This is a genomic window from Fibrobacter sp. UWB4, from assembly GCF_002210345.1.
Classification (GTDB): Bacteria; Fibrobacterota; Fibrobacteria; order Fibrobacterales; family Fibrobacteraceae; genus Fibrobacter.
Window position 1 is genome coordinate 173,014 of record NZ_MWQI01000004.1, and the last position, 57,671, is coordinate 230,684.

Here is a 57,671-nt window from a genome sequence, read left to right on the forward strand (position 1 = left end):
AAGGACCTGGGCAAGCCGCTCGAAGCTGTGATGGGTGCTGGCAAGATGATCAAGGGCTGGGAAACGGGCCTTGAAGGGATGCGCGAAGGCGGTGTCCGCTGGTTGCGCGTGTCGCCTGCGATGGGCTATGGCGCTACGGCGTTCTCGATGATCCCGCCGAACTCTACGCTTTTGTTCCGCGTCGAGATGGTCTCCACCGATGTGGATCAGGAACTTGCAAAGCATATGGACTTTTTCCCGGATACGACGCTTCTCAAGTATGAAAACGGTCCGGAAGGACTTCGCTATGCTGTCGTGAAACAGGGCGAGGGCGAACCGGCCCGTGCTGGTCACCGCGCGATTGTGCATTACACGGGCTGGATGGTGAACGGCTACAAGTTCGACAGCTCCCGCGATCGCGGACAGCCGTTTGCATTTGAACTTGGCGCAGGCAACGTGATCCGTGGCTGGGAACTCGGTGTGCAGGGCATGCTTCCGGGCGAAAAGAGAATCCTCGTGGTTCCGCCTGGCCTTGGTTACGGCAGCCGCGGCGCAGGCCCGATTCCGGGCGGCGCAACGCTCATCTTCGCTGTGGAATATCTCGGGGAAGAGTAGCGGCGGGCGCCTTCGGCGAAGGCCGCAGTAGACAGTAGGAAGTAGACAGGATTACCGCTGTCGAAAAATGTTTGGAAAAGTCCGCCACGGCGGACTTTTTTTATACCCATTGACAAAATATCCATACCAAATGTTTACATTGTGGGTCCTCGGTGTTGTGTTTTAAATATTTTAGATATTGATGGTTACTTTTTCTGACATAGCGGATTACCGCGACTTCTTGAAGGAATTCTACGACAGGCGCAAGGTCGAGATGCCCTTCTACAGCTACCGCATGATGGGTGATAAGCTCGGGCTAGACTCCAGCTATCTCTATCGCGTATTGCAAAAGAAGCAGCACTTGCCTGCTCATGCATTACCTGCGGCAAAGGAAATCCTTGCGCTGAGTGGTCGCGAGGCCGAATACTTCGACCTCCTGTATTCTGCTGCTGTCAGCAAGGATAAGACTAAGCGCGAAGAACTCATGGCGAAAGCACTGTCGCTGCGCGACGTGGAACGCCATTCTTTGCAGGCTGCTGAACTTAAACTCCTCGAAAACTGGTGGATTCCTGCGGTACGCGCCTACCTGGAATTGAACGGTGGCGTTGTAAACGTCAAGCAGATCGCTAAAGACATCTGCCCGCCGATCACTGAGGAACAGGCTCTCGAAGCCATTGAAACTTTGAAGAGCGTCGGTCTCGTGAAGAAGCTTGCATCGGGCAAGCTCGCACTTACCGAAGCCCATTTGACAGTAGGGGGCCCTGAAAAGGCGAAGGCCGTGCGCAATTTCCAGCGCCAGGTGCTGAGTCTTGCGAGCGATGCGCTTGAAAACGTCCCCGTCAATGAACGCAATATTTCTACACTGACTCTATCTGTAGACCAGTCCTGCTTCGAGGATTTGGGCGACATGTTGAGGGAATTCCGCCGTTTAGTCCAAAAAAGAGTAGACGGAGCCAAGAATCCTGATCGTGTTATGCAGCTTTCTATGGCATTTTACCCGGTAGCCCGTAAAGGAGGGGCTTCGGAAAATACTATAATAAAAGGGGAAGGTGCAGGAGATAAAAAATGATTAAACGGGCGTGGACATATGGGTTGGCGACGTTGGCACTTTGCTATGTCGCCTGCGATAGCGGTCGTACCGCTGGATCGTCGATGGAAACGGAAAACTCCATCGCGTTGCTTGCTCAATTGGCCGATGGCACGCCTGCTGCACGTATGGACGTTATTGTTCGCCCTGAATCTTATTTGTCGGGTGCAACCGAACTGGGTTCGGACTCCCTTTACCAGTTGCATTTCGAAACAGACGAGTGGGGCCGAGTGGTTCTGTCTGATGTCCCGACGGGCTCTTATGTCATCGAAGCCCGCAATGATTCCTTGAATTTGAAGGGCTTTGTAAAGATTGCCTATGTGGAATCAGATTCCACGACTCCTTTGACAGTCGAAGTTTCTGAACCGACCAAGGTCTCCGGTCGTGTCGGTCTTCCGCAGTTGGTCCGCCGTTCTGCAACCGTTTCTGTGCAGGGCTTGGACTACCAGGTCCCGATGGATTCTACGGGTTACTTTGAATTTGAATCGCTCCCGAACGGCAATGTTGAGATTGTTGCATTTGTAAATGAATCTGGCGCAGACTCGGTTACGGAATATGGCCGCATTGAGGCTGACGTCGGTACTCAGTCTGGTGAAGGCGGTCTTTACCTCGGTGACTCTGCATACGTCAAGAACTATTTTGTATTTGACGACTTTGAAAATGGCGCCGGCGCGTGGGAAGCTACTGCATCGCTCAACGCGGAGGTCTCCTTTAACATTGAATCGGCTGGTCTTGGTCGCGAAGGCATGGCGGCACACTTTATCTGCAAACGCGATTCTGCGGCTCAGTGGGACTGGGCCCTTATCGGTCGTGAACTGGGTGGCTATGTCAACATGAGCGATTTGGATTCTATCCGCTTCTGGGTCCGCGTCTCGACTCCGTCGAGAATTTCGTTCTCGTTCGACAGGTTCGTGAATGACGATTCCGTGACGAGTTCCGATAATATCAAGTCTTGGCGCCATTTCGAGGCGGATACGGTCTGGACGCAGTTTACCGTGATTCCGGCGGAACTGGATACGGCCGACAGCAATGGCGGTAACTACGGCTGGGAAGCGGTGAAGGACAGTGTCACAAAGATTGGCATCTTCGGCGCTATGGATACGGAAGTCTGGGTGGACGATATCGAAGTCTTTGGCTACGGTATCTTTGACCCGTACGCCCCGGTTGTGAAGAAGAGCGTTGTCCGGAAAGAAGAGTAGATTTATCCACTATTGACATTTTATCAATGGACCTGCATTGCTTTGCAGGTCTTTTTTTGTTGTTTGAAGGTAGATTAATAATGGATGGATTGGCGGTGTATGGCTGGTCCGAAGGAGTGTGTATGAACATGAAATGTTTGGCTGCACTGGGCTTACTTGCGGGCTTTGGTGTAAGTGCGCTTGCTGATAACCCTATTTCTAGCTATCATTATCTGGCGGACCCTTCTTGCGCCTCTGACGGTGATACCTTCTACATCTTGACCGATGTGGATGACTACAACAACCAGACAAACTGGAACTACGACATTGTCGGCCTTTACGCCTTCACGTCCGAAGACATGAAGAACTGGACTGATCACGGCATGATTTTCCGCTCCAGGCGTGAATTCGGGAACTATCCGAACAACACCTGGGCTTCGGGCATTGCCGTGAAAAACGGCAAGGTTTATATCGTCTACCCTGATGGCGCAAGCGGCGTGGGCATGATTACGGCCCCCGCGATTGACGGCCCGTATACCGACCCCGTCAAGGAAACGCATGGAGTCAATAGAATTGCGGGTGGCGGTAGCCTTATCAATGGCTGCGACGGCATTGCGCACTGTTTTGATCCGGGCATCTTGATCGATGACGATGGTACGGGTTACGTGATTTTCGGTGGTGGCGAAAGCTCTAGCCGCCCGTATGGCAACAACTTCGACATTATCAAGTTTACCGAAAGCAATGGCAAGATTACTTTCGACAAGAATTCCTTGAAGAAGGTTTCTTTGCCGAACTCTTTCGAAGCCCCTTACTTGCACAAGAAGGGTAGCACTTATTACTTGAGCTTCAACAACCGTAGCCAGATTATTGACTATGGTATGTCGAATAACATCTGGGGGCCTTATACCTTCGTAGGTACGGTTATTCCGGGAATTGGCTCCGTGCCTGATGCGCACGGCGAAGGCGGTAACAACCACCAGGGATTTGCTCCGTTCAAGGACAAGTGGTATGCCGTGTATCACGACCGTCGCTTGGTGACTTCCGATAACCACCCGGCCGCAACGACTCAGGCGGGCGTGCGTTCCGAAAATCCGAATTACGAGAACCACAGAAGCGTGTCCATCGATGAACTCACCTGGAATGGCGACAAGATGAACAAGCTGACCTTCACTCGTGAAGGCCCGAAGCAGATCAAGAACTTTGACCCGTACAGGACCTACAAGGCGACGACTAGCTCCAAGCAGATGAACATCCGTAGCCGTACCGACTGGACCAAGGGACAGCCGGTGAAGCATGTGCTCTTGCCGCTCACGAGCCGTAGCGAATCCTGGATCCGCGTCTCGGGCGTGGATTTCGGTAACGGCGCGCAGAATCTCCGTATCAAGGCTGCAAGCGTGGCCGATGGCAATACGATTGAAATCCATAAGGGAAGCGCAAGCGGAACGCTCGCCGGTACATGCAAGATTGCAAAGACCAGCAACAACATGACCTTTACCGATAACGATTGCGAAATGACGGGCCTTACGGGCGTTGTCGATCAGCTGTTCTTTGTGTTCAAGGGTTCCAAGGATTCGACCATGGGCATTCTTGAATGGGAATTTCAGGGCACGAAGCGCGAACCTGAACCGCAGACGCCGTTTGGCGGCAAGGCTTGGGCAATCCCTGGCAAGATCGAAATGGAAAACTTCGATGAACCGGGTTATGGCGCAGGTAACGATTCTTACGCTGATAACGATTCTGATGACCACGGTGCCGAAAGCAATGGTGGCAAGAGTTACCGCGAAGGCACTGGCGTAGATATCTACAAGAAGGCTACGGGCTATGTTGTGGGTTACAACCAAACGGATGAATGGCTGGAATACACTGTGGATGTGGCTGCCGAAGGCGACTACACGATGTTTGCGGCGGTGGCTTCTGCCAATGCGACCTCTGGTTTTAAACTCTCCATCGATGGTGACGATATCACGGAATCGATTGCCGTTCCGAAGAACGATGGCGAAGAGAATTATGACGACTACAGCAAGGTGAAGGCGAACGTGAAGCTCCCGGCTGGTAAGCATATTCTCCGCTTTACCGTGACTGGCGACTGGATGGACATTGACTACATCCAGTTTGCAGCGGGCAAGGATGCTAAGGATCCGGATGAAGGTAGCGAAGTGGCTATCCGTCAGAAGATCCGCATGAATGCGATTGCCGCTGCAACTTACGACGTGTTCGACTTGACGGGCAAGAAGATGGCTAGTTTCACGGCCCGCAATATGAACGAAGCGAAGAGCCTTCTGCGTGATGGCACCTATGCTAAGAGTGTGCAGGGCGTGTGCCTCATCCGTAACCGTAGCACGGGCATGATGGCAAAGGTCCGCACGACGCGCTAGATTTTCCTCACTCACACCTCCATCTAAAAGGGCTTCTCGAAAGAGGAGCCTTTTTTATACAAGAAGGAGATTCCCGCTCGGAGGCGGGAATGACAAAACAAACGTGTCTTGCCCGACTGTCTATAATGTCATGCCCCACTTGATGGGGCATCTCCTTTTTCCCTCATTGACGTTTTGTCCATAAATCTTTTGGCGTGTTCAGGGCTGTTTTGTTTTTTTGGAGGTACTTTTAGATTGGATGGATTGACGGTGTATGGTCGATCCTAAGGAGTGTTCATGAAACTGCTTAAGAAAGCAACGATGTTTGGATTGATGGCGGGCTTTGGAGTAAGCGCTCTCGCTGACAACCCGATTTCTACTTACCACTACTTGGCTGACCCGGGTGCAGCCGCTGACGATGATTACTTCTACATCATCACGGACTCTGATGACCCGGCTCCGTACAATTCCGATGGCTACAAGATTTACGCCCTTTATGCATTCCGCAGTAGGGATATGCAGAACTGGACAGACTACGGCATTATTTACGATGCCCGCAAAGTAAATGGCATTAACGACATTTGGGCTTCTGGCATTGCTGTCCACAACGGCACGTTCTATATTGTGTTCCCGGATGGCGGTGGCGGCGGCATTGGCTACATCAAGGCGCCTGCGATTGAAGGTCCTTGGACAAACGCTGTGGGCCAGGGCAAGGATAAGCTTGTCGGTGGTCGCGGCATCATCGGTTGCGATGGCGTTTCCTGGTGCTTTGACCCGGGTATCTTTATTGATGACGACGGCACGACTTACGTGACGTGGGGCGGTGGTGAAAGCAATAGCCGTCCGAATACGGACAACTTTGATATTGTCAGGCTGAACGATGCGAAGGATGCTCCGGTGGGCAACGGTTCTCACGTGAAGGTGAATAACTTGCCGACCCGCAAAATGCTTGAAGCTTCTTACATCCACAAGCACAAGGGAACTTACTACTTCTCTTACAGTACTGGCTGGCAGCAGGGCGCTCCGACGATTGACTACGGTATTTCGAGCAACGTCATGGGGCCGTATACCTGGAAGGGCACGATTCTCGGTGACCCGAGCATGAACGGACGTAGCATCAATGGTAACAACAACCACCATGGTATTGCCGAATTCAAGGGCCATTCTTACGTTGTCTATCATGACCGTCGAATTGCCAAGGGCCACAACGGCTTGGAAATTATCCCGGCTGATGACGGCAAGGCAAAACCGAACGAAGGTTACCACCGCAGCGTTTCTGTAGACGAAATGTTCTACAATTCTGATGGAACTATTAAGACCGTTACGGTGACGGATGAAGGCCCGGCACAGATTGAAAACTTTGATCCGTACGATTGGTATCCGGCACTCACGAGTTCCAAGCAGAAGGGCATCCGTAGCCGTTCGAACTTTGTGCAGGGCAAGGCTGCCGATCATGTGTTGCTCCCGCTTTCTTCCAAGGAAGCTTGGCTCCGTGTTTCGGGAGTTGACTTTGGCGCTGGTGCAACGGGCTTTACGGTTGAAGCCGCAAGCGCTGCCGATGGCAACAAGATTGAAATCCGCTCGGGTTCTGCAACGGGTACGCTCGCTGGTACTTGCACCCTCAAGAATACCGGCAACAAGAGCGTTTTTGCCGAAAACAAGTGCGATGTCGAAGGGCTTTCGGGCGTCGTAAAGCAGCTGTTCCTTGTGTTCAAGGGTTCTCAGGACTCTACCATGGCCGTCAAGGCTTGGGGCTTCGAAGGCAGCGGCACGACTCCGCCGGAACCGCAGAAGCCGTTTAGTGGCAAGGCTTGGGAAATTCCGGGCAAGATCGAAATGGAAGACTTCGACATTCCGGGTTCTGGCCGCGGTAGCGAAATCAAGTCTTACAGCGAAAATGATTCCGAAGACCATGGCATTGAAAATGGTGGCAAGAGCTACCGCGAAGGCACGGGCGTGGACATTTACAAGAAGGCTACGGGCTACGTTGTTGGCTACAACCAGTCCGGCGAATGGCTCGAATATACCGTGAATGTCAAGGAAGCTGGCGACTACACGATGTTTGCTTCTGTGGCGACGGACAATTCGACGGCAAGCTTTACGCTCTCCATTGACGACAAGTCCATTGCTGAAGTTCCGGTTGCAGGTGACAGCTGGGATGACTTTGTCAAGGTCAAGGCCAACGTGACGCTCCCTGCCGGTGAACATGTGCTCCGCTTCACCATTACGGGCGACTGGTTCGATATCGACTACATGACCTTTGCAGCGGGCAAGAATGCCAAGGACCCGGATGATGAACCGATTGCTCTCCGTAAGGGACTTCAGCTGGGTGCATCTTCTGTCGCCACATTTGACGTGTTCGATTTGACTGGCAAGAAGATCACGAGCTTCACGGCTCGCCACATTCACGAAGCGAAGAAACTCTGGCGCGATAATGCCATGTCCAAGAGCGTACAGGGCGTTTGCATCATCCGTAACCGTCACAACGGTGCAGTCGCACGAGTAAGAACGATCCGATAGGTTTTCTAAAACACTCCTATCTAAGAGAAGCTTCCTGAAAGGGAAGCCTTTCTTTTCTAATTTTATTTATATGTTGTTTAAAATATGATAAATTAAGGTTGAGTGAAATATGAAAAAGTTTTTATTCTGTGCATGTATTTTTGCAGTAATTTCTCTAGCCGCATGCGGTGATAGTACTAATCCTTCGGATAGCTCGATTCCTGATCCTGTAGTGGATAAAAACAGTCTTACGGATTCTCGTGATGGTCGAACTTATAGGACTGTTGTAATTGGCTCTCAGACTTGGATGGCTGAAAACTTGAATTTTGAAACTGCGAATAGTTACTGTTACGATGATAAGCCTAGCAATTGCACGAAGTATGGTCGCCTTTATGCATGGGGTGCAGCGATGGATAGTGCGGGGTTATGGAGTGCAAATGGCAATGATTGTGGCAACGATAAGGAATGTTCGCCAACGTATCCTTTGCGCGGAGTTTGCCCAGACGGTTGGCACTTACCTACAAAAGCTGAGTTCGAAACGTTGATATCTTCAATTGGCGACGAATGGGTGGTTGGGGGAAAACTCAGATCAAAAACTGGATGGAATCATAGTAACCGATATCAAAATACGGATGATTATTCGTTTACGGCTCTTCCTGGTGGTAGTAGATTGCCTGGTGGGGGTTACAGTAATGAAGGCGAAAACGCTTTCTTTTGGAGTTCTACAGAGATCTCTGGTGACATGGCGTACTACATGACTTTATACTATAACATCGATTATGTGAAGCCTGGCTATCTATTCAAGTCCAGCGGATATTCAGTTCGCTGTATTAAGGACTAGTGCTTGCCAACTTTAATTTGGGAGGCTTGGCTCAGTGAACGATCAACTTCGGACATCTTACTGTCTACTTCCAACTAATCTATTGACTTTTTGTCCATGAGACCTGCGGTTTTCCGTGGGTCTTTTTGCTTGTTTGTGGATAGTTTTATAAAAAACGGGATGGCGGTGTGTTTGGTCGATCCCAAGGAGTGAACAATGAGATTACTGAAACGTTTAACGATGGCAGGCTTGCTCGCCGGTTTTGGTGTGGGCGCGCTTGCCGATAACCCGATTTCGGCTTATCATTACTTGGCCGACCCGGGTGCTGCTTCTGACGGCACTTATTTTTACGTCATCACGGACTCGGACGACCCGGCTGTGGCTAACGCCAACGGCTACGATATCAAGGCTCTTTACGGTTTTCGCACCAAGGATATGAAAAACTGGACCGACTTCGGTATCATTTACGATGCCCGCAAGGTCGATGGCATTGGTGATATTTGGGCCTCCGGTATTGCGGTAAATCCCAACGACCACAGACTTTACATTGTGTTCCCGGATGGCGGTGGTGGCGGTATCGGCCTCATTGGCGCTGACAGCATTGCGGGGCCGTGGACAAACCCAGTCTCTGGCAACAAGAAGCTCATCAACAACTGGGGTGGCGGCCTTGCGGACTGTGATGGCATTGGCTGGTGCTTTGACCCGGCAATCTTCTTCGATGACGATGGTACGGGTTACTTTACGTTTGGCGGTGGCGAAAGCAATAGCCGCCCGGCAGCGAATAACAACAATAACATTTTCAATATATACAAGTTTAACAAGGATATGAAGGGCTTCGATGTGAGTTCCAAGACCCAGCTGAAAATCGGCGGTCCGAAGGCGATGGAAGCTTCTTACATCCACAAGTATAAGGGTAATTACTATCTCTCTTACAGTACGGCTGACTTGCGCATTGCTTACGGCATGTCCAAGAACCCGATGGGTCCTTACGAATACAAGGGTATCTTCATGGGGAACCCAAACATTAATGGCCAGAACATCAACGCCAATAACAACAACCATCATGGCATTGCCGAATTCAAGGGCCACTGGTACGTGGCTTACCATGACCGCCGCATTGCAAACGGCTATGATGGTTTGGAAAAGATTCCTGCTGACGACGGTCGCCCGAATCCGGTGCCGGCATTCCACCGCAGCGTTTCGGTCGATGAATTTACTTACAATTCCGACGGCACGATGAAGGAACTGACCTTCACGAAGGAAGGCCCGAAGCAGATTGAAAACTTCGATCCGTATGACTGGTACCCGGCTCTCACGAGTTCCAAGCAGAAGGGCATCCGCAGCCGTTCGAACTGGGCCCCGGGCAAGGTTGCTGAACACCTTTTGCTCCCGCTTTCCACGAAGGAATCATGGATCCGCGTTTCGGGTGTGGACTTTGGCACGGCGGCGACGGGCTTGACGGTTCAGGCCGCAAGCACGGATGATGGCAACAAGATTGAAATCCGCACGGGTTCTGCAACGGGAACGCTTGCGGGCACTTGCTCGCTCAAGAATACCGGCAGCAAGAATACTTTCGCCGATAACTCTTGCGAAGTCGAAGGTCTCAAGGGCATTGTCGAACAGCTGTTCTTTGTGTTCAAGGGTTCCAAGGATTCTACGATGGCGATCAAGGCTTGGGGCTTTGAAGGCAGTGGCACGACTCCTCCCGAACCGCAGAAGCCGTATGGCGAAAAGGCTGTGACGCTCCCGGCTAAGATTGAAGCGGAACACTTTGACATTCCGGGCGTTGGCCGCGGTGGCGATGTCGATTCTTACAGCGACGCCGATTCCGAAAACCAGGGCGATGCAGAATTCCGCACAGACCTGGGCGTGGACATTGTGCTTGGCGGTACGGGCAAGGCGGTTGGCTACACGGCTTCTGGCGAATGGCTCGAATACTCCGTTGTGGTCCCGGAAGATGGCGACTATGCTATTGTGGCCTCGGCTTCTACCGGGATGGAAAATGGCGCGAGCTTCTGCTTCTTGGTTGATGGCAAGGCCGTTGGCGATACTGTCAAGGTCCCGCAGACCGGCGAAGACTGGAGCGTCTATAAAGAATTTGAAGGTGGCAAGGCGAAGCTCACCAAGGGCGAACACATTATCCGTCTCGTGATCACGGGCAACAACGTGAACGTGGACTGGTTCTCGTTTGGCGATGTGGAAAAGGTTGGCATCAAGCCCTCTGTGAAGTTCCAGGCGAATGCTTCTCGCGTCTACCGCGTGTATGGCGTGAGCGGTAAGCTGCTTGGCATTGTGGACCTCGCCGGAAAGAAGGCTGGCGAAGCTCTTCAGAGTGCAGGATTCACCAAGGGCGTTTACATGCTCAAGAGCGTTGACGGTCACAAGACCTTCATGACATCTGTCGCAAGATAATTCCTTATGAGGGAGACGCCCGCGAAGGCGGGCATGACAAAAAGAGAAGCACACGTGCTTCTCTTTTTTCGTTACATCTCGTTACCAAAATGTCAATGATAAAAATTGGGGAAAGTGTGTTTTTGGGTGGAAGTAAACCTAAATTCTTAGGTGGAAAGTTTTGCAGTTTTGCAAAGGGTATTATGGGATGTTGCATGAGCGCTTAAAACGGTTCGCTTTAGCATTTTCCCAAAATTCCCCAAAAGATCCTCCTAAACCACACACCCTAATGGCGCTGAATGGTGCCATTTCACCTCGGGATGAATGTCCCGAGGTGTTTGCATTTGCACTATGTGCAAATGCCAGTTGCTAGGCTCGGATATAGGCTTGCGAGCAATCCTGCATCACTCGCCTTACGCAACTGTGTGCATCCGCGACGCTCGGCCTACGCATTTGTTGTATTTACGGTTGCGGCTCTCGACCTACGCATTACCAAAGTGTCAATGGAAAATTTTCTGCGTTTCGGGCGGTTTTTGACCCTGGGATATAAATTTAGAATGTACCCTCATGCAAAGGGCATGGGATAACTATGGGAGATTTTTATGAAGTGTATGGGTGATGTCCTGAAAATTGCCTCGTTTGGTTTGGTTTTGGCAATTCCCTCGCTTGCCTCGACGGTCAATGTTGACGTGACTGAAGAACATCAGGTCATTCGCGGTTTCGGCGGCATGGTGCATAACCAGTGGCAGGGCGGTGGAGGCCTTTCCGAAGCCGATGCGAAGATCGCTTTTGGTACGGGCGATGGCACAATCGGCCTCAACACGCTCCGTATTCCGGTGTATGCAAGTTCTAACGACTTCAATAAGGAAGTTCAGGCTGCAAAGTATGCCAAAAAGTACGCCGGCGATGACTTTATCCTTTATGCGACTCCGTGGACATCGCCGTACGCAGGGGCGAACCAGCACATGGCTTCTTCGAATTACCAGAAGTATGTGGACCACCTGAATAGCTTTAACGATTACATGAAGAATCAGGGCGTTCCCCTGTATGCTATCTCCATCAGTAACGAACCGGACTGGTGCGGTGAATGGGCCTGCTGGAGTGCCGACGAAATCTACAACTTCACCAAGGGCTATGCCGACAAGATGCGCAAGAATGGCGCGAAGGTGATTTCTACAGAATCCTTCCGTTATGACAAGAACCTCTACAATAAGGTCTTGAACGATGCCAATGCCCTCAAGAACTGGGACATTCTCGGCGCGCATTTTTACGCGAGTGACCGAAGGACTGGGGACAACTTCTTCCAGTACAGCCTTGCTGACCAGAAAAAAGTCGAACGCTGGATGACGGAACACTACACCGAAAGCCAGGGAAGCGGTAACTACTGGCGCACGATTACGAATACGGGTGACCAGGCGAACCAGAACAAGCGCGATACTGTGAACGCCATGGATGTGGCTTACGAAATTCACCGCGCCATGGTCGTGGGCAACTTCAATCAGTACACCTGGTGGTACATCCGTCGCTGCTATGGCTTGATTATGGAAAAGGACTTTGGCAACAAGCTCCAGATTCCGCAGAACGAAATCGGCAAGGTCTCGAAGCGCGGCTATGTGCTGAGCCAGTTCGCACGCTTTGTCCGCCCGGGTGCGGTCCGCGTGGGTGCAACGGCAAATCCCGAAAAGGAAGTCTTTGCAAGTGCTTACAAGAGTGCCGATGGCGACTCCGTGATTGTGGTGCTCGTGAACCGCGACTATAAGAATAGCAAGACTGTAACCGTGAAGGTGCAAGGCGCCGATGTTCAGACCTTCCACATGTACACCACCAGCGAAGCAAAGAACGCCAAGGATGAAGGCGAAGTCGAGGTCAAGAATGGCTCCGTGACGATTACGATGGATGCTGGTAATGCAAGCAACAAGGACTGCATTGTGACGCTCGTGGGCGTTGGCACTCCGGCGGACCCTGTTCCTCGTGAACCGTTTGGTGGCAAGGTCGCTGAAATTCCGGGCAAGATTGAAGCCGAAAACTTCGACATCCCGGGTACGGGCAAGGGCAACAAGTCTTATAGCGAAAACGATTCCGAAGACCGTGGCGAAACCAACTACCGCGAAGGTACGGGCGTTGACATTTACAAGAAGGCTACGGGCTATGTGGTCGGCTATAACGAAGAAGGCGAATGGCTCGAATACTCTGTGAATGTGAAGGAAGCCGGTGATTACACAATGTTTGCTTCTGTCGCTACGAGTAATTCGACGTCTGGTTTCTCGCTCTCCTTGGATGGAAAAACTCTTGTAGAAAATGTCGCACTTTCGGGAACGAGCTTCGATGACTTTGTGAAGGTCAAGGCCAACGTAACGCTCCCGGCTGGCGAACATATTCTCCGCATGACGGTGACGGGTTCCTGGTTCGATATCGACTACTTCAACTTTGCAAAGGGCAAGGATGCCGCCGATCCGGACGATAAGACGATTGGTTTGCGCAGTGCTAATTTCCGCTTGCCGACCGAAGCCGAAAATTACAGTGTCTTCGACGTGAACGGCGTGCTCGTGGGCAAGTTCCTCGCTACGACCAAGGCCGATGTCCAGCGCATGACCAAGAGCGTGGTGCGTCAGAATGGCATTTACTTTGTGAAGTCGCTGGGTGGCAAATCCTACCGCATTTCTGTGGCTAAATAATTTCATATTCCTAAAAACGGGAGCCGAGCAATTGGCTCCTGTTTTTTTAAGAGTTTGTTAAAAGGGAGATAGATATGAGTGTGGAAATGAGCTTCAAAAAGCTGATGGGCATTGCAGGTGTTGCTGCTGGCCTCTCTATGTTTGCGGTAACGGGTGCAAATGCGGCTCCGGACCCGAACTTCCATATTTACATTGCCTATGGGCAGTCGAACATGGAAGGCAACGCGAGGAACTTTACGGATGTCGATAAGAAGGAACATCCTCGCGTGAAAATGTTTGCAACAACGTCTTGCCCGAGTCTTGGCCGCCCTACGGTCGGTGAAATGTACCCGGCAGTGCCGCCAATGTTCAAGTGCGGTGAAGGCCTTTCTGTCGCTGACTGGTTTGGCCGCCACATGGCAGATTCCTTGCCGAACGTGACGATTGGCATTATTCCGGTGGCTCAGGGCGGTACGAGTATCCGCTTGTTTGACCCGGACGATTACAAGAATTACCTCAATTCTGCGGAAAGCTGGCTGAAGAACGGAGCCAAGGCTTACGGTGACGATGGCAATGCCATGGGCCGCATTATTGAAGTCGCCAAGAAGGCTCAGGAAAAGGGCGTCATCAAGGGAATCATCTTCCACCAGGGTGAAACCGATGGCGGCATGAGCAACTGGGAGCAGATTGTCAAGAAGACTTACGAATACATGCTCAAGCAGCTTGGCCTGAATGCCGAAGAAACTCCGTTTGTCGCTGGCGAAATGGTCGATGGTGGTTCTTGCGCGGGCTTTAGCAGTCGTGTGCGTGGGCTTTCCAAGTACATTGCGAATTTTGGCGTGGCAAGCTCCAAGGGCTACGGCAGTAAAGGTGACGGCCTCCACTTTACCGTAGAAGGCTACCGCGGCATGGGTGAGCGTTATGCCCAGCAAATGCTCAAGCTCATCAACGTGGCGCCTGTTGACCCTGTCCCGCAGGAACCGTTCAAGGGTGCTCCGATTGCTATTCCGGGCAAGGTCGAAGTCGAAGATTTTGACAAGCCGGGTATCGGCAAGAACGAAGACGGTACGAGTAACGCCTCTTACAGTGACGAAGATTCCGAAAACCATGGCGATAGCGATTACCGCAAGGATACGGGTGTAGACCTGTACAAGACAGCCGATGGCGTCGCTCTTGGTTACACGCAGACTGGCGAATGGCTCGAATACACGGTCGAAGTCAAGGCCGATGGCGAATACAACGTCGAAGCTAGCGTGGCCGCAGGCAATTCCACTTCTGCGTTCAAGCTCTACATGGATGACAAGGCGATTGGCGATGAAGTCTCCGTGCCGCAGACTGCCGATAATTCTTGGGATACCTATAAGACGATTACAGTCAAGGAAGGTGTCAAGCTCACGGCCGGTAAGCACGTGCTCAAGCTCGAAATCACCGCCAACTACGTGAATATCGACTGGATCCAGTTTACCGATGCTAAGGAAACGATCGGTCTTTCGAAGATCCGCCTCGACGTGACCGAAGCCGAAAGCAACTTTAGCGTGTACAGCATGCAGGGCCAAAAGCTCGGGACGTTTACCGCGAAGAGAATGGCCGATGCTATGAACCTCGTCAAGACGGATGCCAAGCTCCGCAAGCAGGCTAAGGGCGTGTTCTTTGTCCGCAAGGAAGGCACAAAGCTCATGAGCAAGAAGGTTGTCGTTTTCGAATAATTCTAGACTCCATGAAGGGTCCTGGCGGATGCTAGGACTCTTTTTTTTACAAAATGCGGTTTTTGAGCGAATTTCGCAAATCATTGACAAAACGTCCATATTATATGGAGCCCTGCTGTGCTACAAAACGACTTTTTTAGGGTAGATTCTTTATAGAAATTTTGGATTAAGGGATATAAAAATGAGCGTGGAAAGAGAATTGAAAAAAATCCTGGCCTATGCAGGTGTTGCTGCTGGGCTTTCTATGTTTGCGGTGGGGGCGAATGCGGCTCCGAACCCGAACTTCCATATCTACATTGCTTACGGGCAGTCCAACATGGCGGGTAACGGCGATATCGTACCGTCCGAGGACCAGGCAAATCCGCCCAAGAACTTTATCATGCTTGCTTCGCACAATGCAAATGCAAGCCAACGTAGCGGCAAGACGAATCAGTCTATCAAGACGGGCGAATGGTACCCGGCAATCCCGCCGATGTTCCATGCGTTCGAAAACCTCTCCCCGGCAGACTACTTTGGCCGCGCGATGGTGGATTCCTTGCCGGGCGTGACTGTGGGTATCATCCCGGTGGCGATCGGTGCTGTGAGCATCCGCGCCTTCGACAAGGATCAGTACGAAGCTTATTTCAGGGGCGATGGCAAGGACATCATGAACTGGGGCTGGCCCAAGGATTACGACAACAACCCTCCGGGACGCATCCTGGAACTTGCCAAGAAGGCCAAGGAAGTCGGTGTCATCAAGGGCTTCATTTTCCATCAGGGCGAAAGTGACGGCACGGACGCCAACTGGCGCAAGACGGTTTACAAGACTTACAAGGACGTGATTGACGCTCTTGGTCTGGACGAAAACGAAGTCCCGTTTGTGGCTGGCGAACTCCTCCAGGAAGGCAATAACTGCTGCGGAAGCAAGAATGGCGGCATCGCCGAACTCAAGAATAACTTCAAGAAGTTCGGTCTCGCTTCTTCCAAGGGCCTCAAGGGAAACGGCAAGGACCCTTATCACTTTGGCCGTGAAGGCGTGATTGAGCTTGGCCGCCGTTATGTCCATGAAATGCTCAAGCTTATCGACAAGACTATCGACCCGGATGCTCCGGCTGTTGACTTGGTGGATCCAAGCAAGTCTACAGTGTCCGACGAACCGCCTGAGGAATACGGCCCGTACACCGAAGCCATTGCCATTCCGGGCAAGGTGCAGGCTGAAAACTACAACAAGGGCGGCGCCGACAAGGCTTATATGGACCTGAGCAAGGGCAACGAGGGCGGCAAGCTTCGTAAAAACGATGTTGACATTTACCAGCCTAACATGGGTATTGTCGTCGGTCACTGCCAAGCGACAGAATGGCTTAAGTACACCGTGAATGTCGCTGCTGATGGCGATTACGAAATTTCTGCCAACGTCGCTGGCGATAACGGTACAGGCAGCTTAGTCCTTTACATGGATGACAAGCGGATCGGTACGGAAATTGCAAACGAAGGCAAGGGCTTTGACAACTTCACAACGGTAAGTGGTGGCAAGGCTACGCTCACCAAGGGCGAACATGAACTCAAGCTCGAAATTACCAATGACTGGATTGATATCGACTATGTTGAATTCAAGGAAATAAGCGCCCAGCCGCCTATCGGACTTAAGAATATCCGCCTTAGCATGACTGAAGCCGAAAGCAACTATAGCGTGTTCGATATGCAGGGCATTAAGCTGAGTTCGTTTACCGCAAAGGGCATGAACGAAGCAATGAATCTAGTGAGGGAAAACGCAAAGCTCCGCAAGCAGGCAAGGGGCGTGTTCTTTGTCCGCAAGAACGGAGATAAATCTCTAACGAAAAAGGTGGTGATACATGAATAAAAACGAGTTGGCCGTCGTAAAGCAGATTGCTTTTTTCTTTGTCGTTGCTGTAGCGCTTGGTCTCATGTATGGGTAATTTGTAGATTGAATACACGAGAAAATTTAGTGTGACTCCTATTAAGGGTTCCGGCGAATGCCGGGACTCTTTTTGTATAGTATCAGTATGCTTGGCGCGCATGTCTGCATTCGTCATCGAGAATGCGCGGCACTCTCGTCATTCTCGAACGGAGTGAGTGACAACCTCAAAAGGCAAGAGTCGCGATCAAATTTGTTTGGGCATGACCGAGCCGAAGAGGTTGGGGCTTTGCCCCATCCATAGAATAAAAAATCGCTCCGATGGACTCGGAGCGATTTTGGTGTATATAGGATGAATTATGAAATCAAATTCATTACGGCAACGTGAAGGACTTCAGGAACGGCCAACCGATCTTGCCATCGCCCTGTTCGTGACCGCCACCCTGCTTGGTGCAGAGCACGACCTTTGTGCCGTCCTTGCAGTTGGAGTATTCGTTGCAACCGTTGGAGTTCTTGGACGGAGAGCCTGTGCAGCCGTTCTTTTGTGCCCAGAACTGGAAGTTGCCTTCGGCACCCAAGAAGTTCAAGCCGTCGTTGAATCCGCTATCGCCACCCTGGTAACGGCAGACGTTGTCGTTTGTACCGCGGAACATGATGATGGAGATCGGACGGTCAGGATTGCACTGTGCGCTGTTGGTCTTGTTCAAGTCCATACCTGCAGGAGCAACTGCGGCGTACACATCAGACATGAAGCATGCCACATGGTTACTCATACCGCCACCCATCGAGAAACCGGTTGCGTAAACGCGCTTCTTGTCGATGCAAACCTTTTCTTCAACGGCCTTGATCATTTCGCGAGAGAACTTCACGTCGTCATCGTCGGAGCAGCAAGGACCAACGTTCCAACCCGGACCCATCTTTCTGGAGTCAGCAGACTTCGTGCCATCGGGGTACAGAGAGATAACGCCTTCGGGGTCTGTCTGAGCCTTGTAGGTCGTGCCATTGAGCTGACCCTGACCGCTACCCATAACCGGATGGTAGTCCACAACGAGAGGTACCGGCTTGTCGCCCTTGTAGGCGCTCGGCACGTGCATGATGAACGTACGATTCTTACCATCGACGTTCACGGACATCTTGTGGTCGCCAGACTGGTAAGTCTTGCCGGCGCAGTTGATGATTACATCGTCAGCCTTGCTGCTAGAAGAGGCAACGGTGCTAGATGATTCCGGCTTTGCAGAAGAGCTGGAGGCGGCAATCTGGCTGCTGGATGTCGGATTGCTAGAAGCCTTTTCCATCGTAATTTGGACGTTTTCTTCTGTGAAGCTCTTCATCGTGTAGGAGAAGTTGTTGTAGCCTTCCTTGGCGAACATGATGGTCGGCAGCGGATCGCCTTCCTTGAGGAGTGTTACAGTCTTGCCGAGCTGGTAGGTGCCGCGGTTGCCGTCTGCGTTGATGCGGAGGAACTTTGCACCCTTGGCCGTTGTCTTGTTCAGATCAAGGCTGACCGAACCGTTGACATTGTGCTGCGTCTTGGAGAAGGCGACCTTGCCAAGAGCGTCCATGACAGAAACGGTAAGGGTCTGGGCTTTGATGCCCGAAATGGTAATGACGTTGTAGTTGAACTGGACGGAAGCCTTGACGGACTGCACGACTTGCAAGCCCACTTCGTCGTAGACGAGGCTGAATTTGCCGTCTGCGGCAGAGGTCGTTTCAACATTTGCGTAGTTGAAGGAACTGATTTTTACGCCTTCAAGCGGCTGTCCTGCTTTTGTGGACACGGTGCCGTTGATGCTCCAAGCGAAAGACAGAGAGCTGAGTGCTGCTACTGTTCCTGCGAATGCCATGGATTTGAACATGGTCATAGCGACTCCTTTTTATAGTTAAACATTCCAAACTCTATTCATCCACCCGGTCCAACCAAATCCCCCATGATATTCGCTAGACCTATCCAAAATATAGATGGGGGAGGCTTTATTTTGTCAAAATTGTTTTTTGAAAAAAAACAAAGCGTTGTGAAAATTGCGAAAAGGAATTTTTACAAAAGGGCGCGCTATTGATAAAAAATCCATAAAAAGGGTGCGCAATAGCGGGTAAAAACCATGTAAATGGGGTAGATTAAGATTGTTAGACTTGTCCAGTTAAGTTGGAAAAGGAGTGATTATGGGATTGTTTAGTAAAATGGCGAAAGCAGCCGCCGTTGTCGCGGGTTTTGCCGTTGTGAATAGCTTTGCAGTATCGGTCAATAACCCGATTATGTATGTCGATAGCCCGGACCCCTCGATTGTTCGCGTTGACGACGCTTACTACATGGTGACGACGACCATGCACTTTGCCCCGGGCGTGCCCGTTTTCAAGAGCACCGATTTGGCCCAGTGGCGCACGGTGGGCTATGCCTACCAGACTCTCACCAATAATGACAACATGAACTTGAACGGCGGCAAGGACGCCTACGGTAAGGGCTCCTGGGCATCAAGCATCCGCTACCATAAGGGATTTTTCTACGTGCTGACCCCGTCTTACACGACGGGCAAAACTCATTTGTACAAAACTGCCGACGTTGAAAACGGCCCATGGTCCGAAGTGCAGCTCCCGTTCTACCATGACCCTTCTTTGTTCTTTGATGACGATGGCACCGTGTGGGTGTTCTACGGCAGTGGTGACCAGATTAGCTACGTGCAGTTGAACGATGATGCTAGCGGCGTGAAGGCAGGTGGCCGTAGCGGTAAGCTTGGCGGCGTGAGCGTGAACCAGGCGACCGGCAAGAGCGGCTATATCGTGCAGCAGGAAGGCTCGCACATGGAAAAGGTAAACGGCGAATACTATCTGTTCACGATTTCTTGGCCGAACGGTTCCTGCCGTACCGAAGTGGTTTACCGTTCTAAGAACCTCTTGAGTGGATATACAGGAAGAGTTTTCCTCTCTGATAACGGTGTTGCGCAGGGTGGCATTTTCGATACTCCCGATGGCAAGTGGTATGCGCTTTTGTTCCGCGATTCTGGCCCGGTTGGCCGTATGTCGCACCTGGTGCCGATGGAATGGAAAGACGGTTGGCCGGTTCCGACGAGCGGATCCAAGGCTCCCTCGACGATTGACTTGCCGGAATCTCCGCTCCCGGGCTACGGCATGGTCACGAGTGACGATTTTGAATCTGGCGAACTTGCTCTCGAATGGCAGTTCAACCATAACCCCGATAACAAAAACTGGAGCTTGTCTGCAAATCCGGGATTTTTCCGCATTACCACGGGCCGCACGGATAGCCGTGTCGTGAATGCAAAGAACACTTTGACACAGCGTTCCTTTGGCCCTAAGAGTTCTGGCCGTACGCTTGTTGACGGCAAGGGCATGAAGGATGGAGACATGGCGGGCCTCGTTGCTTTGCAGGATGACAAGGGCTTTGTGGCTCTGGCTAAGGAAAGCGGCAGCTACAAGGTGGTGATGTACACCGGAAACAAGGACGGCGAAAGCCAGAAGGAAAGCAAGTCGATTTCGGGTTCCAAGGTTTACCTGCGAATTGATTTTGACCTGCCGATTGACCGCGGTACCGCATACTTCTATTACAGCACTGATGGCGACACTTGGACAAAGATTGGCAACGATGTCAAGCTCAATTACGACCTCCACATGTTCGTGGGAGTGCGCTGGGGCCTCTTTAACTTTGCAACCAAGCAGGCCGGCGGCTATGCAGACTTTGACTGGTTCAAGGTCGGTGTAGACGCAAACGATGAGATTTACCTCGATGGCGCCGGTTCTGAACCTGTACCGCAGACTCCTTTCTGTGCCGCAGGCGAAAACTGCCCTGCCAATGCAATCCCGGGCAAGATTGAAGCAGAAAACTTTGACGTGCCGGGCAAGGGCAAGGATGGTTCCTCTTACTATGACGGCGATTCCGAAAATCACGGCGATAGTGACTATCGCAAGGGTACTGGCGTAGACCTTTACAAAAAGGCAACCGGCGTCATTGTGGGCTACAACAGCGAAGGCGACTGGCTCGAATACACCGTGGACGTGAAGGAAGAAGGCGATTACACCATGTTCGCAGCTGTTGCTGCTGCGGGTTCCACCTCTAGCTTCAAGCTCTCCTTGGATGGCAAGGACATTACCGAAGAACTCTCTGTTCCGGCGGCAAGTTCTGGCGAAGATAATTACGATGAATACAATAAGGTGAAAGCCAATGTGAAGCTCCCTGCGGGCGAACATGTGCTCCGCTTTACGGTTGTAGGTTCCTGGCTTGATATCGACTACTTTACGTTCGTGAAGGGCGCGAATGCTAAGGATCCAGAAGAGACGATTGGCATCACAAAGGGCGTTCGCTATAATGTGCAGGGAGTGCAGACTTATGGTGTCTATGGCTTGAACGGTAAGTTCGTCGGCCGCGTGGATGCTTCCAGCAACTTCGATGTACGTAGCAAGGTGAACAACCTCGTGAAGGAAAGCGGCGTGTACGTCGTCAAGTCCCTCACCACCGGCACCACCCTCCGCCTCTCCGTAACAAAGTAATCCTCACAGTTTATTCATAGTTCCTCCAACACCCCCAAGGCTAGAAAGCGGATGCCAGAAGCGCAGCTTATGTGCATCCATTTTCTAGCCGTTTTTTGTGTTCTGTAAACACCCCCGAGACCAGGAAGCGGATGTCGGAAGCGAAGCTTACGGACATCCATTTCCTGGTCGTTTTGGTTGTTCTGCAAACACCCCTATTACACATTTCCAGAACAACCAAGAGGCCGCCCCTCCCTTGACAAATCGCAATGAAAAATAACGCCTTGCGCTGACACTCTCCCCCTCTCGAATATATCTTATAGTCAGATAATTGGGCCTTGTGTCCCAAGGAGTAAGAGGTATGTTTGGTAAAATTTTTAAGAAGGCGCATTGCGTCCTTTCTCTTGCCGTATTGGCGAGTCTCACTACATTTTCATTTGCAGACAACATTAATGTGAACGGCACGAACCGTACCATGAATGTGTATGCCCCGAAGAACATCGAAAAGGGCCGTCCGCTCATTATCCAAATGCACGGCATGAATCAGGATGCTCCGTATCAGCAGAATGCCGCCAAGTGGGAGCCGATTGCCGATACCGCACGTTTTGTGGTCGTGTTCCCGAACGGTCAGAACAAGGCTTGGGACATCTCTGGCGACAAGGACCTGAATTTTATCAAGGCCATCATTAACGAAATGTACAACAAGTACGGCATTGACAAGAATCGCGTTTACGTTTCGGGATTCTCGATGGGCGGCATGATGAGCTACCATGTGGCAAACAAGATGGGCGACCAGATTGCGGCCATTGCTCCGGTTTCTGGTGGCGGTGGCGTGAACTCGCCCAAGCGCGCGATGCCGATTATGCATACCCACGGCACGAGTGATGACGTGGTGAATTACAACAGCACCGTGAATACCCTCAAGGGCTGGGTCTCTGCGCAGAAGTGCTCTTCGAGTTCCAAGGTCACAAAGCCGTATCCGACAAACAAGTCGGGCTCTGCCGCCTCTCTCGAAGTCTGGAGCGGCTGCAAGGATAACGTCGAAGTCCGTTTGCTCACGATTGCTGGCAAGGGCCATTGGTATTCCATGGATGAGGCTGTCAGTGTCAATACGAGCGTCGAAATCTGGAACTTCGTGAAGAATTATTCCTTGGACGGTTCCACGCTTGCGCCGCCGATTGAGGTCCCGACTGACCGCGACAGCATTTTCAACGGTGGCTTTGATTCGACTGATGTCGCTTGGACTTTGCAGACTCACGGTAGCGCTGCTGCAACAGGCGATGTGAAAAATGGCAAGTATCAGCTTGACATTTCTGCCATCGGCACGGAAAATTACCAGGTGCAGGTGATTCAGCATGACTTGCATCTCGAAAAAGGCCAATGGTACGAAGTGAGCTTTGATGCTAGTGCCGGCGCCTCCCGTACGCTCGAAGTGAATGTGGAACAGCACACGGATCCGTGGGCAAGCTACCTCACCGAAAAGAAAAATTTTGAAATCGGCACGGAATCCAAGAAGTATTCCTTCCAGTTCCAGATGACCGCCGCCACCGACAAGGATTCCCGCTTGAGCTTCAATGCGGGCGCCTCGACAGGCACGCTCATGCTTGATAATGTCACGCTCAAGAAAATTGCGGAACCCGATCCGGGAACAATTGCGCTGGCTCCGTCTCTCCGTCTCAAAACGACCGCTGGAGTGTACAATGTTTATAGCCTTGCGGGCAAGCGCCTCGGTTTTGTTGAAATCATTGAAAACGATGTGCCGAACATGCAAAAAACGATGAAAAACGCAGGCTTTGGCAAGGGCGTCTACATCTTGCGCAGCAAAACACGCTCGTTCATGATGCCGGTGGATCGGTAAAAGGCTAAAAAGTTTCGTTCTCTCTCCAAGAGCAGTCCCCTTCGGGGGGCGCTCTTTTTTTACATCTCTCAATAACTAACCACTAAAAACCAATGACTCTTGACTAATAAATAATAACTAATTATCCATCGTGGATAATATGTCAAGGGAATCGTTTACGTACGTTGATTTTTTAGGCTTTTTAGGGGGTATTTTTAGTTTGGGGATGATTAATACTTAGGATACAGGAGTGCTTATGTTTGGTTTGAACAAGAAAAATGGTCGCAAGTTTGGAGTGCTAGCTTCTTTGGCTTTAGCGGGATTGGTTTCCCAGGCCTTTGCGCATCCGGATAGCTTGGTGCTTACGCCCCCGCTCGGGTGGAACAGCTGGAACGTTTTCCACGAAAACATCAACGAAAAGCAGATTCAGGAAATTGCCGACGCGATGGTCAATTCCGGCCTGAAGGATGCGGGCTATGTGTTCCTTAATCTGGACGATAACTGGATGGACACCAAGCGCGATGCCCAGGGCAACCTCCAGAACAACCCGAAGACTTTCCCGAGTGGCATGAAGGCCATTGCTGATTACGTGCATAAGAAGGGCCTGAAGTTCGGCCTTTACGGCGACCGTGGCAAACGCACCTGCCACCATTATAATAGCAACTGGCAAAGCGAAAGTGGTTCCAACGGCCACGAAGTTCAGGACGCCAAGAAGCTCGCTGAATGGGGCGTTGATTACTGGAAGTACGATAACTGCGACTCGGATCCGAGAACGCAGGAAAAAGATTACACTGCAATGTCCAACGCTCTCCGCAATTCCGGACGCGACATCGTGTTCAGCATTTGCATGTGGGAATACAAGGACTGGATGCCGAAAATTGCTAACCTCTGGCGCACCACTTTCGACATTGGTCCCGAATGGATTTCGACTTCGTGGTACCGCGGCGTCTACGAAATTATCGATGCGAACAACAAGTATTGGCAGATTGCAAAGCCCGGTCACTGGAATGACCCGGACATGCTCGAAGTAGGTAACAGAGGCCTCTCTTACGAGGAACAGCGCTCCCAGATGACGATGTGGTCCATCATGGCTGCTCCCATCATGATCAGTTCCGATGTGCGCAACATGAGCAACGAGACTAAGGAACTCTACCTGAACAAGGACATGATTGCCATTAACCAGGACTCCTTGGGCGTTCAGGGCCACCGCATTTCTGACAAGAATGGCAAGCAGGTTTGGACCAAGCCTTTGAAAAATGGCGATATCGCCGTGGCGCTTCTCAACAATAACAATTCTACCCAGACCGTCGAATGCAACTTTAAAGACATTGGCGTAGAGGGCGAAGTAGAAGTCCGCGATGCCTGGAAAAAGAAGGATTTGGGACCGGTCTCTAGTGTTTCTATTGAACTCCCGGCTCATGGTTCTGCACTGCTCCGCTTGGTTTTAAAGCCGGTTCCGCGCGAACCGTTCAAGGGCAAGCCTCTTGACATTCCGGGTAAGATCGAAGTGGAAGATTTCGATGTGAACGGCGTGGGTCAGGGCAACACCACTTACAACGAAAGCGATACAGAAAACCACGGCGATTCCGATTACCGCCCGGGTACTGGCGTGGACCTTTACAAGAAGGCTACCGGTGTCATTGTTGGCTATAACCAGGCGGGCGAATGGCTTGAATACACCGTGAACGTTGCCAAGACGGGTACTTACACAATGAGCGCTTCTGTGGCTTCTGCTAATAGCACCTCGAGCTTCAAGCTCTCCATGGATGGGAAGGACATTACCGAAGAAATCGCCGTGCCTGCAGCAACCGCCGGTGAAGACAACTATGACGAATACAATACAGTCGAAGCCAAGGTGAGCCTGACCGAAGGCGAACACATTCTCCGCTTTACGGTGACTGGCGACTGGATGGACATCGACTGGATTGAATTTTCCGATGAAACGGTGGGGCTTGCTAAAGTTCGTCTCACATCGTTTGAATCCGAAAATTCATACAACGTATTCGGCGCTACGGGTAAGCACCTTGGCCGCGTGGACTTGAACGGTGCTGGCTTGGCTCAGGCTCTCGAAAATGCGGGCTACGCACGTGGCACGTACATGATGCGCTCCGTCAAGGGAAATAAGATCCACCGTGTGAACGTCGCTAAGTAAAAGGCTTGGGAGGGCGTCGCCCTCTTGCAAAAAATCTCTCCTCACGCATTCGAAATGCCTCGCATTCCCGCGAGGCATTTTGTGTAATTCCTACTGCCCACTATCCATGGATAAACAGTCCACAATATCTTCCTCAGAACCATAAAAAAATAAGCATTTCAAGAATAATTTTAGAGTGTTGTTAGGGCAAACTATGTTTGGTTTTAAAAGTGAGGTTAGGTATGAGCTTCAAAACAATTAGTCATCTTGCTGCAGTTTCTGCACTCTTCTTGGGTGCGACTGTTGCGACCGCCGCTGATCAGGCCACTTTCTATGTCGCTCCCAATGGCAGCGATTCCAACAAGGGTACCGAAGAGGCCCCGTTCAAGACCATTACGCAGGCCCAGAAGGCTGTGCGCGCCATCAACGGCACCATGACGGGCGATATTTCCGTTGTTCTCCGTGGTGGTACTTACCAGCTTCCGAGTACGGTCAACTTCACCGAAGCTGATGGCGGCAAGGACGGCTTCTACGTCCGCTATAAAGCCTATCCGAACGAAACCCCGCTTGTCACTGGCGGTATCCCTATGTCCGGTTGGACCATTCACGATGAAAAGAATAACATCTGGAAGGTCGAAGGCGTCGAAGCCCGTTTCCGCCAGCTCTACGTGAACGGCAAGAAGGCTGTTCGTGCCCGTATGCCGAACCTCAAGGACAATGGCGACCACAACTTCTTCCGCTTGAACAAGGTGGACTCTACGGGTTCTGCATTCCTCCTGAACAGCGGCGATGTCAAGTCTACGGATTGGAAAAATCCCAAGAAGGTCGAAATTCATTTGATGATTGCATGGGCCGAAAGCATCTTGCGTCTTGACAAGATTTCCCAGCAGGGCAATACCTTCAAGTTTGAACCGCAGGATCCTGAAAGAAGCAAGCTTTTCCGCCGCAAGTACCCGATGCTCGGTACCGCTTTCATGAGCAATCCGCCGAAGCAGCAGGTCTACTACCTCGAAAACGCATACGAATTTATCGACCAGCCGGGTGAATGGTACCTCGACGAATCGACCAACACGCTTTACTACAAGGCCCGCGAAGGCGAAGCTATGGGCACGGCAAATGTCGTTGCACCGCGCGTCAACACGCTCTTCAGCATCCTCGGTAAGGATACGAAGAACAAAGTCGGTTACATGTCTTTCGAAGGCATCACCTTTGCCCATACAAACTACTTGCGCCCGAGCGAAGAAGGCTTCCTCGATTTGCAGGCTGGTATGTTCAACATCGAAGTCATGGCTGAAAACGGCCGTCTTGGCTCTAACAAGTTCCTCCTCTGGCGTCCGGATGCAGGCTTCCGCATCGAAAACGCGCACCACATGAAGATCAAGAACTGCACCTTCACGCAGATGGCTGCAACCGGTCTTGACATGGTCTCTGGCACGAACGATGACGTTGTTGAAGGTAGCGTTTTCTATGAAATCGGTGCAAACGGCATTATGCTCGGCAAGTTCTCTCAGGACTCTCTCACCGAAATTCACATTCCGTACAATCCGACCGATAAGGAAGAAATCAGCACTCGCGATACGCTCCGTTACAACCTCATCACCAACGTCACCAACGAACATCAGGGTGCTGTGGGTATTGCCGCTGGCTATCCGCGCTATGTCGTGATTGAAAACAACGAAGTGTCTTATACAAACTATTCCGGCATCTCTGTGGGCTACGGCTGGACCAAGCAGCAGACTGCCATGACGAACAACAAGATCAACAAGAACGACATCCACCACATCTCCCGTTTGCTTTGCGACTCCGGCCCGATTTACACCTTGAGCAACCAGGGCACGGGTAGCGAAATCAAGGAAAACTACCTCCACGATTACGGTGCATCTGAATGGTCTGACTACTGGGTTCTCCCGATTTACCTCGACGAAGGTTCTAGTGGCTTTGCTGTCGAAAACAACTCTTACAAGAACGCTCCGAGCGGCGTTGGCCGTAACGCTCCGGGTGAATTTACCGAAAAGAACAACAATGGTTACATCGCTTCTGTTGCCGAAGCTGCAGGCCTTCAGGGCGAATTCAAGAACATCGGGGATCGCATTGCTACAATCCCGCTTCCGGATTTCTCCAACGTGGTTCCGCAGGCTCCGTTTGTTGACAACATGACGATTCCGGGCTCTATCGAAATGGAAAACTACGATGAAGGCGGACAGAGCGTTTCTTTCAACGACAAGGACTTTGTGAACGAAGGCGGCGTCTACCGCGAAGATGGCGTGGACATCACTCAGATTGATTCAACCGACAAGTCGAAGGGCTACGCTGTGGGTTACACGCAGGCTGGCGAATGGATGGAATACACCTTGAAGGTGACTGCCGCTGGTGAATACGTGTTCCTCGCTAACGTTGCTTCTGGTCTCGAAGGCTCTAGCTTCCAGCTCTTTATGGATGGCAAGGCTATCAGCGATACGATTGTTGCCCCGAAGGGTGAAGACTGGAATACTTACGGTACCGTTGAAGGAAAGACGGCTGCTCTCGAAGCTGGTGAACATGTGCTTCGCGTGGCAATTACGGGTGCTTACCTGAACATTGACTGGATCAAGTTCGGTAAGACTAAGGAAGAAATCATTTCGATCAAGCCGAGCGTCCGTTACGGTTTGAACATGGATATTTCCCGCAGTTCCTCGCTTAACGTGTTTGATATCCGTGGTCAGCATTTGGGCCGCATTCACGTGATGGGTGTGCCGACGACAAGCTCTGTGATGCAGGCTATGCATGCGAAGAACTTCAAGTCCGGTGTCTACTTTGTCCAGAGCGTGAACAAGACCTTTGGCAAGATGATTCAGGTAAAATAATTTTGGAGTGGGATGACTATGAAACTTACAAATAAACTTTTGCTCGCGTTTGGACTTGGTTTTGCGTCCAATGCATTTGCAGAAAACCCGATTATCCAGACGTACTATTCGCCGGACCCGGCTCCGGTCGTGTTTGGTGATACCGTCTGCGTGTACACGGGTAACGACGAAGGCGGTTCCTTCTTTACCATGCACGGTTGGCGCGTCTCTTGCACCACCGATATGGTGAACTGGACCGATATGGGCGAACTCATCCTCACGAATGAAAGCTTTGGTGGCAATGCCAAGAAAAACGGTGACTGGGCTGCTCAAGTTGTTCGTCGCAATGGCAAGTATTACTACTACGTGACTGTAGAATCGACTCGCGGTGGCCGCGCTATCAACGTTGCCGTGGCCGACAAGCCGGAAGGTCCGTTCAAGGATGCTCGTAATGGTCAGCATCTTGCAGGTCCGAACTGGGATTACATTGACCCGACCGTTTGGATTGACGATGATGGCCAGGCTTGGCTCTACTGGGGTAACCCGAAGCTCTATTACGCCAAGCTCAAAGAAAACATGATTGAGTTCGATGGCGACATCAAGGTGACGGATATGGGCAGCGGATTCTCTCCGGGCGGAAACTCCGTTTACACAGAAGGTCCGTGGATCCACAAGCGCGATAAGAAGTATTACATGATTTACGCTTCCCATGGCGTGCCCGAAAAGATTTCTTACTCCACCAGTGATTCTCCGACGGGTCCGTGGAAGTGGGGTGGCATCATCATGGATCAGGGCAACGGGACTGCGTTCACAAACCACTCCGGTCTCATTGACTTCAAGGGCCGTAGCTTCTTCTTCTATCACAACCAGAAGAACGTGAATGGCGGTGGCTATAGCCGTTCTACTGCGGTTGAAGAATTTACCTGGAATGCTGACGGTTCGATTCCGACCATCAAGTCTACGAATGATGGCGTCAAGAAGCCGATTAAGAACCTTGACCCGTTCACGCGCGTTGAAGCAGAAACCAAGTCTTGGGTCGGTGGCATCAACGTCGACAAGAGCGGTGGATACACCATCATCAAGCATGTGGCAAAGCAGGGCGATAACGTCTACCTCACCAACATGGGCTCGAATTTCTATACAAAGGTTCGCTCCGTGGATATGGGCGATGGTGCAGACCGCATCATCGTTTGCACGAGAGGTAATGGCGGTAAGATTGAACTCCACGCTAAGTCTGAAACTGGAGCAACACTTGCAACGATGAATATTCCGGCAAGTTCTAGCTGGCAAGAAAACACCTTCGACTTGAAGGATGCTGCAGGCGTTGAAGACTTGTTCTTCGTTGTCAAGCAGGGTGGTTTCGATTTCGACTATTGGTACATGGAAAGCGAAAAGACGGCTATTCCGCAGACCCCGTTCAAGGAAGTCGCATCTGCAATTCCTGGCAAGATCGAAGCTGAAGACTATGACGTGGGTGGCCACAATAAAGCCTTCTACGATAACGATCGCGAAAACAAGGGCGGCGCCTATCGCGAAGACGAAGTGGACATCGTGCAGATCGATTCTACGGACAAGTCTAAGGGCTACGCTCTCGGTTACACCGAAGATGGCGAATGGGTGGAATACACTATCGATAACCAGATTGCGTCTGAATACACGGTTCGTTTGAACATGGCTACGGCATCTGATGATGTCGGCGTCCAGTTCTACGTTGATGGCAAGGAAATTACCGATGTCATCAAGGCGCCGCAAGGTGAAAATTGGGACACGTATAGCGAAGTCAAGGTGCAAACAAAGGAAATTCCGAAGGGCGAACATGTGCTCAAGATGCAGATTGTTGGCAACTACGTGAATGTAGACTGGTTTAAGTTCTGCATGGGCTTTGACTGCGAAGATAAAGTTTCGCTCCGCAGCCCTCGCGTGGAACTTCAGATTCCTGAGAAGATTTACGCCGTCTTTGGCATGACGGGCAAATTCCTCGGCAACGTCGAAGTCAACGGTCAGAGTGTTGCGAAGTCCATCCGTTCCGCTGGCTTTGTTCCAGGCGTCTACATGGTCCGTAGCCTCGGTCACTCTAAGACCTTCCGCGTGTTGGTTAAATAAGGTCACTGTGAACCCGTTAGCGACCGCGTCATCCTGAACCCGTCAGGGTGAAGGATCCAGTTAAATTTCAGAATGGCGACCTCCGGGCCGCCATTTTTTATTGTCATAAAAAGTCTTGACATCTCGAATTAGAACATTCCAAATCGCAATAAATAAAAGCTTTCCTGCGTGTTCGACCCTTGATAAAATGTCCACAGAACCTTGTTTTAGAGGTGAAAAAAAATTCGTTTTTGAGGGTATCTTTGAATTAGGAATATGATAAGGGAGGACTTATGAACTTTGGTTCTAGTTTGTCTTTGGTTTTGGCTGCTGGTCTCGTGTCAGCTGCATCTTCGTTTGCCCAGCCTAACGACGAGTGGAATGGCAAGCCGAGAATTTTTGGTGTGAATACGTTGAACCCGCACGTGACTTCGATGCCGTACACCACGGTTGAAGAGGCTGTGAAGGGCGACCGTCACGCTTCTGAATGGTATCAGACGCTTTCGGGCGAATGGAGATTTTACCATGTCGATAAGCCTAGCCAGCGTAACAATGATTTCTACAAGGACAACTATGATGTTTCCAAGTGGGATAAAATCAAGGTTCCGAGCTCCTGGCAGCTTTTAGGCTATGACCATCCGATTTACACGAACGTCATTTATCCGTGGTCCCAGAATAACCGCGTTTCTGCACCGTATGCTCCGACGGATTTCAACCCGGTCGGTCATTATCGCCGTACGTTTACGGTTCCCGAAAATTGGGATGGCAAGCGCATCCGTTTGCACTTTGAAGGTGTTGAATCCGCTTACTATGTATGGGTGAACGGCAATTATGTCGGCTACAGTGAAGATACTTTCACGGGTCATGAATTCGATATCAATAAGTACCTCCGCAAGGGCGAAAATAACATCTCCGTGCAGGTGTTCCGCTGGTGCGACGGCTCTTGGCTCGAAGACCAAGACTTTATTCGTCTTTCTGGCATTATGCGTGATGTGTATATCTACGCAGTGCCGCAGGTCCATATTCAGGACTTCCAGATTGATGCTACTCTTACGAACAACTACAAGGATGGTCTCTTAAAGACGACCGCTTGGATTTACAATTCTACGGGCAAGCAGTCTGGTGATTACACCGTGGAACTTTCTTTGTACGATGCTTCCGGTGCCGAAGTGATTAAGCCGACTTCTCAGAAGGTTTCCGGCATTGGCCCGAATGGTGCCGAAAAGAGCGTGCATTTCGAAATTCCGTATTCTTCTCCGAAGCGCTGGTCTGCCGAAACACCTGACCTCTATACCGCAGTGCTTACGTTCAAGGATGCTGACGGCAAGATTCTCCAGGTTGAAAGTAACAAGATTGGTTTTAGAAAAATTGAAATCAAGAAAGATAACGGCGCTCCGCGTTTGTATGTAAACGGTATGCCTGTGAAGTTCCATGGTGTGGACCGTCACGAACTTGATCCGGATAACGGCCGTGCTGTGACTTACGATCGTATGGAAAAAGACATTATCCTCATGAAGCGCTTCAACATCAACGCGCTCCGTATGTCTCACTATCCGAACAATCCGGTGATGTACGATCTCTGCGACAAGTACGGTATTTACGTGATTGACGAAGCGAACGTCGAAAGTCACGGTGCAAATAATGACCTCCCGAAGAATAGTGACGACTGGCGCGCTCCGGCTGTAGACCGTATGAATACCATGGTGCAGCGCGACAAAAACCATCCGTCTATTATTCTCTGGTCGCTCGGTAACGAAGCGGGTAATGGTAACGTGTTTGCCTCGGAACGTGAACGCGCTCACCAGATTGATTCCACTCGCTATGTGCATTACGAAGGCGACTGGAACAATGCCGATGTGAACAGCTGGATGTACTTTGGTCCAGATGCTGTCCAGAATTATCGCGATGCCAACAAGCCGATTATGTTGTGCGAATACGAGCACGCAATGGGTAACTCCGTGGGTGACTTGCAGGAATACATGGACGCCTTCTACGGTAACCCGCGCTCTTTCGGTGGCTTCATTTGGGACTTCATTGACCAGGGCCTGCGCCACAAGGGAACTCCGTACTTCGAATTTGGCGGTATGTGGGGCGACTGGCAGAACGACGACAACTTCTGCGCTAACGGTCTCGTGTTCCCCGATCGTAAAATCCAGCCGGAAATGTGGGAAGTCAAGTACCAGTACAGTCAAGTTCGCGTCCACAACGTAGACGCCGCAAAGGGCAAGATTGAAATTGAAAGCCGCTACCTCTACAAGAATCTTGGCGACTTCCTCGATGCCTTCTGGCAGATTAAGGAAAACGGCAAGGTCATCAAGGAAGGTAAGATTGACGGGTCACAGATGAACATCGGTCCGAACCAGAAAAAGACCGTGACGATTGACATGCCGAAGATTGAAACGACAGTCGGTGCCGAGTACTTCCTGGATATCGATTTCCGCTTGAAAAAGGATGAACTCTGGGCAAAGGCTGGCTACAGCATCGGTCACGAACAGTTCGGCATTGATTTAGGCCAGCTTTGGTCTACTGAAATTGATGTGAGCACCATGGAGGCCCACAAGGTCACTAAGAACAATGGTCTCACGATTGAAGGCTCTGATTTCAAGATTAAGTTTGACGAAAAGTCCGGTACGCTTGCAAGCTACGTTCTTGATGGCGATACGATTATCAAGAACGGCGGCCGTCCGAACTTCTGGCGCGCCCCGATTGATAACGACAAGGGCTTCAACATGGAACGTGGCCATGGCGAATGGCGCAAGGCAAGCAACAACCGCTCTGTCACTTCCGAAGTCAAGGAAGTTTCCGCTCGCGAAACGCAGGTGACGTTCAATTTCGGTTTCCCGGATGTCGGCAGCACCCGCATGAAGCTTACATACACGGTTTACGGCAGTGGCGATATCGTTGTGGAATACACGCTCAATCCAGATGGGTCCAAGAGCTATTTGCCGAACGTGGGTACGCTCTTCACTGTTCCTGGTGGTTACGAAAAGGTCCGTTACTTTGGTCGTGGTCCGGACGAAAACTACATCGGACGTAACCGCGGTAGCTTCATGGGACTTTATTCGACGTATGCAGACTCTATGACCGTCATGTACATGGAAATTGGCGAAACGGGCCAGCGCACCGATGTGAAGTGGGCTACGCTTACAAACGAAAAGACGGGCAAGGGCCTTATGATTGTGGGTAACCCGCGCATGGAATTCAGCGCCCAGCACTACACTCCGGAACAGCTCACTAATGTAAAGCTCCCGTGGGAACTCAAGCGCGACAAGGATATCACGCTCCGTGTGGACTTGCACCAAATGGGTGTCGGTGGCATCAACTCTTGGGGCGCAGAACCGCTCAACGCTTACCGCCTGAATGCCAATCGCGAATACTCTCACAAGTTCCGCATAGCTCCGATTCGTAAGCAGTTGAACGATCCGACAGAATACTCGCTCCTCGGTTTCACGAACTTCGGTTGGAATAAAGAAATTCCGCCTGCAAAATACGGCCGTGACGAGATCAACAAGATTTACGAAAATCAGCCGGAAAAGGATATCACGGAAGGCGCAAATCCTGATACGGAAGGGCTTATTCCTGTAGCGCTCCCGGGCAAGATTCGTGACCTCTCTGTCGCAGAAAAGAACTACAATGTCTTTGATGCTCAGGGCAAGAAGGTTGGTGCGTTTACGACTCGCGGTGTCGAAGACCTCCATGCGATTACGTCTGGGCTCGTCAAGAATTCTGGCGTGTATATCGTGAAGTCTCAAAACGGCGGCCAAGCTTTCCGCATCACTGTGAAGAAGTAAGAAATAATCGATTGAAGAACTGTCATCGCGAGGCTTCCAACAGCGCCCCGCGATGACTTTTTTTATGCCCTCGTCCAAGCGCTGCGTCATTTGTCATCCTGAGCGAAGCGTAAGCGGAGTCGAAGGATCCAGTGATTTTTTAATAGAAAATGCATTGATAAAAAATCAATGAGAAGAATTCCAAACCTATATGAAATCCCCTCTCCGAGGGGTATTTTTTATAAGCAGGATCTAGTGATTTTTTATGGTGTTGTTTTGGGTTAATGGAGAACACTATGTTTAGAACAAAGAAATCTTTAGCAAGCCGAATCCTTGGCTCTGCGGCATTAGTTTGTGCCGTAGCCTTTTCGAATGTCGCCGCGACAACGGACAATCCGCTTACGCTTTGGTACAATAGTGATGCCGGTACCGAATTCACGAATGCGCTCCCGATTGGTAACGGCTACATGGGTGGCCTCATCTACGGTGGTGTCGAAAAGGATTACATCGGCCTCAACGAAAGTACAGTTTGGTCAGGTGGCCCGGGCGATAACAACAAGCAGGGGGCGGCAAGCCATTTGAAAGATGCCCGTGACGCCTTATGGCGTGGCGACTATCGCACAGCGGAATCCATCGTGTCTAATTACATGATTGGTCCGGGTCCAGCAAGTTTCCAGCCGGTGGGCGACTTGATTATTTCTACTTCGCACAAGGGGTCCACGAATTACCGCCGTGAACTCGATCTTAAAACGGCTATCGCAAAGACAACGTACACGCATAGCGGCGTGAACCATACGCGTGAATATTTCGCAAGCTATCCCGATCACGTGATTGTCGTGCATCTCTCTGCCGATAAGGATGGCTCCGTAAGCTTTGGTGCAACGATGACGACTCCGCATCGCAATAACCGCATGACCTCCAGCGGCAACACGCTCATTTACGATGTCACGGTCAACTCCATCAAGTTCCAAAATCGCTTGACTGTTGTTACCGATGGCGGCAAGGTCAGCGTCGTAAACGGCAACATCAATGTCGAAGGTGCCAACAGCGCAACGCTTATCCTCACGACCGCTACAAACTTCAAGTCTTATAACGATGTGAGTGGCGATCCGGGTGCTATCGCATCCGAAATCATGTCGAAGGTTGCAAAGAAGTCCTATGAAGATTTGCTTGCAGCACATCTCAAGGATTACCAGACGATTTTCAACCGCGTCAAGCTGGACCTCGGTACGGCGGACAAGAGCGCAGGCGATATCACCTCTACCCGCGTCAAGAATTTCAATTCCACGAACGACCCGTCTCTCGTAGAACTTCATTACCAATATGGCCGTTACTTGCTCATCGCAAGTTCTCGGAAGGGTGGCCAGCCGGCCAACTTGCAGGGCATCTGGAATAAGGACACGAACCCGATTTGGGGCAGTAAGTACACCACCAACATCAACCTCGAAATGAACTACTGGCCGGCAGAATCCGGCAACCTCGAAGAATGCGTTTGGCCGCTCATTGACAAGATCAAGTCTATGGTCCCACAGGGCGAAAAGACCGCTAAGGTGCACTGGGGCGTTGACGAAGGCTGGGTGGAACACCACAATACCGACCTTTGGAACCGTTCTGCTCCGATTGATGGCGCTTGGGGCCTTTGGCCGAGTGGCGCGGGCTGGCTTAGTACGCACCTTTGGGAACACTTCCTCTACAATCCGACCGATAAGGAATACCTCAAGGATGTTTACCCGACAATGAAAGGTGCTGCGCTTTTTTTCGTGAACAGCCTCGTCGAAGAACCGACCACGGGCAACAAGTACTTGGTGACGGCTCCGAGCGATTCCCCTGAAAACGACCACGGCGGATACAACGTCTGCTTTGGCCCGACGATGGACAACCAGATTATCCGCGATGTGCTGAACTACACGATTGAAGCTTCCAAGATCCTTGGCGTTGATGAAGATGTGCGTACCAAGATGGAAGCGACCGTCAAGCGCCTCCCGCCGACAAAGACGGGTAAGTACGGACAAATTACGGAATGGCTCCAGGACTGGGACGATCCCAACAATAAAAACCGCCACATTTCTCACTTGTATGGCCTTTTCCCGAGCGCTCAGATTACGCCGGAAGAAACTCCGGACTTGATCAAGGGCGCGGGCATCACGCTGGAACAGCGCGGCGACGATGCTACCGGTTGGTCTCTCGCTTGGAAGATTAACTTCTGGGCCCGTATGCACGATGGCGATCACGCTTACAGAATGATCCGTATGCTTCTCACGCCGAGCAAGACTTACAACAACTTGTTCGATGCCCATCCGCCGTTCCAAATTGATGGTAACTTTGGTGCAGTCTCCGGCGTGAACGAAATGCTCATGCAGAGCCACAACAACAGAATCAACCTTCTTCCGGCACTTCCGTCGCAGTGGGCGAACGGTTCCGTGAAGGGTATTCGCGCTCGTGGCGGTTTCGAAATCGATTCCATGGCATGGAAGGGCGGCAAGCTCACGTATGTGGCTATCAAGTCTCTCGTAGGTAGCACATTGAATGTTGTGTCCGGTTCTAACAAGTTCTCGACCGCAACGGTTGCAGGCAAGGTCTACGAATTCGACGGTAATCTGAAGGTGACAAACGCTCCGTTTGACCCGCTCGATATCCCGGCGAAAATTGAAGCTGAAAACTACGTGGCTATGGACGGTGTGCAGATTGAAGAAGATTCTCTTGGCACACCGAACATCGGCTGGATCAATGATGGTGACTGGACGCAGTACTATGTGAATGTGGCAACTGCTGGCAGCTATGTCTTGACGAGCCGCCTTGCAACGGGTTCCGAAAAGGAAAGCGTCATCACGGTCACGGATTCTACAGGCAAGATTCTCGGTACGCTCTCAGTTGACCCGGCAAAGTCTAAAGGATGGAACGACTGGTACGAAACCTCGACAAAGATCACGCTCCCGGCAGGCAAGCAAAAGCTCACGTTCACGTACACCGGCGAAGACACTTACCTCTGCAATGTAGACTGGTACAATCTTGAAGCTGACCCGACATCAATTTCTATGCCTGCTGTGTATGGCTCTTCGCTCTCCGTAAGTCGCGTTCCTTACTCTCACGCATCTATTGCGTTGATGGTCAATGCTCCGGCAAGTGATTATGTTGTCCATCTTATGAGTGTCAACGGCAAGTTCATCGGCTCGCAACGCGGTCACGGCGAAGGTCTTGCCGAATTCGGCAAGAGCGCACCTCTTGCTCCAGGCATGTACTTTGCCATCATCAAGAGCGGCTCCCAGCAAAAGACCATGAAACTCTCCGTCCATTAACTCCTTTGTCATCCTGAGCGGAGCGAAGGACCCAGTTAAGTCTCGATATCACATTTTCACCCTCACTCACAAGGCCCTGAATCCTCGCGGTTCGGGGCTTTTTCGTGTTATGTCTCCCCTGATTTATTCCGGGGTCGCCATACACACTCGCAATTACAGATTCTTCCTATTGATAAATTGACAAAACAACTTGCATCTCCTCATGCGCCATCCCGCTCCCCATAGAATACTTTTATAAGTGGGTTAGTAGAACGATTAAAAAAGGATGCTATTATGAAAACGTTAGGAGTTCTTGGTTTATCTTTTTTTCTTTGCGCAAACTCATTCGCTGTTACAAGCCAGTTCCGCGGTGTCAACTGGGCGGATAAGCGCGACAACTTCGTCTCGGATGTTTTGGTACTTTCGGGCTTAAGCCTTTCCGACAATCATGAATCGGCTTATGCCATTGCCGACCGTATTGTCGGGCAGTTCCAGGAAGTGCTTGGTACAAACAGTGTGCGCATGCCGGTGAACGAACCGACCATTCTTAAAGCTTTTGACATGTATTCGGGTGCTTTGGATGCTGCTCTTGAACATGGTCGAGTGGCTATGGGCTACTGGGGCCCTGCGCAGCCTGCGGGCCCCAAAAACATGGACGATTGGTGGAAAATGTGGGCGAAACTCGTCGAAACATACGGCGACCATCCGAACGCCTACTTTGAAATTTTCAACGAACCGCACATGTATAACAAGACGGACCTTCGCAATCTCTATGCGGATTGGCTCAAGAAATTCCCGAATGTCCCGCGCGACCACATTTTGCTCGATGGCTCCGGCCTCGCTTGGAACGTTCCGGACATCGCTGACGACCCGCGCTTTGAAGGCTGCCTCTTTGCCGTTCACGAATACACGTTCTGGAACATGAGCATCACTACCGAACAGGGTTGGAAAAACAGCTTCAAGGGCAAGGTGGGCAAGTACATTGACCGCACCGTCTGCACGGAATGGGGTGGCGCCATGTCTCCGGGCGAAAAGAACGGCGTACATTACGATTATCAAGATTACAACAAGGCTCCCACCAACTACTTCACCGCTTACATCCGCGGCATGTCCGACCAGCTTCGCGAATGGGAAATGGGCAGCTTCTACTGGCCGGGCCTCCGTGATGGCGACTGGTACAGCATGACCAAGCGCAGTGGGGAAGGCGTAAACACCAAGCTCCAGATAGTGAACCAGTCCGGTGTGGACCGCATGCAAATGGCTTGGGCCGATACCGTCGAGACGGACCCGCTTAAGCAAGATCCGTTCGGAGGTTTTGACGCTGACGGAGCCGCCATTGCTGGCAAGGCTGTTTCGCTCCCTGGCAAAATTGAAGCCGAAAATTACGACCTCGGCGGTAGCCGCGTCTCGTTCTACGACAAGTCTTCCGCAAACGAAGGCGGCTTCTACCGCAAGGACGCCGTGGACATTGTTGTTCTTGATTCCGCAGACCTCTCGAAGGGCTATGCTTTAGGCTACACGCAGGATGGCGAATGGCTCGAATACACCGTGAATGTTGCAAAAACATCGAAATTCACCGTCGAACTGCAAATGGCGACTGCTTCCGAAAAGGCGGGTGTGCAACTCTATATCGACAACAAGGCCGTTTCCGACAGCATCATCGCAAAACAGGGCGAGGATTGGTCCACTTATACCGCTGTGCAAGCCCAATTGGGTGAAATTGCTGCCGGAGAACACGTCCTCAAGATGCAAATTGTGGGCAATTACGTGAATATCGACAATATTCGCTTCTGCGAAGGTGAAAAATGCGAAGAAACGGTCGGAATCCGCGCAAATCGCGCTTCCTCCGTGCGCACTCTCGAAAACTCCTCCCCGCGCCTCCGCATCCAAAACAACAAGCTTTTCGTCGAGAAAAACGGCCGCCACTTCGACCTCACCGGCCACCGCATCAGGTAAGCATTGTCATGTCCGCCGAAGCCTGTCATGCCCGACTTGATCGGGCATCTCCATTACGAATATTCCGTTATGGATTTTTTATCAATGATAAGTATTTGCGTTTTTTGAGCATTTTTCAAAAAAGAGGATAAGTTTAGAATGGTTATGGGTATTAACCGTGTATGAGGATTAGGTATATGAGAAAACTTTCTCTCTCTTTGGCTGCAGTAGCCGTTGCTGGTTTTGTCTCCGTTGCTAACGCCGCCCTTGCCGATGGCGGTGCTAAATTCTTAGGCAACATCACGACGGGCGGCCAGATCCGTAGCGACTTTGCTCAATATTGGAACCAGATTACACCCGAAAACGGCTGTAAGTGGGGTTCCATCCATTCCCTTTCTAATGGCAACAGCGGTACAAGCAAGTTCGCCTGGGACAACTTCGACAAGTGCGAAAGCGCCTACAAGTGGGCCAAGGAAAAACCGGGCGAACGCCACTTCAAGTTCCATGCTCTCGTTTGGGGTTCCCAGTACCCGAACTTCCTCTGCAAAAAGAAAAATCCGGGCATTACCGTAGAACTCACCAAAAAGTACATCACCGAATGGTTCGATGCCGTTGCCGCGAAGTTCCCGGACCTCGAATACATTGACGTGGTGAACGAAGCTATTTGGGCGGGTAACAACTACCACTCTGGTTACGGCAAGCCTGCTGCAGGTGCCGAAGGCCACAGCACCGACGATACCGAATGCGGCGGCTCCTACATTATCGAAGCCCTCGGTGGTGACCGCGTTGTAAATGGCAAGCACCAGTACGACTTTATCACGAATGCCTTCAAAATGGCCCGCGAACGTTGGCCGAAGGCTGTACTTATCTATAATGACTACAACACGCTCTCCTGGCAAATCAACGAAGGTATCGAACTTATCCAGACCATCGTCAAGAATGGCGCTCCGGTCGATGCCTACGGTCAGCAGGCTCACGACTGTAAGGGCATGAGCAAGTCCGATTTCGAAAGCAAGATGACCCGTATCCATAACGAGACGGGCCTCCCGCTCCTCGTTTCGGAATACGATATCGGCGAAGCGGACGATACCAAGCAGAAAAACGATTACGCAAACCAGATTCCGTTCATGTGGGAAACGCCGTGGGTTGCTGGCATTACTATTTGGGGCTACATCAACGGCTCTACCTGGGTCCAGAACACGGGTCTTATCGAAAAGGATGGTCGCAAGCGCGCTTCCATGAACTGGCTCGAAGACTACTTCGCCAAGAACTTGAGCAAGGGTAAGAACGACGTGACCTTCGCTCCGGTTGAACCCGAACCGCAGCTTCCGTTCAAGGGTGAAGCGATTGCCATTCCGGGTAAGGTCGAAGCCGAAGATTTCGATATTCCGGGTGTGGGCGTCAACGAAGACGGTACGAGCAACCAGTCCTACAGCGACGATTCCGAAAATCACGGCGATAGCGATTACCGCAAGGACGATGCTCCGGCTGTTGACCTTTACAACAAGGCTACGGGCGTTATCGTGGGTTACAACCAGACCGACGACTGGCTGGAATATACGGTCAATATTGCGGAAGCTGGCAAATATGTCATGACCGCTTCTGTTGCAGCGGAAAGCGAAAGCGCTTCCTTCTCGCTCTCCATTGATGGCAAGTCCGTTGCCGAAGTTCCGGTTTCGGGTTCTAGCTGGGATGATTACAAGGATGTCACTGCTGAAGTGACCCTCCCGGCGGGCAAGCATATCTTGCGTATGGATGTAACTGCGGAATACTTTGACGTGGACTACTTCAACTTTGAGTTTAAAAATGAAGCTGCAATTCGCACGAATGTCCACATGGCGACTCCTGAACTGGCCGACTACGACGTCTTTGACGTGAACGGGGTGCGCCTCGGTCGCATGAGCGCTTATTCCTTGAGCGAAGCTGTGTCGATGCTCAAGAACTCGAATTCCATCAAGATCCAGGGCGTTTACATGCTCCGCTCCGTCAAGAACGGTGCTGTGAAAACGGTTCGCATTACGCGCTAAAAAGATTCTAATCCATACTCCCCGAACGGGGATCCTTAAATACCCAAAGGCCTTCGAGTTCACCCTCGAAGGTCCTTTTTTTGCGTTAATTACAAAACATTTTTTTTCGGTATAATGCGAGATTTTTGTGTAATTAAATGATTGCTTATTGTCGTTGTGAGAATAAAGCGTCGGCCAAGGTATTGTCTTCGCAGTAGCGTGCAAAACGAGAGTCGCGGGCGACTGCTTGCAGGCGCACATGACCGAGTGAAGCCGCTGACGCCGTAGGCGTCAACTCTGAGCTGGGGCCCCGCCCGCATGACGTACTTTTTGAATAGTAATGGAATTTTAAAAGGTTTTAACTTAAAAAACATGTTTTTGTAAAAAATCCATTATGGACATTTTGTCAATGATAAATTTTGGGCTTTTTGAGGCAATTTCCAAAAACAAGGATATGTTTATAACGGTTGTATGGGACTCTTAACCTATGAGGATGTGGAATATGAAATCAAAATGTTTGAAAGGTTTATTGGCTGCTGCACTTTTGGGTGGTGCAGTCAACTCTTTTGCCGTCGGTTTGGCCGAAAACGCAGCCAAGTTTGTCGGTAATATTACGACTAACGGCCAGGTTCGTTCGGACTTTGGTCAGTATTGGAACCAGATTACGGCTGAAAACGAATGTAAGTGGGCTTCTATCGAAGGCACCCGCGGTAATTACAATTTCTCCGGCTGTAAGCGTGCTTATGACTGGGCCAAGCAGAATGGCGGTCACTTCAAGTTCCATGCTCTCGTGTGGGGTTCCCAGTATCCGAACTGGCTCGGTAACTTGAGCGTTGACGAAACCAAGAAGGCCATTACCTCGTGGTTTGACGCTGTCCAGAAGCAGTTCCCGGATCTCGAAATGATCGACGTGGTGAACGAAGCTATCCGTACTGGCAACAACCAGTATCACTCCGGCTATACCAACACAAAGATTATCCAGGCTCTCGGTGGCGACAACAACGGTGACTACGCCTTCGTGACGACCGCCTTCAAGATGGCTCGTGAACGCTGGCCGAAGGCAATCTTGATTTATAACGACTATAACACGGTGCAGTGGAACAAGGATCAGGGTATTCAGCTTATCCAGACCATCAAGAAGAACGGTGCTCCGGTTGACGCATACGGCTTGCAGGCTCACGACATGATGAGCCAGGGCGGTGGCGCTGGTGGTACCGGTGGTGGCGGCTCCTGCTTGAGCATCAACACCCTTAAGAGTGTGCTCAAGGAAATTTGGGACAAGACTCAGACCCCGATGTTCATTTCTGAATACGATATCGCAAGTACAAACGATAACGTCCAAAAGCAGTGCTACGAAGAACAGATCACGCACTTCATGGAAAATGAACACGTTGCTGGTATCACCATCTGGGGTTACATCTACGGTTCTACCTGGTTGGATTGTAACGGTACTGCAAGAGGCTGCTCCGGCATTATCAAGGACGGCAGGGATCGTGCCGCAATGACCTGGTTGAAGCAGTACTTGGCTTCTAACACGGGTGTGAACACGACGGGTCTCGAAACTGGCATTATCACTCCGGTTGATCCTGAACCGCAGACTCCGTTCAAGGGCGAAGCTCTCGCTGTTCCGGGTAAGATTGAAGTCGAAGACTTCGATATTCCGGGCAAGGGCAAGAACGAAGACGGTACGAGCAATGAATCCTATGGCGACGATTCCGAAAACCATGGCGATTCCGACTACCGCAAGGATACCGGTGCTGACCTTTACAAGAAGGCTACAGGCATTGCTCTCGGCTACAATACGACCGGCGACTGGTACGAATACACCATCAACGTTGCTGAAGCTGGCGACTACACTGCAATCGCTTCTGTCGCAACCGAAGGCACGGGCGCATTCACGCTCTCTCTCGATGGCAAGTCTCTCGCTGAATTCGAAGTCACTGGCACAAGCTACGATGAATTCTCCGACGTGAAGAAAAAAGTCACGCTTCCGGCTGGTAAGCATGTGCTCCGCATGGATGTGACCCAGCAATACTTCGATATCGACTACATCAACTTTGTGAAGGGCGAAGTTTCCGACAATCCGGGTGGTGGCGATGAACCGCCGATTTCCATCAACACTAAGGTCCGCCTGGAATCTCCGGTGCTTGCCGCTTACGACGTGTTTGATGCCAACGGTGTCCGTCTCGGTCGCATGAGGGCTTACTCCATGAGCGATGCCGTTCAGATTCTCAAGAGTTCTAGTGACGTCAAGAACAATGGCATCTACATGCTCCGCTCTGTCCAGAATGGTGCTGTGAAGTCTGTTCGTATCTCTCGCTAATTGAAATCCTAATCCATAACTCCCCTGAACCAAACGGGGGAGCCTTAAATACCCAAAGGCCTTCGAGGTTCCCCCCTCGAAGGTTCTTTTTGTCAAGGATGACGAACTTAATCGTGAAATTGGTGCGTATGTAGGATGATTTGTTTAAAAGAATTCCACATTCCCGTACACGCAAATGAGTTCCGGGTTTTCGGGGTCGCGCCTGTTCCAGCTTTGCTGGACCCTGATTTTGCACGGCCGTTTTTCTCCTTTTACCATCATTTCGCTGTTGAAAGTAAAGGAGTCGTTGTTGAGTTGCGAATCATGCAATAGCTTTACAAATTCATCCCAGTTGTCCCGCCCGAAGATGTTCCAGAAATTGCTGTTGTTCTCGGGTTCAACCATGGTCCTTGGGAAGCTTAACGCCCTTGCGCTTCTAGCATTGAGCTTGAGCACCGAAGGTTCGTAAGTGTATTCGAACGAAATGCCTTTCTGTAACGAGCTGAAGAACTGGCTTTTTTTGCGCTCGATCAGGTACTGCTCGTAAATGATGTTGTCTGAACTGTCATCCGTGCTTTCAAAAATGGACCTGGCGATCTTGGAGAAGTCTGCGTCGCTTAACTGACTCATGCGGCTATCGTTTATTTCGTTTGGCAGTTGGTCGGCGACATCGCTCAGGCATTCCAGAAGTAGCGGATTGAATACGCCGCATTCGTTGTTGCGGATCATCTCGAGCGCCTTTTCGTGAGGGAACGCTTTCTTGTAGCATCGTTCGCTTGTGAGCGCATCGTAAACATCGGCTATGGAAACAACTTGTGCGCTGATGGGAATTTCGTTCCCTTTCAGCCCGTCAGGGTAACCTCGTCCATCCCAGCGCTCGTGATGCCAGCGGCAGATGTCGTAAGCGTACTTCATTAGTGGCTCGTTCTTGAAGTACTGGATGGTGTCGAGCATCTTTGCGCCGTTCATGGAGTGCTGTTTCATGATCTCAAACTCTTCGGGCGTGAGTCTGCCGGGCTTGTTTAAGATCTCATCGGGAATTGTAATTTTGCCGATATCGTGCATCGAAGATGCTGTGGCTATGGTACCGATGTCCTCTTCAGGGATATTGTATTCCTGGGTGCGCTTAAGTAAAGCGCGTAGCAAAAGGTCGGTGATTTTTTTGATGTGCAAAACATGCTGGCCACTTTCTCCGTTACGGAATTCAACGATGTGGCTCAAAATGGAAATCAGCATGTCGCTGTTGCGAGTCCTTTCGTAAATCTTGTCCGTGACAAGTTCCGAAAGCTGCATTTGTTTTACGTAAAGCTTTATGGTGTTGCGGACGCGCGTTTGCACGACCATCTGGTCGAACGGTCGGTAAATAAAATCGGTAACGCCGAGCGAAAACGCTTTTTCGACTTGCGGTGTTGCGGTTTCTGCGGAAATCATGACGACTGGAGTGCCCTTGATCCATCCTTTTTCATTCATGGTCTTGAGAACTTCGAGACCATCACGCCCTGGCATAATCATGTCCAACAGGACAAGCGTAATCTCTTTTGCCTGTTTTTCTAGAATTTCGAGGGCTTCGTCGCCGTCTTTTGCTTCGATGATATCATATTCGTCACAGAGCAGATCCGATAGCACGACTCTGTTCATGGTGTCATCATCGACAATCAAAATTTTTGCGCGTTCGTTGCTCATGATTGAAACACCAATTCTTTATTTTCTCTTCCTTAAGTGACTGTATATTTGTAATTTAAGAAAAATGTAATGAAAAAGGACAGGTTCGCTTGCGAAATTTCAAATTCACCCTTCCATTTGCGGGGAATCTCCCTGTTTTTTCTAAATTTTCCTCGAAATGCCGAAACCAGCAAATTACTTTCCCGCCATAGACGGTCTCCGTCTCCTTGCAAGCCTGAACATTGTCATGCTCCATCTGGGCAGTTCCAACGCCCTCATGTACATGTCCGATTGCAAGTGGGTGATGCCCATCATCTCGGCGCCTGCTTTTGCAGCGGGCATCTTCTATGTGCTGGCCGGGTTCCTTTTTGCAAGCAAGTACAGCGATCCGGATCGCAGCATCCCGGTTATCCCGTTCATGTTCAGCCGCATCGCGAAGCTTTACCGCTTGCACTTCTTCATGACGCTCCTCATGTTCGTCCTGATTGTGTTCAAGATGAGCGGCTACACGCATTTGCCCGCGTTCTCTGAAATTGGCGATTGCGCCTCGGCGGGGCTTGCAAAAATGTTCCACCCGTGGCGGAGCCTGCTCATGCACCTCACGCTTACGTGGTCGATAGTCCCGGATCTCGGTATGAAGCTGAATGAACCGTCCTGGTCCTTGACGAGCTTTTTCCTCTGCTATGCGATTACGCCGTGGTTTAGCCGTTGGCTTATCAAGCAGAACCGCCGTACCCTCTGGATCCTGTTCGGCGGCGTGTTTGTTCCTGGGCTTCTATGGGCTATTGTGTATGGCAAAACGGGTAATTTGTGGTTTGATGGTTTCGATGCCAAGTACCGCTTTTTCCACATGTTTGCGCCGGTGCGCGTCTTTGAATATATCTTCGGCATGGTGCTTTACCGCCTTTACAACGAGGGCGTCTTTGATGTCTTCAAGAAGGACTTTGTGAGCGGATTTGCGCAGGCGCTTCTGCTCCTTGCTCTTTACGGAAGCCTATTCCTCATGCGCCCGGATATGAATCCTGGATATAATTACTTTATCCATCATAGCCTTCCGATTTTCATTTATGGCATGTTCGTGGTGAGTCTCCTTTCGGGCAAGGGCTTCTTGGCCAAATTCTTCTGCATTCCGCTGGTGCGCCATATTGGTCGCGCTTCGTTCTATCCGTACTTGATCCACCTGCCCATTATTACGTTTGCATGGGGCATATGCAACCTGAACCGCCCGAAGAATACCATCCTTTTACTGCTGTTCATCTATACGGTCAGCACACTTTACATGGAATTTAAAGTCTGGCGCCGCAAGAAGGCGAAAGCGGCAAAGGCAGCTCTTCGCTAGTTTTGAGTTCTAAGTTACTAGTTACTAGGCTTTTTTCGCTAAAATCTCTAGTAACTATAAACTAGTAACTAGTAACTCATGCTAAAATTCAAGACTTTATTCGTTTTTCCGAAAACATGTCCCGAAAATAAGTGTATTTTATATCAAGGGACTACCGCTAGCGGTTGTTGGAAGGGATATCTTGTCGGAGGAGCTGCAAACCATGAACTGTCTTCAATCGTCAGAATTGACTCGTGCGATTCTGTCTAGTGCAGGTATTGGCTTGTGGATGATCGAACTTGATGAAGGTAAACCGCCCCGAATGTATGCGGACAAGGCCCTCCTCCTGACTCTAGGACTCCCTGAAGAAACGCTCCCCGAAGACCTCTACAATCTGTGGTGCAATAATGTAGACCTTTCTTATTATGAAGGGTTTGCCGAATTTGTGGACCAGATGACTCGCGGCTCGATGTCGGAGGTGGAATACGCTTGGAACCACCAGTCGCGGGGTGTCATCTTTTTGAAAAACTACGGTGGGCGCAATAACGAGTACACGCGAGGAGTGCGTCTCGAAGGCTGCAGCATGGAAGTGACTGAACAAGTCGAGTTCAAGATGCATTTGCGTGAACTTGATCAGTATTCCGATATTGCGAACACGCTAGGCGATGGCTTTGATAGTATTTATTACGTTGATATAAACGACAATTCCTTTATCGAGTTTAACGCTCAGGGTGCTGTAAAAACACTTGATGCCGAAAACTGCAAAAACTTTTTTGAAGGATTGGAACAGATTCTCGAAAAGACGGTCTACAGGGATGACTGGAACGCCGTCAAGGACTTTGTCAATAAAGATCGGATGCTGCATGGCCTAGAAAACGATCGTACCGTTTCGGTTTCTTTTCGTTTCTTCATCGACGGGCAGCTGGTGTTCTATCGCTTGAAGGCCGCAAAGACACCTGATTCTGATAACCATATCGTTGTAACTCTTGAAAACGTAAACGAAGAGGAACTGGCAAAAGCCGAACGAAAGGCTGCGGCTAATCGCGACATGGCTGTTATCTCTGGCTTGTCGGATGACTTTGGCTGTGTGGTGTACGTCGATTACGAAACGCTTTCCGAGGTGCTTTACCGCTTTGATCCGCTCTTTGAAAAACTCGTTCCGGGCTGGTCCAAGATCGATAACTTCGGGAAACGCCTAGATGTCCTTGTGAATACGATTGTTCATCCTGGCGATCGGGAAGCGTTCTGCGCTGCGACCGAACCTTCAAAGGTGCTGGACGCTGTTGAACGCGAACATATTTACTTCGTTAACTTTAGACTGCAAGTTGATGGTGAAGATATTTACTATCAGATAAAGTTTGTTAAGGATGAAAACTCCAAGAACCATGTGATTGCCGGTTTCCATAGTGTCGATGCCGAGACTAAACGCGAAATGGCGAGCCTAGAAAAGGCTGAACTTGCCAATAAGGCAAAGAGTGCGTTCTTGTTCAATATGTCTCATGACATCCGCACACCGCTTAATGCTATGATCGGCTTTACCGACATGGCGGTAAAGAACATTGACGACAAGGCGAAGGCTCTGGATTGCCTTAGCAAGTCAAAGCTTTCGAGTGAACACCTCTTGTCTTTGATCAACGATGTGCTTGACATGTCCCGCATTGAAAGCGGCAAGGTTGAACTGGACTTGAATCCGGTTGATCTGGATGAAAACGGCGAAGACCTTGTCCCGATGCTTAAGTCCTTGGCCGAAAAGAAAAATGTGCATTTTGAATTTAATCGCCACGATATTCAAAATCGATATGTCTATGTTGACTTCCTGCGCATGAATCAGGTGCTTATCAACGTGGTTTCCAATGCTGTGAAGTACACGCCGTCGGGAGGCTCTGTCGTTGTCGATATTAGCCAGGTCCCGTCACAGCGCGAAGGCTATGGCCTGTATCAATTTGTTATTAAGGATACGGGTATCGGCATGAGTCCAGAATACCAGCAGCATCTTTTTGATGAATTTTCCCGGGAAAGGACATCGACTGTTAGTAAGCAACAGGGGACGGGTCTTGGACTTGCCATTACCAAGCGCATTGTCGATATGATGGAAGGTTCTATTGATGTCGAAAGCAAGGTCGGGGTGGGGTCCTCGTTTACGATTCGCATCCCGATGCGCATTCAGGAAAATCCTGAAGCTGTCGAGCAGATGCGCTTTGCCCATTCCGAACAGGAGTCGGTTTCATTTGAAGGCTTTAGAGTTCTTGTTGTCGAGGATAATGAATTGAACCTCGAAATTTCCAAGGACATTCTTGAGAGCGCAGGCGTTATCGTCGAATCTGCATCGGACGGTTCCGTTGCCGTGGAATGCCTAAGAGAAAAAGGCCCCGACTATTATGATTGCATCTTGATGGATATTCAAATGCCTGTGATGGATGGTTTCGAGGCGACCCGTGCAATCCGTAAAATGTTCCCGGACAAGCGTGTTCCGATTATCGCCCTTTCGGCAAACGCCTTCGATGAAGACCGCCGCAAATCCCTTGAAGCGGGTATGGACGGCCACTTGGCAAAACCCGTCGTCATTGCACAACTCGAAGACGCGTTGAAGAAGTATCTTCGGCACTGAGACGAAAGACGAGAGACTAGAGACGAGAGATTTATAATCGTGCCGAAGGCATCGATAAAATTGATTTTGTTTTTTAAATTCTTTCGTCTCTCGTCTAAATTATTCCAACTGCTTAATGCCTTCCACGACGGCGTTGTAGTCTGCTTCGACTTTTTCCAGGAGCGTCTGGGAGTTTGCCGTAAACGCTTCCGGGCGTAAGTCTTCGGTGAGTTCGCTGCTTGATGCCGAGAGCTTGTTCAGCCCGAGATTCGCGGCAACGCCTTTAAGCGTGTGCGCTGAACGGAATGCTGTCTTTGCGTCGTTATTTGCAAATGCTTCCTTGAGTTCGCTAAAGCTGGGATCGTTCAAAAAGAGACCTAAATATTTGGCAACGCGAGATTCCATGCGAAGACGTTCAAGAACTTCGTCCAGAGATTCGCCGAGAGAGCTGTAAAATTCAGAGAGTGTCATAAATCTATCCTTAGTTATTTTACTACGTCGATGTGTCCATAAACGGAGGTGAGTTCAGGATCCTTGTTCTGGCTTTTGGCCCAGATTTGGAGAACCTTGACATTGCAGGGGGTGCTCTTTCCGTCTATGTTGAAAGCTTGTTTAAGAAGGAACGGTTTATCCTTTGGCGTTGATTTGCGCTGCAAGATTTTTTTGATTTTTTCCAGATTCTCGGCAACAGCGTCGCCCTGCGTGTCGAGACTTGGTTTGTAGTCGTCAACGATAGTCCGGGGCAGTCCGAGCATTTTCGATGCTTTCGAAGAAAGCTTCATTACTTTAGGGGTATAGGAATATTCAAAGAGCATTCCGTCTATCGTAGATTCAAAGAAGTGGCTTTTTTTGCGCTCGTTGATAAACTGCCTAAATGCCTGGTTGTAAATCGGGTGCTTCGGGTTGTTCATCATGGCGTCGGCAATGTAGAAAAAGTCCTTGTCTGCCTGCTTGCTCCAGTCGAATGTCTGCAAGGCGGTTATAAGTTTATCTGCGATGGCGTCGAAGCATTCGATCAGGATTGGGTTGAATACGCCGCATTCGTTGTTGTGGATCATCTCGAGGGCCTTCTCGTGCGTGAAAGCTCGCTTGTAGCAGCGTTCGCTTGTAAGTGCGTCGTAGACGTCTGCGATGGAAACAATTTGCGCGGCGATTGGAATTTCGTCGCCCTTGAGGCCGTCAGGGTAGCCGCGACCGTCGAAACGTTCATGGTGCCAGCGGCAGATTTCGTAGGCGTACTTCATTAAGCGTTCGTCTTTCCCGATGGGCACCGCGTTTAGCATCTGGGCGCAATTGATGGTATGCCCCTTCATGATATTGAACTCTTCGGGAGTGAGCTTGCCCGGTTTGTTCAGAATCTCATCTGGAATGGTGATTTTCCCGATGTCGTGCATGGACGATGCCGTGCAAATGACGCCGATGTCGTTTTTGCTGATATTGTATTTGTTCGTGCGGCGCATCAGTTCCCGCAGGAGCATTTCGGTGATGGTGTTGATGTGTAGCACGTGCATTCCGCTTTCGCCGTTGCGGAATTCCACGATATGGCTCAGCATGGTGACCATCATGCTGTTGTTGCGGGTCTTTTCGTAAATCTGGTTTAAGACGAGATCGGAGAGGCTCTTTTGCTTCTTGTAAAGACGGATGGTGTTGTTTACCCGGTTCTTGAGGACCATCTCGTCGAACGGACGCCCGATAAAATCTGTAACGCCGAGCGTGTATGCCCCTTCGACTAGCGTGTGGGCTGTTTCGGCAGAAATCATGATGACGGGGATTTCGTTGATCCAGCCGTTTTTGTTCATGATGTCTAGGACTTCCATGCCGTCTTTTTCGGGCATCACCATATCGAGGAGCACGAGCGAAATTTCAGAAGTCTTCTCGCGCAGGAGCATTAATGCTTCGTTTCCGTTTTCGGCTTCGATAATATCGTATTTGTCGCTAAGTATGTCGGATAACAGGGCTCTGTTCATAGCCACATCGTCAACAACCAAAATAAGAGGGCGTTTTTCTTCCATAACGCATTCCTTTCAAACCCAAATACAATACATATTAAATGTATATAATTTTACAAACTGAGCGTAAGAAAAATGTAACTTCGGTTGGTTTGTTGATCGTTTTTCTAAAGTACATCCTGTGCTAAAATGTTCAATATTGCCTTTTTTATAAAAATTGTATATATATTGTAATATAAATATAAGAAAAGCTTGCCGGATGGTTGCCTATGTGTGCAAAGGTCTTATATGCTTTATTGTTGCTGCTGCTAGGGGAACATGCCTTTGCTGGTCCACGTACTGTAAAAGTGGGCTTTTTCGCTAATGCCGGCTATCATGAAATATCGGAGAATGGCGAAAAAGGCGGATATGGGTATGATTTGCTTCGCCAGATGTCCCGCTACGCAAATTTGAACTTTGAACTTGTCGGCTACGAGAAAAAATGGGACGACATGGTAAAGATGCTTGACCGTGGAGAGATAGATTTGGTATCTCCAGCGGATCGGACGCAGAATCTTGAAAACCTATTTGCATATTCGCTGCCTATTGGGCGAAATTCGAGTTGCTTCATTGTGCGCAAATCGGATTCGGTATTGCTTGCAGAAATAAACTATGCGATTCTGCAGATGGATTTAACGGAACCCAATTGGCGAAATCGGCTGTACAGCAAATATTATGGCGACAGTATATTGGATTTGTCGGTATTTAGCGAGCGTGAACGTCTGTTTTTGCAGGATTTCCTTAGCAAAGACAAAGTGGTTCGTGTGACGGTCCGGAATGCGGTGTTTCCTTATGCGTACATGGACAAGAATGTTCCCAGAGGAATCTTGCTGGATATCTTTGCCGAAATAGTGCGGCATTCGGGGCTGAAATATGAATTTGTCATGACTTACGACGAGACTAAGCCGCTTGTTGTTCTCGATGGTCGCTATGGTATGGCTGGTGGTGATGATTCGTGGGTGTTTACTCCGCCGTATTTTTATAATCAGCTGGTCGAAGGCAGTGATAGCCTGCTGCTTGGAATGCGTATCGCTGTGCCGCGTACGTTTCCGCGTGAACTGGCTTCCATCTTGACGAAAGGGATCCAGGATCTTTCGCCCAAGATTGTCCGCGCTAAGATCACGAAATATGCGGGCTTTCGTACACCTAGCTATTCCGGGGAACTGGTGCGGGAGCAGTCACGCCTTGCGACCGTATTCGGCGTAATCTTTTGCTCTATAGGCTTTGTCCTGATTGCGTCGCTTGTGTGGCTTGCTTTCCGTCGAAAACTGAAAAACCGCCAGGATGAACTCGACTACAAGTTGCGTGAAGCCAATGCTTTTGCTGCCGAGGCTAAAGAGGCGAAATCTAAGTTCTTGCTGAATATGAGCCATGATATCCGTACGCCGATGAATGCAATTATGGGCTATACGGAACGTGCGGAACGCCATATTGAAAGTCGCGAAGGTGTGTTGGATGCTCTAAAGAAAATCCGCATGTCGGGTGGATATCTGCTTCAATTGATCGAAGAAGTTCTTGATATGGCAAAAATTGAGTCTGGACAGATTGTGCAAAAGGAACGGATGGTGAATCTGCCCTCCTGCATGACGGAACTTTGTGGATCATACAAGACGTTGATGAAACAAAAGAATATTTCATTCATTTGCGACTTTTCGAATGTTAAGAATAAATTTGTTGTCGCCAATGTAAACAGTCTTCGTCAGATTCTGGGGAACATCTTGTCCAATGCGCAAAAGTTTACGACGTATGGCGGGCGTGTCGTTTTTACAATAGAGGAACTCCCTTGTCAGGTCGATGGTTTTGCTGTTTTCCGTTTTGATATTAGCGATAATGGTCTTGGAATGTCCAAGGAATTTCTGGAACGTGTTTACGACGAGTTTGCCCGTGAACAGTCTTCGACCCAGAGCGGTGTTCAGGGAACAGGTCTTGGAATGTCCATTGTGAAGCGGCTTGTCGATATGATGGGTGCCGAAATCGATATCCAAAGTGAAGTTGGATTGGGAACGACTGTATGCCTGCGGACGCAATTCAAGATAGCGACAGAAAGTGATGTCGTTATTGATGGTGGTGAAGAGATTTCTCTTGAAAATAGCGAAATTTTAAAGGGCAAGCGCGTGTTGCTGGTCGAGGATAACGAGTTCAACCGGGAAGTCGCGCAGGATTTCCTGAACGATGCCGAAATGATTGTTGAAATAGCGGAAAATGGGCTTGAGGCCGTGTCGAAAGTCCGTGAACATTCGCCAGGCTATTATGACTGCATCTTGATGGATATCCAGATGCCGGTGATGGATGGCTATGAAGCGACTCGGGCCATTCGGAAAATGCATCCCCAGGTCAGGATTCCGATTATCGCGCTGTCGGCAAATGCTTTTGAAGAAGATCGTCAGAAGTCTCTGGCCGCTGGTATGGATGACCATTTGACAAAACCTTTTGTTGTTGCAAAGGTTCTTAGGACAATGAGTTCCTTAATACAGAGAAATGTAAACGTAAATTAGCAAATACGAACATTTCGAGAACACTTTAAGTGTGATTTGGCGCATTATGTCAATCCTTTTACAAAAGAAGGGTTGATTTTCGTTATGCATTCAAACTATCTTTTACGGTGGATGGGTGAAATCTTTTTTTAAAGGAATTCATATGAAAAAATTGGCGAAAGTTATGTTTGGCGTTGCTGCAGCAGCTGCAGTGACGGCTTCTGCTGGACAGTTCCCGTTCCCGCAGAACATGAAATACCCGCACGGCACAATTATTGATTATGCCGATACGAAGGTGATCAAGGATCATTATGACCTGTGGAAGCAGGCTTGGTACAAGGCTGACAAGGGCTGGGTCCTTGCTCCGGAAGGTGATTGCTCTACTGTTTCCGAAGCTATTGCTTACGGTATGTTGATTACCGTCTACATGGACGATCAAGAAGTTTTCAAGAAACTTTATAACACTTGGACAAGCAACAGCGCTGGTTCCAATGGTGGTATGAACTGGCGTATCGGTTGCAGCGGCGGTACAGGTACAGCTTCTGACGCTGACTTCGATGCCGCTCTCGCTCTCGTGATGGCTTCCAAGCAGTGGAACAACGATTCTTACCTCACTGCTGGTAAGTCCCTCATTTCTTGGATTGCTTCCAACGATATTGCTAGCAACAAGATTAAGCCGGGTAACCAGTGGAATGACGGTTTCAACCCGAGCTATTCAACGACTGCCAACTTCCAGCTTTTCCAGGATGTTGCCGGCGGTTCCTGGTCTAGCGTTATCTCCCAGGCATATACCGACTTGAACGCTTGCCAGGATGCTACGACCGGTCTTGTTCCGGACTGGTGCGACTGGAACTCTCACAAGCCGATTTTGACGGCTGCAGCTGTTTCTAACGATATCGGTTTCTACGATGACGCTGCCCGTACTCCGTGGCGTATGGCATGGGCTTACTATTGGTATGGTGATACCAAGGCACAGGCTTTCAATAAGAAGGTCGTGAACTGGCTTATCCCGACGACTCGTACTGCTAGTGGCGTGAACTCCGGTTATGCCTATACTGGTGGAAAGTACATTGCTGATGAAAGTAGCACCCGTAACTTTGTTTCTTCTACGTTCTCCGGCGGTCTTGGCCTTGCTGCATCTTCTATTGAAAGCGACGATGCAAAGGCCTATCTCAGCACCGTTTACAAGGTCCTTAAGGAAAAGAAGAGCTGCGCAACTGTTACTGGCTGCGGCGAATCTGTGACGGGTGAAAAGTACTATCCGGCTACCTTGAACATGCTTTACCTCCTCCTCGTGACGGGTAACATGCCTAACCTCTACAATACCACTGGTTTCACTCCGTTCACACCGGACCCGACCAAGGCTCCGTCCATCAAGGAAGGTGATGGCGTTCAGCAGGCCTACGGTGATACGACTGTTGGCATTACGGGCCTCTGGAACTGGGGTGCATACCATGACAAGCTCGGCATCGGCACCAAGATGGTTCCGGATTCTGGCTCTTCTCCGCTCTACAAGTTGGACGATGGCTCTATCATTGCTCGCGCTTCCATGGAAATCGGTCCGGAACCGGAATGGACTGAAGAAAAGGCTAAGGCCGGTCTCCTCAAGTATCCGTCTGCTGGTATTGCAGTTTCCTTCAAGAAAGATGAATGCAAGGAATCGAAGACTTGCGGCGTGAACTTCAACACTCTCGGTATCAAGTATGTCCGTGTTACGGCAAAGACCAGTGGCCCGATCCGCTTTGCAGTATTGAATGACAAGACTGCTGAAGCTGGTGCAGAACCGGGTATCTACGTGGATCCGACTGGAGACTATACTGCAGTGACCTACGATATGACTCCGACGGAACTTGGCTTTAAGGGCTTCCTTGATGGTAACAACTTTGGTGGCCTTTTGGATTGGGTTAATAGAGATAAGGCTCCGGAAGGCTCTGAAATCGTCACCTGCATTACTGGCTTCAAGTGGGAAGTCAAGGATGCTCAGGGCGGTATCGGTGAAATCTCCATCAAGGCTGTTGAATTCCTCGATGAATCCCAGCAGGCTATTGATCCGGTCAAGCTCACTGGCATCAAGATCGATGATAAGGTTGGCCTCTACAAGGTCTCCATGGTTCCGACCTTCAGCGTCCGCGCAAACGGCATGCAGCTCGAAATCAACGGTGCTAAGGCTGGTAACGTGTTCGCTGTCTACAACATGCAGGGCAAGGCAATTGCCGGTGGCATGCTGATGAGCAGCAACTTGACGGTTAACGTTCCGGCTACGGGTTCCTACATCGTTCGCGTCGGTTCCGAAATGAACCGTGTCAACGTGAAGTAATTCAAATTTGAATTCCTAAAAAAGCGAAAAGCCGAGGCGAAAGCCCCGGCTTTTTGCGTATAGTTTAAAAAAAGTGATCTTCTTTCTGATTGTCAAGCCCCGCTTCGACGGGGCTTCTTCCTCTCCGTCATCCTGGCAGAGCCTGCCCTGAGCGCAGTCGAAGGGTGCCGGGGGCGCCTTACACAATTCTTTTCACATTGTCATCCCGGCCTGTCATCCTGAGGGCTTAAGCCCGAAGGATCCAGTTATTTCTTGTATTTTCGTTAGGTCAAGAAGGCTATCGATGAACTTTTTTGATTAAAGGCGCTTGTCCGTTCGCTTCGGCCCGGATAATGTACGTGCCTTTTGGAAATTTTGCAGGTACTTCAAAGCCGTTGACATTCCCAAGGTCGTTGCCGTTCAGGTCAAAAAGCGTGTACTTAGTGTTGCTTGGAAAATTTGCAAGCGGTCGTGTTGCGGACCCCGGAAGTGACGTTGCCGAATCAGGATTCTCGCCTGGTTTTGGCTTTCGGACCTTGAGGCTCTTTTCTGTGAATTCGATAACATAACTGCCGTCGCTTTCGCGCTTGATGGCCTTGCCACCCTGTTCAACAATTGCGTTTTCTCCAACGCTTTGGGTGTCTATGTTGACGCGGAGCGGAACGCTTGCTGGCATGTATTCACTTGGGATTTCCCATTCTACAGTAAAACCGTCGTCTGTTGCGGATTCTTTTGCTGAATCGACGATAAAATGTGCGCGGTAATAGGCGCCTACAGTGCCGAACGGTGCGACCCAAAGCTTGTTTTCGATAGCGTGTTTGAATTGCTTTTCGATATCCACTGGGTCGATGGCGTAATCGTCGCCCTTGTCATCTGTGACGCCGTGATTCAAAACGACAAGCCAGGAACCGCCTTTCACTTGAACGTCCCACGGGTTTGCTCCTTCGAAGTTGCCGATAAATGCCGCTGTATCAAGCGACGAAAGCATCTCGTCTACGGAAGCGCCAGAACGTGTCCAGATTTTGGCCTTGAGACTTAGCCAGTCCGGTTCGGTATCCCATTCGTTACGGCCATGCCAGCCACAGTCGCGGTTGATGAAATGGTGCTTGGCAATGAAACCTTTGACATTGTCGTTGTCTTCGCAGAAAGGAGTGGCAAACGAAATGACGCGGATATTTGCCCCGTTATCGGCGATTGTCTTTTCGATTTTTTCGGCAAACTGGATGATTTCTTTTTCCAATTCGCTGTTGTCGCTGATCGAAGTCAGGTGGCCGTGCGATTCTGTATGGTTGCCCATTTCGTGCCCTGCGTTTGCAAGTGCGGCGAACCCATCTGCGCTTTTTCTAAAGCCGTCTCCCATGCTTGTGAGGAAGAACGTGACATGTACATCTGGCAGCTTGTCTAGCACGGGCTTTAGATTTTGTACCTGGTTTTCCAGTGCATCGTCAAAGGTGAAACTTACGGCTCCGACATGGCCGTTCCAGGGAATAGTCTTGATGGGGGTTGCCATGGTGTAGCCTGCAAGTCCAAAAGCGAGTGCTAATATTTTGTAATTCATAATCCTAATCCAACAACAATCAAAATAGTTATATA

General features: G+C 50.3%; 29 protein-coding genes (1 of these 29 running past the window's edge). 24 read left to right on the plus strand and 5 right to left on the minus strand.

Translation table 11 applies throughout. From position 1 onward, the window contains the following. From B7990_RS08885 to B7990_RS08930, 10 genes are all read left to right on the plus strand, one after another. Nucleotides 1–594 carry the final stretch of an FKBP-type peptidyl-prolyl cis-trans isomerase gene (locus B7990_RS08885; RefSeq protein WP_088640616.1) on the plus strand. 597 nt of this gene lie to the left of the window's left edge, so 594 of the gene's 1,191 nt are visible here — the last part of the coding sequence; its start codon lies beyond the left edge, outside the window; the stop codon is at nucleotides 592–594. A gap of 181 nt (nucleotides 595–775) precedes the next feature. Continuing rightward, nucleotides 776–1,642 carry a DUF4423 domain-containing protein gene (locus B7990_RS08890; RefSeq protein ID WP_088640617.1) on the plus strand — a complete coding sequence of 289 codons (867 nt, stop codon included), beginning with the start codon at nucleotides 776–778 and terminating at the stop codon, nucleotides 1,640–1,642. After that, entirely contained in the window at nucleotides 1,639–2,859 is a 1,221-nt protein-coding gene (locus B7990_RS08895) for a hypothetical protein (RefSeq protein ID WP_088640618.1), read from the plus strand. Before B7990_RS08890 ends, B7990_RS08895 begins: the two co-directional genes overlap by 4 nt. A 122-nt stretch (nucleotides 2,860–2,981) precedes the next feature. After that, nucleotides 2,982–5,213, plus strand: coding sequence for a carbohydrate-binding protein (locus tag B7990_RS08900; RefSeq protein WP_088640619.1), 2,232 nt, complete (start codon nucleotides 2,982–2,984; stop codon nucleotides 5,211–5,213). Nucleotides 5,214–5,489: 276 nt separating this feature from the next. Next, nucleotides 5,490–7,712, plus strand: a complete 2,223-nt coding sequence (locus B7990_RS08905) for a carbohydrate-binding protein (protein WP_088640620.1) — start codon at nucleotides 5,490–5,492, stop codon at nucleotides 7,710–7,712. Nucleotides 7,713–7,821: 109 nt separating this feature from the next. Then, nucleotides 7,822–8,532, plus strand: a complete 711-nt coding sequence (locus tag B7990_RS08910; RefSeq protein WP_088640621.1) for a fibrobacter succinogenes major paralogous domain-containing protein — start codon at nucleotides 7,822–7,824, stop codon at nucleotides 8,530–8,532. 195 nt (nucleotides 8,533–8,727) lie between these two features. After that, on the plus strand, nucleotides 8,728–10,923 hold the full coding sequence (locus B7990_RS08915) for a carbohydrate-binding protein (RefSeq protein ID WP_088640622.1): 2,196 nt from the start codon (nucleotides 8,728–8,730) through the stop codon (nucleotides 10,921–10,923). Between the two features lie 581 nt (nucleotides 10,924–11,504). Beyond that, nucleotides 11,505–13,577 carry a carbohydrate-binding protein gene (locus tag B7990_RS08920; protein ID WP_088640623.1) on the plus strand — a complete coding sequence of 691 codons (2,073 nt, stop codon included), beginning with the start codon at nucleotides 11,505–11,507 and terminating at the stop codon, nucleotides 13,575–13,577. 74 nt (nucleotides 13,578–13,651) lie between these two features. Next, nucleotides 13,652–15,262 (plus strand): sialate O-acetylesterase, encoded by a 1,611-nt coding sequence (locus B7990_RS08925; RefSeq protein ID WP_088640624.1) that lies wholly within the window; start codon nucleotides 13,652–13,654, stop codon nucleotides 15,260–15,262. Between the two features lie 181 nt (nucleotides 15,263–15,443). Then, entirely contained in the window at nucleotides 15,444–17,102 is a 1,659-nt protein-coding gene (locus B7990_RS08930; protein WP_088640625.1) for a sialate O-acetylesterase, read from the plus strand. A gap of 389 nt (nucleotides 17,103–17,491) precedes the next feature. Here B7990_RS08930 and B7990_RS08935 read toward each other — a convergent pair whose 3' ends face one another. Beyond that, complete coding sequence (locus tag B7990_RS08935) at nucleotides 17,492–18,979, minus strand: PHB depolymerase family esterase (protein WP_088640626.1); 1,488 nt, start codon at nucleotides 18,977–18,979, stop codon at nucleotides 17,492–17,494. 298 nt (nucleotides 18,980–19,277) lie between these two features. Here B7990_RS08935 and B7990_RS08940 point away from each other — a divergent pair, with 298 nt between their 5' ends. The 10 genes from B7990_RS08940 (at nucleotide 19,278) to B7990_RS08985 (ending at nucleotide 43,774) form a co-directional block, all read left to right on the plus strand. Then, nucleotides 19,278–21,614, plus strand: coding sequence for a family 43 glycosylhydrolase (locus B7990_RS08940; protein ID WP_088640627.1), 2,337 nt, complete (start codon nucleotides 19,278–19,280; stop codon nucleotides 21,612–21,614). A 340-nt stretch (nucleotides 21,615–21,954) separates the two neighbouring features. Then, nucleotides 21,955–23,451, plus strand: coding sequence for a carbohydrate binding domain-containing protein (locus tag B7990_RS08945; RefSeq protein ID WP_088640628.1), 1,497 nt, complete (start codon nucleotides 21,955–21,957; stop codon nucleotides 23,449–23,451). Between the two features lie 235 nt (nucleotides 23,452–23,686). Continuing rightward, nucleotides 23,687–25,582 (plus strand): carbohydrate-binding protein, encoded by a 1,896-nt coding sequence (locus tag B7990_RS08950; RefSeq protein WP_088640629.1) that lies wholly within the window; start codon nucleotides 23,687–23,689, stop codon nucleotides 25,580–25,582. A gap of 221 nt (nucleotides 25,583–25,803) precedes the next feature. Then, complete coding sequence (locus B7990_RS08955; RefSeq protein ID WP_088640630.1) at nucleotides 25,804–28,404, plus strand: carbohydrate-binding protein; 2,601 nt, start codon at nucleotides 25,804–25,806, stop codon at nucleotides 28,402–28,404. Between the two features lie 18 nt (nucleotides 28,405–28,422). Then, nucleotides 28,423–30,486 (plus strand): family 43 glycosylhydrolase, encoded by a 2,064-nt coding sequence (locus tag B7990_RS08960; RefSeq protein ID WP_088640631.1) that lies wholly within the window; start codon nucleotides 28,423–28,425, stop codon nucleotides 30,484–30,486. Between the two features lie 272 nt (nucleotides 30,487–30,758). Then, complete coding sequence (locus tag B7990_RS08965; protein WP_088640632.1) at nucleotides 30,759–34,256, plus strand: glycoside hydrolase family 2 TIM barrel-domain containing protein; 3,498 nt, start codon at nucleotides 30,759–30,761, stop codon at nucleotides 34,254–34,256. A 275-nt stretch (nucleotides 34,257–34,531) separates the two neighbouring features. Then, on the plus strand, nucleotides 34,532–37,531 hold the full coding sequence (locus B7990_RS08970; RefSeq protein WP_088640633.1) for a glycoside hydrolase N-terminal domain-containing protein: 3,000 nt from the start codon (nucleotides 34,532–34,534) through the stop codon (nucleotides 37,529–37,531). A gap of 273 nt (nucleotides 37,532–37,804) precedes the next feature. Next, on the plus strand, nucleotides 37,805–39,466 hold the full coding sequence (locus B7990_RS08975) for a carbohydrate-binding protein (RefSeq protein ID WP_088640634.1): 1,662 nt from the start codon (nucleotides 37,805–37,807) through the stop codon (nucleotides 39,464–39,466). A gap of 176 nt (nucleotides 39,467–39,642) precedes the next feature. After that, entirely contained in the window at nucleotides 39,643–41,472 is a 1,830-nt protein-coding gene (locus B7990_RS08980) for an endo-1,4-beta-xylanase (protein WP_088640635.1), read from the plus strand. Between the two features lie 481 nt (nucleotides 41,473–41,953). Beyond that, nucleotides 41,954–43,774, plus strand: coding sequence for an endo-1,4-beta-xylanase (locus B7990_RS08985; RefSeq protein WP_088640636.1), 1,821 nt, complete (start codon nucleotides 41,954–41,956; stop codon nucleotides 43,772–43,774). Between the two features lie 144 nt (nucleotides 43,775–43,918). Here the strand turns inward: B7990_RS08985 and B7990_RS08990 are convergent, their stop codons facing one another. Then, a complete protein-coding gene (locus B7990_RS08990; protein WP_088640637.1) occupies nucleotides 43,919–45,436 on the minus strand; it encodes an HD domain-containing phosphohydrolase in 1,518 nt (505 codons plus the stop codon). 157 nt (nucleotides 45,437–45,593) lie between these two features. On the opposite strand from B7990_RS08990, the gene B7990_RS08995 reads away from it, so the two are divergent. Together B7990_RS08995 and B7990_RS09000 are read left to right on the plus strand one after the other, a co-directional pair. Next, nucleotides 45,594–46,754, plus strand: coding sequence for an acyltransferase (locus B7990_RS08995; protein WP_088640638.1), 1,161 nt, complete (start codon nucleotides 45,594–45,596; stop codon nucleotides 46,752–46,754). 202 nt (nucleotides 46,755–46,956) lie between these two features. Next, nucleotides 46,957–49,341, plus strand: a complete 2,385-nt coding sequence (locus B7990_RS09000) for an ATP-binding protein (RefSeq protein ID WP_088640639.1) — start codon at nucleotides 46,957–46,959, stop codon at nucleotides 49,339–49,341. A gap of 99 nt (nucleotides 49,342–49,440) precedes the next feature. Here B7990_RS09000 and B7990_RS09005 read toward each other — a convergent pair whose 3' ends face one another. Further along, entirely contained in the window at nucleotides 49,441–49,791 is a 351-nt protein-coding gene (locus B7990_RS09005) for an Hpt domain-containing protein (protein ID WP_088640640.1), read from the minus strand. A gap of 14 nt (nucleotides 49,792–49,805) precedes the next feature. After that, on the minus strand, nucleotides 49,806–51,332 hold the full coding sequence (locus B7990_RS09010) for an HD-GYP domain-containing protein (RefSeq protein WP_088640641.1): 1,527 nt from the start codon (nucleotides 51,330–51,332) through the stop codon (nucleotides 49,806–49,808). 284 nt (nucleotides 51,333–51,616) lie between these two features. On the opposite strand from B7990_RS09010, the gene B7990_RS09015 reads away from it, so the two are divergent. Further along, entirely contained in the window at nucleotides 51,617–53,803 is a 2,187-nt protein-coding gene (locus B7990_RS09015; RefSeq protein ID WP_176407267.1) for a response regulator, read from the plus strand. Between the two features lie 142 nt (nucleotides 53,804–53,945). Further along, nucleotides 53,946–56,099 carry a glycosyl hydrolase family 8 gene (locus B7990_RS09020; protein ID WP_254917426.1) on the plus strand — a complete coding sequence of 718 codons (2,154 nt, stop codon included), beginning with the start codon at nucleotides 53,946–53,948 and terminating at the stop codon, nucleotides 56,097–56,099. Nucleotides 56,100–56,376: 277 nt separating this feature from the next. Here the strand turns inward: B7990_RS09020 and B7990_RS09025 are convergent, their stop codons facing one another. Further along, nucleotides 56,377–57,636 carry a polysaccharide deacetylase family protein gene (locus B7990_RS09025; RefSeq protein ID WP_088640643.1) on the minus strand — a complete coding sequence of 420 codons (1,260 nt, stop codon included), beginning with the start codon at nucleotides 57,634–57,636 and terminating at the stop codon, nucleotides 56,377–56,379. Nucleotides 57,637–57,671: the final 35 nt, after the last annotated feature.

Coding starts and splice junctions, on each gene's coding strand:
- B7990_RS08975 (WP_088640634.1), top strand. CDS start 37,805: ATGAAAACGTTAGGAGTTCTTGGTTTATCTTTTTTTCTTTGCGCAAAC.
- B7990_RS08895 (WP_088640618.1), top strand. CDS start 1,639: ATGATTAAACGGGCGTGGACATATGGGTTGGCGACGTTGGCACTTTGC.
- B7990_RS09000 (WP_088640639.1), top strand. CDS start 46,957: ATGAACTGTCTTCAATCGTCAGAATTGACTCGTGCGATTCTGTCTAGT.
- B7990_RS08970 (WP_088640633.1), top strand. CDS start 34,532: ATGTTTAGAACAAAGAAATCTTTAGCAAGCCGAATCCTTGGCTCTGCG.
- B7990_RS09020 (WP_254917426.1), top strand. CDS start 53,946: ATGAAAAAATTGGCGAAAGTTATGTTTGGCGTTGCTGCAGCAGCTGCA.
- B7990_RS08915 (WP_088640622.1), top strand. CDS start 8,728: ATGAGATTACTGAAACGTTTAACGATGGCAGGCTTGCTCGCCGGTTTT.
- B7990_RS08985 (WP_088640636.1), top strand. CDS start 41,954: ATGAAATCAAAATGTTTGAAAGGTTTATTGGCTGCTGCACTTTTGGGT.
- B7990_RS08890 (WP_088640617.1), top strand. CDS start 776: ATGGTTACTTTTTCTGACATAGCGGATTACCGCGACTTCTTGAAGGAA.
- B7990_RS08910 (WP_088640621.1), top strand. CDS start 7,822: ATGAAAAAGTTTTTATTCTGTGCATGTATTTTTGCAGTAATTTCTCTA.
- B7990_RS08930 (WP_088640625.1), top strand. CDS start 15,444: ATGAGCGTGGAAAGAGAATTGAAAAAAATCCTGGCCTATGCAGGTGTT.
- B7990_RS08960 (WP_088640631.1), top strand. CDS start 28,423: ATGAAACTTACAAATAAACTTTTGCTCGCGTTTGGACTTGGTTTTGCG.
- B7990_RS08935 (WP_088640626.1), bottom strand. CDS start 18,979: ATGACCATGTTCAAATCCATGGCATTCGCAGGAACAGTAGCAGCACTC.
- B7990_RS08900 (WP_088640619.1), top strand. CDS start 2,982: ATGAACATGAAATGTTTGGCTGCACTGGGCTTACTTGCGGGCTTTGGT.
- B7990_RS08920 (WP_088640623.1), top strand. CDS start 11,505: ATGAAGTGTATGGGTGATGTCCTGAAAATTGCCTCGTTTGGTTTGGTT.
- B7990_RS08965 (WP_088640632.1), top strand. CDS start 30,759: ATGAACTTTGGTTCTAGTTTGTCTTTGGTTTTGGCTGCTGGTCTCGTG.
- B7990_RS08905 (WP_088640620.1), top strand. CDS start 5,490: ATGAAACTGCTTAAGAAAGCAACGATGTTTGGATTGATGGCGGGCTTT.
- B7990_RS08955 (WP_088640630.1), top strand. CDS start 25,804: ATGAGCTTCAAAACAATTAGTCATCTTGCTGCAGTTTCTGCACTCTTC.
- B7990_RS08995 (WP_088640638.1), top strand. CDS start 45,594: ATGCCGAAACCAGCAAATTACTTTCCCGCCATAGACGGTCTCCGTCTC.
- B7990_RS08950 (WP_088640629.1), top strand. CDS start 23,687: ATGTTTGGTTTGAACAAGAAAAATGGTCGCAAGTTTGGAGTGCTAGCT.
- B7990_RS08925 (WP_088640624.1), top strand. CDS start 13,652: ATGAGTGTGGAAATGAGCTTCAAAAAGCTGATGGGCATTGCAGGTGTT.
- B7990_RS09005 (WP_088640640.1), bottom strand. CDS start 49,791: ATGACACTCTCTGAATTTTACAGCTCTCTCGGCGAATCTCTGGACGAA.
- B7990_RS09010 (WP_088640641.1), bottom strand. CDS start 51,332: ATGGAAGAAAAACGCCCTCTTATTTTGGTTGTTGACGATGTGGCTATG.
- B7990_RS08940 (WP_088640627.1), top strand. CDS start 19,278: ATGGGATTGTTTAGTAAAATGGCGAAAGCAGCCGCCGTTGTCGCGGGT.
- B7990_RS08990 (WP_088640637.1), bottom strand. CDS start 45,436: ATGAGCAACGAACGCGCAAAAATTTTGATTGTCGATGATGACACCATG.
- B7990_RS08980 (WP_088640635.1), top strand. CDS start 39,643: ATGAGAAAACTTTCTCTCTCTTTGGCTGCAGTAGCCGTTGCTGGTTTT.
- B7990_RS09025 (WP_088640643.1), bottom strand. CDS start 57,636: ATGAATTACAAAATATTAGCACTCGCTTTTGGACTTGCAGGCTACACC.
- B7990_RS08945 (WP_088640628.1), top strand. CDS start 21,955: ATGTTTGGTAAAATTTTTAAGAAGGCGCATTGCGTCCTTTCTCTTGCC.